Raw genomic sequence first — 57,671 nt, forward strand, 5'->3', positions numbered from 1 at the left:
GCTCAAACTTCCAACCCTGCTCTCGAGTACGCCGCGAACGTAACCATGATTCCTTACCTTCGCCCAGGTGGCGGCATGCTTCGCCTATGCAAACTGATGGAAGTCACTCGCGTAATGCCGGCGGCCGACAAGTTGGATCTCATCGCTCTCGATGCATTCCTGATGAATGATGAGACGTTCGCCTTCGAAGTCTTGCGTAGCCGCTACCGAGCGTTCCCAAGGACGGACGACGGCGTACTTATTTCCAATCTGGGGCGCTTGGGGGAGGAGAAGGCAAAGACGCTTCGTGAAAGAATCGAGCAGCTCAAGCTTGAGCCTTTTGATCTCAGCAAGAGCTACCAGCTCGAAGCATGTCCCGAGGATAAGCTGCACCAATAGCGATACGATTGCAGGCAGTTGTGCCCAATGCTAAATTCCGCCCCGCCGCCGGTGTAGCTCAGTAGGTAGAGCAGCGCACTCGTAACGCGAAGGTCGCAGGTTCGATTCCTGTCTCCGGCACCAGCTCAGACAAAAAGCCCCGCTTCGGCGGGGCTTTTTGTTGGGCGCTATATAAAGGAAAGGGTCAGATGCTAAGGCGCATCGACAGGTCCACCGCCCTGACGTCCTTGGTCAGGGTGCCGATGGAGATGTAGTCGACGCCGGTCTCGGCAATGGTGCGCAGGGTGGTGTCGTTGATGCCGCCGGAGGCTTCGAGCTTGGCGCGGCCGGCGGTGAGGGTGACGGCAGTGCGCATGTCGTCGAGGCTGAGTTCGTCGAGCATGACGATGTCGGCGCCGGCGGCCAGGGCCTGGTTCAGTTCGTCGAGGCTTTCCACTTCGATCTCCACCGGCTTGCCGGGGGCGATGCGGTGGGCGGCGGTGATGGCTTCGGCGATGCCGCCGCAGGCGGCGATGTGGTTTTCCTTGATGAGGAAGGCGTCGTACAGGCCGATGCGGTGGTTATGGCCGCCGCCGCAGGTGACGGCGTACTTCTGCGCCAGGCGCAGGCCGGGGAGGGTCTTGCGAGTGTCCAGCAGCTTCACCTGGGTGCCTTGCACCAGTTCCACGTAGTGGGCGACGCGGGTGGCGACGCCGGAGAGGCACTGGAGGAAGTTCAGCGCGCTGCGCTCGCCGCTGAGCAGGGCGCGGGCGGGGCCTTCGAGGTGGAACAGCGGCTGGTTCGGCTGCACCTTGTCGCCATCGGCCACCTGCCAGTGCACCGCCACCCGTGGGTCGATCTGACGGAACACCGCATCGACCCACGCGGTCCCAGCAATGACCGCCGCTTCGCGGGTGATGATGGTGGCGTGGGCCAGGCGCTCCTCGGGGATCAGTTGGGCGGTGATGTCGCCGCTGCCGACGTCCTCGGTCAGGGCGCGGCGCACGTTGGCTTCGATTTCCGCGTTCAGGTCGGCGAGTTTGAGGTTGGGCATGGGATGCTCCGCTGCAGAATGGCGCGATTATAGAGGCAGGCGACCGCTGGTACAGCGTTGGTGGCAACTGTCGTGGGCTTTCTGCTAGATATTCAGGGGATGGGTAGGTCTGACAGAGGCCGGCCTACAAAGGGCAGGGACATCTGTGACGTATTTCATGTCTGGAGGAAATCTCCCCTTGGTTGCGACGTGAGTATCCCTATAATGATTCTGACTTTCTCTATTTGACGCCAGAAGCTTGACGTTAGGGATAACTCCCCGTTTATAGCTGTGCAACCAGCGAAGCCCACTAGTTCGGGCGCTGGTTGCGGGAGATTCGCTATGCAGACCGACGCGAACGTGGTGCCCCTGAACAAGGGCGCCTCCGAGCTATCGCCAACTTCGCCGGTAGGAAGGCTGCCCGTGGCACTTATCCAGGTGCGCGACAAGGCTGCACAACAGCTGAAGCAAGCGCTGCAGGCGCTGTTCGACAACGCGGACGACACCCTCTTCCAGATGGCCGACCGTGCGACCAGTAACGCCGAGCAGAACGCCTTCTTCGAGGCGATGCGCGACTTGCGCCTGAAGCGCAAGAGCATCGAGCGCGGCTTCCTGCAGAAAGTGTTCGAGACCTTCTCCAACCTCAACCAGTACGAGATCGGCAAGCCGCCGGTACTGGATGCGGTGTCTTTCGAAAGCCTTAGCCTGGTGCAGAACGACGAGCTGGAAGAGTCCGTCGCCCTCGACGCCATGGTCGCCAAGGTAATGAGCCGTGACGGCATCGCCCTTGGCCACCTGACCACCCGCCTCAACACCCTGGTCACCAAGAAGATCGAGGACAAGAGCAACCCGCTCGGCCCGCGCGCGCTGTGCGAAGCCTTCCTCGATGCCTGCCGCAGCCTGGGTGTGGAGATCAAGGTCAAGCTGATCATCTTCAAGCTGTTCGAGAAGTACGTCCTCAGCGACCTTGACCAGCTCTACGCCGAATCCAACCAGGCGCTGATCACCGCCGGTGTGCTTCCCGAGCTCAAGTCCGCGCCGCCGGCCCGTCGTCCCCAGGGGCGCACCCCGGGTGCCGCCCGCTCCGCCCAGGCCGCCGAAGGTGGCCAGGTTGCCGGTGAAGGCGCCTATATGGACGAAGGCGTGCAGGAAGTCTTCGGTGCCCTTCAGGAGCTGCTGTCCCAGGTCCGCGGTTCCGGCACTGGCGCCGGGATCGGCATGGGCCGTCGGGAGGTACCGGCCGATGCGGTGCCCATCACCAGCAACGACCTGATGCGCCTGCTCTCGCACCTGCAGCAGCACCTGCCTGCGCAGAACGCAAGTGATGTCGACCTGCGCTTCCAGCTCGACAACCTGCTCACCCGCGCCAGCGCCAAGAGTGGCAAGTCCCGTGTCGTGGGCCAGGTGGACGACGACGTCATCAACCTGGTGTCGATGCTCTTCGAGTTCATCCTCGATGACCGCTCCCTGCCGGATTCGCTCAAGGCCCTGATCGGCCGCCTGCAGATTCCGATGCTCAAGGTCGCGGTGCTGGACAAGACCTTCTTCAGCCGCGGCAGCCATCCGGCGCGCCGGCTGCTCAACGAGATCGCCTCGGCCGCCATGGGCTGGAGCGAGCAGGACGACGTCCAGCGCGATGCCCTGTACCAGCGCATCGAGCAGGTCGTGCTGCGCCTGCTGAACGATTTCGTCGACGACCCGACCATTTTCTCCGACCTGCTTTCCGATTTTCTCGCCTACACCGGTGACGAACGCCGTCGCAGCGATCTGCTGGAACAGCGCACCCGCGATGCCGAGGAAGGTCGCGCCAAGGCCGAGCTGGCACGCCAGCAGGTCGAGCAGGCTCTGAACGAGCGCCTGTTGGGCCGCACCCTGCCCGAAGTGGTGGTGCGCCTGCTGCAGGAGGCCTGGAGCAAGGTCATGCTGCTGACCTGCCTCAAGCACGGCGTCGGCTCCGAGGAATGGCAGGCCACCCTGTCGACCATGGACGACCTGATCTGGAGCGTGGAGTCCCACGAAGCGCCCGAGGCGCGCATGCGCTTGCTGGAGCTGGTCCCCGGCCTGCTCAAGGCGCTGCGCGAGGGGCTGACCAGCGCCGCCTTCGACCCGTTCTCCACCAGCGAATTCTTCAGCCAGCTGGAGACCCTGCACGTGCAGGCCTTCCAGCGCTTCAAGCGCGTCGAGCCCGAGCCGGTACCGGCCCCGGTGGTGGACGCCGAGGAAGGCCAGGAGCCGGGCGCCATCGCGGAAATCGAGATGCCCCTGCTCGACCTGCCCGCCGACCTGGAGGTGGGCATGCCCGCCGAAGCGCCGGCAATGGTCGAGGTGGTCGAGGAGATCGTCCTGCTCGCGCCGGGCGAGACCCGTGCGCCCGAGCCCGAAGCCGCCCTGCCGGATGACGACGAGGCCCTGGCCCAGGTCGACAACCTGCGTGTCGGCAGTTGGGTCGAGTTCCAGGAAGACGAGGAGCACAAGGTGCGTTGCAAGCTGGCGGCGATCATCAAGCCCACCGGCAAGTACATCTTCGTCAACCGCACCGGCATGAAGGTGCTGGAGAAGACCCGCATGGGGCTGGCCGTCGAGTTCCGTCGCCAGGCCATCCGCCTGCTGGACGACGCCCTGCTGTTCGATCGCGCGCTGGAGTCGGTCATCGGCAACCTGCGTCGACTCAAGGGCGCCTGAGCCCTCGCTCCACCCACGACGCCCGGCTTGCCGGGCGTCGCCGTTTCAGGGCCTTGGCCCTGGGCTTCGCCTGCTCTAGAGTGTCCGCCAACCAAGGAGCCCACCATGCAGCCGGACCCCGCGACAGGTTGGTGCCAAGGCGCCCGCCACTGCCCCTCGCCGAACTTCAATGCCCGCCCGGAGGGGGAGATCTCCCTCTTGGTCATCCACAACATCAGCCTGCCGCCCGGCCAGTTCGGCACCGGCAAGGTCCAGCAGTTCTTCCAGAACCGGCTGGACGCCGCCGAGCATCCCTATTTCGCCGACATCGCCGCCATGCAGGTGTCGGCGCACTTCCTCATCGAGCGCGACGGCGCCGTCACGCAGTTCGTCTCCTGCCTGGAGCGTGCCTGGCACGCCGGCAAATCCTTCTTCGAGGGCCGTGAGAACTGCAACGACTTTTCCCTCGGCATCGAGCTGGAGGGCACTGACGACCAGCCCTATTCCGAGGCCCAGTACACCGTGCTCGGCCAGCTCGCGCGCAGCCTGCTGCGCGCCTATCCCGGCATCACCCCGGAACGTGTCCGGGGCACAGCGACATCGCTCCCGGGCGCAAGACCGATCCCGGGCCCGCATTCGATTGGGCGCGCTTTCGCGCCAGCCTGCACGACAAGGAGGTAGACGCATGAGTTTCCTGGTTCTCCTGCTGGTGCTCTGGGTGGAGAAGTTCTCCAGCCTGCGCCAGCGCATCCAGCAGGACGGGCCCTGGCTGCGCCAGCTGGCCCGCCTTTCCGGCAACCCGCGCCTGGCCGGCCGCCCCTGGGCGATCCTCGGCCTGCTGGTGGTGCTGCCGTTGGTGGTCCTGGCCCTCCTGCTGATGGCCCTGCAACCGCTCGCCTACGGTTGGCTGGCTTTGCCCTTGCACCTGCTGGTGGTGATCTACGCCCTCGGGCGCGGCGACGTCCAGGCGGACCTCGGCTCCTTCCGCGATGCCTGGCGCCGGGGTGACGTTCAGGGCGCCTACCACGTCGCCGAGCGTGACCTGGGCCTCGAGGTGGAGGAGGGCGATGACCTGCTGCTGCGGGTCCAGGGGCATCTCGTCTGGCAGGCCTACCAGAGCTTCTTCGCGGTGATCTTCTGGTACTTCCTGCTGGGCCCGGTCGCGGCCCTGGCCTATCGCCTGCTGGCCCTGGCCGCCGAGCACGCCGAGGAGCCCGCCCTGCGCGAGCGCGCCGCGCAGATGCGCCATGCCTTCGATTGGGTGCCGGTGCGGGTGCTGGCCGCGAGCTTCTCGCTGGTGGGCAATTTCGTCGCGGTCAGCCGCGTGCTGCTGCATGAGTTGCTGAACTGGGACATCGCCGCCGAGCGCTTCGTGGTCATCGCCGGGCGCGCCGCCGGCGAGCTGCCGGACGACACGGCCGGCGAGGCGGGCGTGGCCAGCCTGGATGCGCTCTGGCACCTGCTGGTCCGGGCCGCCGTGCTCTGGTACGCCGGCTTCGCCCTCTGGACCCTTCTGTTCTGAAGACGCGACCGGCGGCGCAATGCCGCCGGTCCGGCCCGCGCCAGCCGGGTCGCGCTCCGAGCTTTCTTAACCTTAAGTTACAGAATGTTCCGCCGATATCAGGTACACAGTTCCTGCACCTTGCCGGGTGTTTCGTGACATGCATCACGTTTATTGCTCGGCATCGTTAGTCCTTATCTGTCACCCACAGGTCGGACGATCTGGGACGGCCGCACTGCCAGATGCGATCCTTGGCCGCCCCCGAGGCGACCCATAAGAATAATTAGGAAACAGGAGACGTCTTGTGAAGACCGTGTTGTATCCGGCCATCGCGCTGATGAATCGCCTCAGCTTCGGCATGAAATTCAGTCTGATCAGCGTGTTGTTCTTCCTGCCGATGCTGGTCACCAACTTCTACCTGGTGCGCGAGTCCTACCAGGAATTCGTCAGCACCCGTTCCGAGCTGGAAAGCCTCGACCTGCTGGGCGCCAGCCAGGGCATCCGGCGCAACCTGGAAAACCTCAACGACCTGGTGCTGATCAATTCGCTGATCGGCCAGTCCGGGCAGGCCGGCGATCTCGATACGCGCATCGGCAAGCTGGAGAAGGACCTGGCCGACGCCCTCGAGAAACTCGCACCCGTGACCACCGATCCGGAACAGGTCGCCGAGTTCAACAACAAGCGCGAAGAGATGCTCAAGGGCCTGCAGGCGGCCGGGAAAGAGACGTCCCTGCAGAGCAAGAGCGCCATGATCGAGAAGCAGCTGGGCAACGCCCAGGTGTTCATCAAGCTGGTCGCCAGCCAGGCCGGCCTCAGCCAGGACAGCCAGCGCGACGTACGCCAGGTCGCCGAGCTGGTCACCGGCGTCACCTCGAGCGTCACTGCCGCCATCAGCAAGGGGCGGGCCATCGGTGCCTACTCCCTGGGCCAGGGGTTCCTCAATTCCGCCGCCAGCACCAAGCTGGACGACCTGTTGCTGGAGCTGGAGAAGATCGGTTCCGAATACGGGCTGAAGATCCAGGACGCGCTCAACGGCAACCCCCGGGCCCAGGCTGCACTGGGCGAGCTCGCTACCGCCAGCCGTGAAACCCTCAAGCAGAGCGCTACGCTGTTCGAGGACCAGGTGATCATGGCCGACACCCTCGACACCCCCTGGGCGCAGTTCTACGACCAGGTCACCGCGCAGATGGACAAGACCTACCAGCTCAACGACGCCGCCCTCGGCCTGCTCAAGACCGAGCTGGAAAAGCGCCTCGGCGAGAAGCGCGCCCAGACCGTGCTGCTGGTGGTCGCCCTGGTGGTGGTGTTCCTCGCCATCGTCTACCTCTACAGCGGTTTCTACGTCTCCACCCGCACCACCCTCAAGAGCCTCGGCCGGGTCATGGACCAGGTCGCCGCCGGCGACATGACCGTCAACTTCCGCGCCCAGAGTCGCGACGAGCTGGGCGAGCTGGGCCAGGTTTTCAACGGCACGGTGGCGAAGATCCACGACCTGATCGAGCTGGTCGGCCAGACCGTCGTCGAGGTCGAGCGCCAGGCGGGACGCGTGCAGGACGTCTCGGAGGAGAGCAACCAGGCCGTCGCCGGCCAGCGCAGCCAGATCGAGCAGGTGGCAACGGCGATGAACGAGATGTCCGCCACCGCCCAGGAGGTCGCCCGCAGCGCCGCGGCCGCGGTGAACAGCGCGCACAGCGTGAACGAGGAGACCGTCAGTGGCCGCGCCCTGGTGGAGTCCCAGCTGGGCAGCATCGAGCGCCTGGCCCAGGAGATCGAGCAGTCGGTGAACGTGATCAACCAGCTCGCCTCCGACAGCGCCTCCATCAGCCGTGTGCTGGAGGTGATCAAGGGCATCGCCGAGCAGACCAACCTGCTGGCGCTCAACGCCGCCATCGAGGCCGCCCGTGCCGGTGAGCAGGGTCGCGGCTTCGCCGTGGTGGCCGACGAGGTCCGTACTCTGGCCAAGCGCACCCAGCAGTCCACCGAGGAGATCGAGCAGATGATCGCCAAGCTCCAGGGCGGCGTCGGCGCGGCGGTCAAGGCGATGAACACCAGCCACCAGATGGCCGATGGCACCGTCAACCAGTCCGGCCGCGTGCAGCAGGCGCTGGAGAACATCCTGGGGGCGGTGGGCATGATCGTCGACCAGAACCAGCAGATCGCCGCCGCTGCCGAGCAGCAGACCGCCGTGGCCCACGACATCGACCAGAACATCGTCGAGATCAACAGCGCTGGCGAGCGCACCGCCCAGGGCGCCAGCCAGACCGAGCAGGCCAGCCGCCAGCTTTCCGAGCAGGTTGCGCAGCTCAAGCAACTGATCGGCGCGTTCCGCGTCTGATCCTTCCCCTCAGTGGGCCCCCGCGTTCGCGGGGGTGACGGGGCGGGCGGAGCTTCACCGCACACCGTCAGCCCCACGAACCCTGCTGTGGATAAGTCCGTGGCGTACCTGTCGCGAATAAATTGGCTCTGTCTGCGTTAGCTGTAGTGAGCTTGATGCGAAGCCTCAAGACCGGTGCTTTCCGAGCATTTATGACTCCCTGCCACGCCCACCGCGTGGGTTTCGCTTCGCTCTACGCCACCCTACGGAAGCCACTCCGCCCCCCAAAGCGTGATGCGCACATCGATGAAGATTCCGGCGAAGACGTTGGAGCAGCAGAAGCGCCCCTCCAGGAGGCCGAACGCAATCGTTGCGTCGGGGGACGAGCGGCATGGATGCCCCGAGAGGCGCGCCAGGCCATGGATGGCCCATCGCGCCGGCCCCCAGACGCCACTTGTGGCGAACGCACTTCAGTGCGGCCCGAAGGGCGAGCGTAGCGAGTAACGACGATGGAGTGAGGGAACCCCGGCGAAGCCGGGGCCGGATGATGGGGCAAGCCTCTTTGGTTTCTTTTTTGTGGGCGGCATCCCGACGACTGAAGAAAGAGACTCGCCCGGGTGGGCGAAACCAGAAGCACCAGCAAAGCTCGGCAATCAGCTGGGCTCGAAACCTTCTAGCAACACTTAACGCAGACAGAGCCAATGAGTTCGCTTCTACGCAGGCTGCGGCATTCGGCCTAGCCGGCTTCAGCCCGGGAGAGGCTCCCAGCCGAACAGCTCGCAGGCGTTGCGGCTGCTGGCGGCGGCGAGCGCGTCCTGGGATATGCCCAGCAGCTCGGCGAGATTGGCGCAGATATCCGGCAGGTACTCGGGGCTGTTGCGTTGCTGCGGGTGCATGGACGGCGCCATGTCCGGGGCATCGGTCTCAAGCACGATGGCCTCCAGCGGCAACTGCGGCACCACCTTGCGCAAGCGGTTGGCCTGGGGCCAGGTGGGGGCGCCACCGAGGCCCAGGCGGAAGCCCAGCTTCAGGTACTCGCGCGCTTCCTCGACGCTGCCGGCGAAGGCGTGGACGATGCCGGCCCGCTGCAGGCGGAAGCGCTTGAGGGTGGCGATCACCGCCGCGTGGCTCCTGCGCACGTGCAGCAGCACCGGCAGCTGTGCGTCGGCCGCGATGGCGAGCTGCGCCTCGAACAGCGCCTGCTGGGCGTCGCGATCGAGGTCTTCGAGGTAGTAGTCCAGGCCGATCTCGCCCACCGCGCAGAGCTTGGGGTGCCCGGCGTGAGCCAGGAGCATCGTGCGCAGCTCATCCAGGTGGGCCGGCTGGTGTTCGCCCAGGTAGATGGGGTGCAGGCCGAAGGCGACGTGGAGGTCGTCCTGGGTGTCGGCCAGCTCCCAGATACGCTGCCAATTGCCCCGCGTGACGCCCATCAGCACCTGGCGCTTCACGCCCAGCGCACGGGCGCGGTCGAGCACCTCGGCGCGGTCGGCGTCGAACTCGGGAAAGTCCAGGTGGGTATGGGTGTCGATCAGCATCGGGGCGGCGGTCGCATCAGGGGATGGGGTTCAGCCTAGCCCAGAGGCGCCGCCGGCAAGCGGCGCCTCGATCGGCGCGCGCGGTCAGTGGTGTTCGCGGGTGGCGCGGAACTTGATGTCCGGCCAGCGCTCTTCCATCAGGGCCAGGTTCACGCGGGTCGGGGCCAGGTAGGTGAGGTGGCCGCCGCCGTCCACGGAGAGGTTCTCCATGGCCTTGTCCTTGAACTCCTTGAGCTTCTTCTCGTCCTTGCACTCGATCCAGCGTGCCGACCACACGTTGATCGCCTCGTAGGCGCACTCGACCTTGTACTCCTCCTTCAGGCGGCTGGCGACGACGTCGAACTGCAGCACGCCGACCGCGCCGAGGATGATGTCGTTGTTGCGCTCGGGGAAGAACACCTGGGTGGCGCCTTCCTCGGCCAGTTCCTGCAGGCCCTGGCGCAGCTGCTTGGACTTCAGCGGGTCCTTCAGGCGCACGCGGCGGAACAGCTCGGGGGCGAAGTGCGGAATGCCGGTGAACCCCAGCGCCTCGCCTTCGGTGAAGGTGTCGCCGATCTGGATGGTGCCGTGGTTGTGCAGGCCGATGATGTCGCCGGCGAAGGCCTCATCGAGCTGCTCGCGCTCGCTGGAGAAGAAGGTCAGCGCGTCGGCGATCTTCACGTCCTTGCCCAGGCGCACGTGGCGCATCTTCATGCCCTTCTCGTACTTGCCCGAGCAGATGCGCATGAAGGCGATGCGGTCGCGGTGCTTGGGGTCCATGTTCGCCTGGATCTTGAACACGAAGCCGGAGAACTTCTCCTCGGTCGGCTCCACCACGCGCTCGTGGGCGGCGCGCGAAAGCGGGCGCGGGGCCCAGTCGACCACGGCGTCGAGCACCTGGTCGACGCCGAAGTTGCCCAGCGCGGTGCCGAAGAACACCGGGGTCATGCGGCCCTGGTGGAATTCCTCTTCATCGAACTCGTGGCAGGCACCCTGTACCAGCTCGAGTTGCTCGACGAAGTCGTCATAGAGATCGCCCAGGTGCGCGCGGGCCTCGTCCGAGTCGAGCTTCTCGATCACCTTGATCTCGGTGCGCTCGTGGCCGTGGCCCGGGGTGTAGACGATGATCTTGTCGGCGGCCAGGTGGTAGACGCCCTTGAAGTCCTTGTAGCAGCCGATCGGCCAGGTGATGGGCGCGGCCTTGATCTTCAGCACCGCCTCGATCTCGTCGAGCAGCTCGATGGGATCGCGGATGTCGCGGTCCAGCTTGTTGATGAAGCTGACGATGGGCGTGTCGCGCAGGCGGCACACGTCCATCAGGGCGATGGTGCGCGGTTCCACGCCCTTGCCGCCGTCGAGGACCATCAGCGCCGAGTCCACCGCGGTCAGGGTGCGGTAGGTGTCTTCGGAGAAGTCTTCGTGGCCGGGGGTGTCGAGCAGGTTGATCATGTGCTCGCGGTAGGGGAACTGCATCACCGAGGTGGTGATGGAGATGCCGCGCTGCTTCTCCATCTCCATCCAGTCGGAGGTCGCGTGGCGGTCGGACTTGCGCGACTTCACCGTACCGGCGACCGCGATCGCCTTGCCCATCAGCAGGAGCTTCTCGGTGATGGTGGTCTTACCGGCGTCGGGGTGGGAAATGATGGCGAAGGTGCGGCGTTTGGCGACTTCGGCGGCCTGGATGGTCATGGATATGTGCCTGGCTGGAAACGGTTGCGGGCCATGCGCGGCCCGAAAAGCGCGGAATTATAGCGGGAAACGCCCGGTGGATCAGTCCGCATGTCGCAGGCGGCGCGCCCGGCCTTTTCGGCACCCCTCGGGGCGATGCGCCTGAACCCTCGCGGGCATCATCGGTCTGTCAGAAAAGAGGGCGATGATCGCCTGACCCGAGCACGCCCCGATGCGCTGCGAAGGCCGCCGGCAGCGGTTTTGTGCAGCATTCCATGACGGTTTGTTTTGAATGCCGAACAGTCAACAGGTAACGCGACAAAGGGATGCGATAAAGCGGCATTTTTTGATTGATCTGCGCTTCCCATGGTCCTAAAGTTCGCGCCCGAACGTCCATGCTGGAAACGATCCATCCGGCTCAAGTACTGACGACGAGAGGTTGGCAGCCGCAAGGCTGTAGATCCTCGGCGACATGCCTTGGGAAGTAGGCGAACCAAAGTGGGGAAACGGATTAGACGTTCAGGCTTTTCGCACCAAGCCCATCCCTTGCAACTTTTGTGGTTTTTGCCCAATGGAGCCCAGTATGTCGATCAAGGTCGAAGACTATTTCGCACCCGCCACTTTCCAGCGCATGAAGGCATTCGCCGATCAGCACGACACCCCCTTCGTGGTCATCGACAAGCAGACCATCGCCGATGCCTATGACCAACTGGTCGGCTGCTTCCCCTTCGCCAAGATTTACTACGCGGTCAAGGCCAACCCGGCCACCGAGATCACCGAGCTGCTGCGCGACAAGGGCTCCAACTTCGACATCGCTTCCATCTACGAGCTGGACAAGGTGATGAAGACCGGCGTCGGCCCGGAGCGCATCAGCTACGGCAACACCATCAAGAAAGCCAAGGACATCCGCTACTTCTACGAGAAGGGCGTGCGCCTGTTCGCCACCGACTCCGAGGCGGACCTGCGCAACATCGCCAAGGCCGCGCCGGGTTCGAAGATCTACGTGCGCATCCTCACCGAGGGTTCCACCTCCGCCGACTGGCCCCTGTCGCGCAAGTTCGGCTGCAACCCCGACATGGCCCTGGACCTGCTGATCCTCGCCAAGCAGCTGGGCCTGGAGCCCTACGGCCTGTCCTTCCACGTGGGCAGCCAGCAGCGCGACATCGACGTGTGGGACGCCGCCATCGCCAAGGTCAAGGTGATCTTCGAGCGCCTCAAGGAAGAAGACGGCATCACCCTGAAGATGATCAACATGGGCGGCGGCTTCCCGGCCAACTACATCCAGCGCACCAACGCCCTGGAGACCTACGCCGAGGAGATCACCCGCTTCCTCAAGGAAGACTTCGGCGACGAGCTGCCGGAAATCATCCTCGAGCCGGGCCGCTCGCTGATCGCCAACGCCGGCATCCTGGTCAGCGAAGTGGTGCTGGTGGCACGCAAGTCGCGCACCGCCGTGGAGCGCTGGGTCTACACCGACGTGGGCAAGTTCTCCGGCCTGATCGAAACCATGGACGAGTCCATCAAGTTCCCCATCTGGACCGAGAAGAAGGGCGAGATGGAAGAAGTGGTCATCGCCGGCCCGACCTGCGACAGCGCCGACATCATGTACGAGAACTACAAGTACGGCCTGCCCTTGAACCTGGCTAGTGGCGACCGCCTCTACTGGCTCTCCACCGGTGCCTACACCACCAGCTACAGCGCGGTGGAATTCAACGGCTTCCCGCCGCTGAAGGCCTTCTACCTGTAAGCGCCGCCCCGAAGGAAAGCCTGCCTCCGGCAGGCTTTTTTTTGCCCGCGTGGCGCCTGGCCGGCATCGGGTGCCGTGGCGTGCGTGCCGTCGCGGCATGGGCGGGCTGCCGGGCGAAGGTAAATAGAAGGTAAAAACGCGTCGAACACTCTGTTTATGAAATTTATTCTCAAATAGAATCGCATCCCATATGAGAATCCTTGGCCTCCGTCCGACCGGCTGATGGCGGCTGCCCGTTTTCCACAAGGGGTCACCGTGTTCAAGAAAGTCCTGTTCCAGCTGCACTGGCTCCTCGGCATCAGTGCCGGCCTGGTGTTGTCCCTCATGGGCGTCACCGGCGCCGCCTACAGCTTCCAGGACGAAATCCTCGAATGGCTCAATGCCGACACCCTGCGTCTGGAGGTCAGCGCCGACGGCGTGCTGCCGCCCGCCGAACTGGTACGCCGGATCGAAGCCAGCGCGGGCGAGCAGGTCTCCGGCCTCTGGGTGGAAACCCAGTCCGGCGGGCCGGCCCGGGTGTTCTTCATGCCGCCGCCCGGTGAACGCCGTGGCCCTATGCGCTGGTTCGACCCCTACAACGGCAAGCTGCTCGATGACCCGGTCGGCCAGCCGTTCTTCGGCCTGATGCTGCAACTGCACCGCTTCCTCGCCATGGGCGAGACCGGCAAGCAGATCACCGCTGCCAGCACCCTGGCGCTGATCTTCTTCTGCCTCTCCGGCCTTTATCTGCGCTGGCCGCGCCAGGCCGGCAGCTGGCGTGCCTGGCTGACCCTGGACTGGGCGCGCAAGGGCCGCAGCTTCAACTGGGACCTGCACGCCGTGGCCGGCACCTGGTGCCTGGCGCTCTACCTCCTGGCGGCGCTGACCGGCCTGTTCTGGTCCTATGAGTGGTACCGCGCGGGGCTGCAGCGCCTGTTGGCCGATGCGCCCGTCGAGCAGCAGGCCAAGCCCGGAGAACGCCGAGGCGAAGGCCGTGGCGAGCGCCGCGAAGGGGGCCGCCCGGGGATGCCGCAAGCGCCTTCCGGTCCGCCGCTGGTGGTGGACTACGACGCCGTCTGGGCCAGCATCCGCGAGGCCGCCGGCCCCGGCCTGAGCGCCTACAACCTGCGCCTGCCGCCGGTGGGCGGCCAGCCGGCCACGGTGTTCTACCTGCTCAAGGACGCCAGCCACCCGCGCGCGATCAACCAGATCACCCTCGACCCGGCCACCGGCAAGGTCGCCCGCGTCGAGCGCTACGCCGAGAAGAGCTTCAAGGCGCAACTGCTCACCAGCATCTACGCCCTGCACGTGGGCGAGTACTTCGGCTTGCCCGGGCGCATCCTGATGATGCTGGCGAGCCTCGCCATGCCGCTGTTCTTCATCACCGGCTGGCTGCTCTACCTCGACCGTCGGCGCAAGAAGCGCGCGATCAGGGCCGCACGCGGCGGCCTCGGCCAGGGCGGTGAAGGCGAGCCTTGGCTGATCGGCTTCGCCAGCCAGAGCGGTTTCGCCGAGCAGCTCGCCTGGCAGAGTGCCGGCCAGCTGCAGGCCGCCGGCTTCCCGGTGCGCGTGCAGCAACTGGGCGAGCTGGATGCCGGGCAACTGGCCGAGGCGCGCAATGCCCTGTTCGTGGTCAGCACCTTCGGCGACGGCGAGGCCCCCGATACCGCTCGCGGTTTCGAACGCAAGGTGCTGGGCCAGGCCTCGCAACTGGACGAGCTGCGCTTTGCCGTGCTCGCCCTGGGCGATCGCCAGTACCAGCACTTCTGCGGCTTCGCCCAGCGCCTGCAGGCCTGGCTCCAGGGCCAGGGCGCGAGCCCGCTGTTCGATACGGTGCAAGTGGACAACGGCGACCGCGATGCGCTGCAGGACTGGCAGCAACGGCTGGCCACGCTGGCCGGCTCCAGCGTGGTGCCGGTGTGGACCGAGCAGCCTTTCGAAACCTGGACCCTGGACGCGCGTGAACACCTAAACCCCGGCAGCCAGGGCGAGTCCACCTGGCTGCTGCGCCTGGGCGCCCCGGCGGGCAGCCAGATCCGCTGGCAGGCTGGCGACCTGGTGGAGATCCTTCCGCGCCAGGCCGACTCGCGCATCCAGCGCTGGCTCGACCAGCACGGCCTGGACGGTGATGCCCCGGTGACCGTGGACGGCACCGCCCAGTCCCTGCGCCAGGCCCTGGGCGCGCGCCTGCTGCCGGACTCCTTCGAGCATCTGGTGGGCCTGCACCCGCAGGCGCTGCTGGATGCGCTGATCGTGCTCTCGGTGCGCCAGTACTCCATCGCCTCCCTGGAGAGCGACGGTGCCCTGGAGCTGATCGTGCGCCAGGAGCAGCATGCCGATGGCACCCTGGGCATCGCCTCCGGCTGGCTCACCCATCACCTGCCGATCGGCGCCAGCCTGCCGCTGCGCCTGCGTCGCAACGCCCGCTTCCACCGCCTGGAGGGCGAGCGACCGGCCATCTTCATCGGCAACGGCACCGGCCTCGCCGGCCTGCGGGCGCTGCTCAAGGCCAACATCGCCGCCGGCCACGGCCGCAACTGGCTGCTGTTCGGCGAGCGCAACCAGGCCCACGACTACTACTGCCGTGACGAGATCGAAGGCTGGCTGGCCAGCGGTGAGCTGGAACGGCTCGACCTGGCCTTCTCCCGCGACCAGGCGCACAAGGTCTATGTGCAGGACCGCCTGCGCGAGGCCGGTGCCGAAGTCCGTGCCTGGGTCGAGGCGGGCGCGGTGTTCTATATCTGCGGCAGCCTGCAGGGCATGGCCGACGGCGTCGATCGCGTCCTGCGCGAGCTCTTGGGTGACGAGGGCCTGGACCGCCTCGCCGCCGAAGGGCGCTACCGTCGCGACGTGTACTGATCGGTTCATGGGCCGTGCTTCAGACCCGGGTGTGCTTCCCGGGCTGAAGCCCGGGCTACGGACTGAAGCCTCGGCACCGGGGCGGCACGTCCTTGTCCCATTCCTCATCCCCGTGAACGCGGGGACCCACTGCACCTCAACCCCATCTCGCGCAGCCCGCCCGCTGTCGCCATAATCAGGCGATGAAAAATCGAATCCTGCTGAACTGCGACATGGGTGAAAGCTTCGGCGCCTGGACCCTGGGCGACGACGAGCACGCCATGCCCCTGGTGGACCAGGCCAACCTGGCCTGCGGTTTCCACGCCTCCGATCCCATGACCATGCTGCGCACCGTCGAGCTGGCCGTGGACCACGACGTGACCATCGGCGCCCATCCGGCCTACCCGGACCTGGTCGGTTTCGGCCGCCGGCGCATGGAGCTGCCGCCCGACGAGGTGCGTGCCCTGGTGCTCTACCAGATCGGCGCGCTGGATGCGTTCTGCCGCGCCTCCGGCACCCAGGTCGCCTACGTCAAGCCCCACGGCGCGCTGTACAACGACCTGGTGCGCAACGACGCCCTGCTGGAAGCCGTGCTCGACGCCTGCGCCAGCTACCGCAAGGGCCTGCCGCTGATGGTGCTGGCCCTGGCCGACAATCGACGCGAGCTGCGGCTGGCCGACGCCGCCGACGTGCCGCTGATGTTCGAGGCCTTCGCCGATCGCGCCTACCTGTCCGATGGCCAGCTGGCGCCGCGCCGGCTGGAGGGTGCCGTGCACCATGACCCCGAGCGCATCATCGCCCAGGCGGTGGCCATCGCCCGGGGCGAGGCTTTCGCCGACATCGACGGCAAGCCCCTGCAACTGGTGGCCGACAGCCTCTGCGTGCACGGCGACAACCCCGAATCCCTGGCGGTGCTGCGACGCCTTCGAGCCCATCTGGACGCCTTGTGATCCGCATCGAGCCGGTCGGCGCCGAGGCGCTGCTGCTGGTGCTGGCCGACGAGCCGGATGCGCGCCTGCCGCTTCGCATCGCGCAGCTCGCCGAATCCATCCGCCAGCGCCTCGGCTCCCAGCTCCGCGACCTGGTGCCGGGCTGGACCACCCTGCTGCTGCACTACGACCTGCTGCGCACCGATCCCGCGCAACTGGCCGCCGACCTGGAACCGCTGCTGCAGCAATGGCAACCGGATGCGGTGCCCGTGCGGGACGGGCGCATGCACGAAATGCCCGTCTGGTATGGCGGCGAGGACCTGGCCTCGGTGGCGCGTGCCTGCGGGCTGAGCACCGCCGAGGTGATCGAGTTGCACAGCGCCACGCTGTACCGCGTCGGCGCCATCGGCTTCGCCCCGGGGTTCGCCTACCTGGGCGAGCTCGATACGCGCCTTGCCCTGCCGCGTCGCAGCAGCCCGCGCACGCGGGTGCCGGCGGGCAGCCTGGCCATCGCCGAGCGGCAGACGGCGATTTATCCACAGGCCTCCCCCGGCGGCTGGCACCTGCTGGGCCTCTGCCCCCGACCGCTGTTCGATCCGGCGAGCGAGCCCCCGTGCCCGCTCGCGCTGGGGGACTCTGTGCGCTTCGTGCCCATCGACGAACCCACCTATCGCCGCGAGCGGGGCGAGCCATGAACGGCCTGCGCCTGCTGAAGGCCGGGCCGCTGAGCCTGCTGCAGGACGGCGGCCGGCAGGGCTGGCAACACCTGGGCGTGTCGCCGGCCGGGCCGATGGATCGCCACGCCGCCGCCTGGGCCAACCGCTTGCTGGGCAACGCGGCGGGCACGCTGCTGATCGAGATCGCCCTGGGCGGCGTCGAACTGGAGAGCCTCGGCGACACCTGGGTGGCACTGTGCGGCGCGGACCTGCCGATCACCCTGGATGGCGAGGTGCGGCCCAACTGGTCACGCTTCGCGCTGCGCGCCGGGCAGCGGTTGAAGCTGGGGTTCGCCCGCAGCGGCCAGCGGGCCTACCTCGCCATCGCCGGTGGCTTCCGTGTCGAGCCGGTGCTGGGCAGCGTCGCCTGCCAGGTGCGTGAAGGCCTCGGCGGGCTGGATGGGCGGGGCGCGAAGCTGGCCGATGGCGACCTGCTGCCGGGCGGGGGTGGCCGCTTCGAGCGTGGCGCCAGCGTGCCCTGGCCCTGGCAGCCGGACTACCGCGCCGAGCGGCCGCTGCGGGTGATGCTCGGCGGCGATGCCGCGCAGTTCGACCCCGGTCAGGTTCGCGCCTTCCTCGAGCGGCCCTGGCAGCTCAGCCCGCAGTCGGATCGCATGGGTGCGCGCCTGCAGGGCGAGGCGATCCACCCGCCGAAACGCCAGTGGTCCCTGGGCGTCGTGCGCGGCACCCTGCAGGTCCCGCCCGACGGCCAGCCGATCATTCTCCAGGCCGACCACCAGACCATGGGCGGCTACCCCATCCTCGGCTGGCTGCACCCACGGGACTGCGACCGCCTGGCCCAATGCGCGGCGCGCCAGACGCTGCGTTTCCAGGCTGTGGATATCTCGGCGGTACAGCCCGAGGTGCGCGCGTTCCGCCGCTTCTTCGGAGCGGGTTCGTAGGGCGTCGGGTTTCACTCGACCTGCACGCTGGGTGAAACCCGCTTGCGCCCCGGGCGTCATTGCCGCGGACGGGGCATCCACTGGATGAGATCACTTCGGCAGGTGGTTCAGGGGCAGCGGCCCGGGCGCCTTGACCGTCTGGATGGCGAAGTTGCTGCGGATGTCGCTGACGCCGGGCAGCGTGATCAGGTGCTGGGTGAGGAACAGCTCGTAGGCGCGCAGGTCGGGCACCACCACCTGGAGCAGGAAGTCCGCCTCGCCGGACACCAGGTGCACCGAGATCACCTCGGGCAGCAGCACCACCGCTTCACGGAAGGCATCGGCGCGGTCGGGGCTGTGGCGCTCGACCTTGATGCCGACGAACACCGTCAGGCCCAACCCCACTTCGTAGCGATCCAGGTCGGCCTGGTAGCCGCGTATCACTCCGGCTTCCTCCAGCAGGCGCACCCGGCGCAAGCAGGGCGAGGGCGACAGGCCGATCTCCTCGGCCAGTTGCACGTTGCTCAGGCGGCCATCGCGCTGGAGGGCGGCGAGGATCTTGTGGTCGAAAGCGTCCAGCTTGAGATTTGGCATAAATGGATGGTCGCTCTGTGGATAAGTGTTGGTTCGTGCCAAACAGCATCCACTTCGTGGCGGAATACGCAAGCACCTGCCCTGGCCTTCGGGCATAGAATTTTCCTCTCGCAGACGTGGAGGAGAAGGTGATGGCGGACATCGGCGTATTCCTGATGGCATTGGCGGTGGCCTACCTCCTGCCGGGGCCGGACATGATCCTGCTGCTGCAGACCGGTGCCCGCCAGGGCCGCGCCCTGGCGCTGGCCACGACGCTGGGACTGGCGGTGGCGCGTGCCTGCCATGTGGCGCTGGCGGGGCTGGGCCTGGCGGTGCTGTTCCGCACCGCGCCCTGGACCTTCGACCTGGTGCGCCTGGCTGGCGCGGCGTACCTGCTGTGGATCGGCGTGCGCATCTTGCAGACGCCGGCCTCGCAGCTGGTGGCTGGCAGCGGCGGGGAGGGGGTTGCCCTGGGCGGCGCCTGGTGGCCGGCGATCCGCCGTGGGCTGTTGACCAACCTGCTCAACCCCAAGGCGCTGCTGTTCTGTTCGGTGCTGCTGCCGCAATTCGTCGACCCGGGAGCGGGGCCGCTGTTCACCCAGTTCGCCCTGCTGGGCGCGGTGCTGGTGGGCGTGGGCCTGGCCTTCGACGCCTGCTATGCGCTGGCCGGCGCCGGCATCGGGCGTTGGCTGGGGCAACGGCCGCTGGCCCAGCGCATCCAGCAGTGGTTGTTCGGCGGCGTGCTGGTGGGCTTCGGGGTGAGGTTGGCGCTGTTGCGGGAGATGTAGGGCAGAGGGAGAGAAGGGCAGCCCTGCGGGCTGCATGGCGACTGAAGTCGCCCCTATGGGAGGAAACGAACCCCATCGTGGCGATGGGGTTCGCGGGCGTTTACGGGGCGATGGTCTCGGCGTGGTGGCAGGCCACCTGGCGGGCGTCCAGCGGGCGCAGCTCGGGGACTTCCACCTTGCAGCGCTCGGTGGCGTAGGGGCAGCGCTTGTGGAAGGCGCAGCCGCTGGGCGGGTCGAGCGGGTTGGGCAGTTCGCCGACGATCTTGATCTTGGGCTTGGCCGGGTCGGGGTGGATGGTCGGCGTGGCCGAGAGCAGCGCCTGGGTGTAGGGGTGCAGCGGGCGGCTGTAGATCAGCTCCGCCGGGCCGATCTCCGCCGGGCGGCCGAGGTACATCACCAGCACATCGTCCGCCACGTGCTGCACCACCGAGAGGTTGTGGGAAATGAACACGTAGCCGGTGTTGAAGCGCTCCTGCAGGTCCATGAACAGGTTGAGCACCTGGGCCTGGATGGAGACGTCCAGCGCCGAGGTGGGTTCGTCCGCCACCAGTACCTTGGGGTTGAGCATCATGGCGCGGGCCAGGGCGATGCGCTGGCGCTGGCCGCCGGAGAACATGTGCGGGTAGCGCTGGTAGTGCTCGGGGCGCAGGCCCACCTGCTGCATCATCGCCTGCACCTGCTCGCGGCGTTCGGCGCGGGACAGCTGGGTGTTGATCAGCAGCGGCTCGGCCAGCTGGTCGCCGATCTTCTGCCGTGGGTTGAGCGATGCGTAGGGGTTCTGGAACACCATCTGCACGTCACGGCGCATCTGCCGGCGCTGGGCGCCGTTGGCGCGGGTGACTTCCTGCCCGGCGATCTGCAGGGAGCCGGAGCTGGGGATCTCGATCAGGGTCAGGGCGCGGGCCAGGGTGGATTTGCCGCAGCCGGACTCGCCGACCACGGCGAGGGTCTTGCCGGCCTGCAGTTCGAAGGACACGCCGTTGAGGGCGCGCACCGTGGCACTGCCCTTGAACAGGCCGCGGGAGATGTCGTAGTGACGGGTCAGGTCACGGGCGGTCAGGACGGCGCTCATCAGGCCACCTCGTCGAGATTCAGGGGGAAGAAGCAGCGCACCGCGCCGTGGTCGTGCGGGTCCAGGGCGGGGCGGCGTTCGCGGCAGCTGGCCTGGGCGTAGGGGCAGCGTGGCGACAGCAGGCAGCCATGGGGCCGGTCGTAGCGGCCGGGGACGATGCCGGGCAGGGTGGCCAGGCGGCGCTGGCCCTGGCTGTGCTCGGGAATCGCCTTGAGCAGCGCTTCGGTGTAGGGGTGGGTGGGCGCGTCGAACAGGCGCGGCACCTCGCCGATCTCCACCGCCTGCCCGGCGTACATCACGCAGACGCGGTCGGCGGTCTCGGCGACCACCGCCAGGTCGTGGGTGATCAGCACCAGGGCCATGTCGTGGTCGCGCTGCAGGTCCAGCAGCAGGTCCATGATCTGCGCCTGGATGGTGACGTCGAGGGCGGTGGTGGGTTCGTCGGCGATCAGCAGCTTGGGTTCGGCGGCGATGGCCATGGCGATGGCCACGCGCTGGCTCATGCCCCCCGACAGCTGGTGCGGGTAGGCGTCGAGGCGGCTGGCGGCGCCGGGGATCTCCACCCGTTCGAGCAGTTCGAGCGCACGCTGGCGGGCGGCCCGGCCCTTGAGGCCGAGGTGCTGGCGCAGCACTTCCTCGATCTGGAAGCCCACGGTGTAGCTGGGGTTGAGGGCGGTCATGGGGTCCTGGAAGACCATGGCCAGGTCCTTGCCGACGATGTGCCGGCGCTGCTTGCCCTTCAGGCGCAGCATGTCGGTGCCGTCGAACTGCATGCTGTCGGCGGTGACCCTGCCGGGGGCGTCGATCAGGCCCATCAGCGCCATCATGGTCACCGACTTGCCGGAGCCGGACTCGCCGACGATGGCCAGCACCTCGCCCTTGTTCACGGAAAGGTCGAGGCCGTCGACCACCGGTACCGCGTTGGCGTCGCCGAAGCGCACGCCGAGGTTCTTGATATCCAGAAGGCTCATGGTGGGCTCCTCAGACGGCATTCTTGAGTTTCGGGTCCAGCGCGTCGCGCAGGCCGTCGCCCATCAGGTTGATCGCCAGCACGCTGAGCAGGATGGTCAGGCCGGGCAGCGAGACCACCCACCAGGCGCGCTCGATGTAGTCGCGGGCGGAGGCCAGCATGGTTCCCCATTCCGGTGTCGGCGGTTGCACGCCGAGGCCGAGGAAGCCGAGGGCCGCGGCATCGAGGATGGCGGAGGAGAAGCTCAGGGTCGCCTGGACGATCAGCGGCGCCATGCAGTTGGGCAGCACGGTGATGAACATCAGGCGGAAGATGCCCGCACCGGCGAGGCGCGAGGCGGTCACGTAGTCGCGGTTGCGCTCGACCATCACCGCGGCGCGGGTCAGGCGCACGTAGGAGGGCAGCGAGACGATGGCGATGGCGATCACGGTGTTGATCAGCCCTGGGCCGAGGATGGCGACGATGGCCACCGCCAGCAGCAGCGAGGGCAGCGCCAGCATGATGTCCATCAGGCGCATGATCAGCATGCCCAGCAGCGGGGCGAAGCCGGCGATCAGGCCGAGGAGGATGCCGGGCAGCAGCGACATCACCACCGAGGCGAGGCCGATCAGCAGCGACAGGCGGGCGCCGTGGATCAGGCGCGAGAGCAGGTCGCGCCCCAGCTCGTCGGTGCCGAGCACGAACTGCCATTGGCCGCCTTCGAGCCAGGCCGGCGGGGTGAGCAGGGCGTCGCGGAACTGCTCGCTGGGGTCATAGGGCGCGATCCAGGGCGCGAACAGCGCGCAGATCACGATGAGGATCATGAAGGCGAGGCCGCCGACGGCGCCCTTGTTGTGGGAGAAGGCCCGCCAGAATTCCTTCATCGGCGAGGGGTAGAGGATGGCCGGTTCGACCGTGTTCTGAGCGATGGTCATGTCGGGTCCTCAGCGCTGGTGGCGGATGCGTGGGTTGGCGAAGCCGTAGAGCACGTCCACGACGAAGTTCACCAGGATCACCAGGCAGGCGATCAGCAGGATGCCGTTCTGCACCACCGGGTAGTCGCGGGCGCCGATCGACTCGATCAGCCATTTGCCGATGCCCGGCCAGGAGAAGATGGTTTCGGTGAGCACGGCACCGGCCAGCAGCGTGCCGACCTGCAGGCCGAACACGGTGAGCACCGGGATCAGCGCGTTGCGCAGGCCGTGGACGAACACCACGCGGGCCGGTGACAGGCCCTTGGCGCGGGCGGTGCGCACGTAGTCCTCGCGCAGCACTTCGAGCATGGCCGAGCGGGTCATGCGGGCGATCACCGCCAGCGGGATGGTGCCCAGCACGATGGCTGGCAGGATCAGGTGGCGCAGGGCGTCGAGGAAGGCGCCTTCCTCGTCGGAGAGCAGGGTGTCGATGAGCATGAAGCCGGTGACCGGCTCGATGTCGTAGAGCAGGTCGATGCGCCCGGAGACCGGCGTCCAGCCCAGCCAGACCGAGAAGAACATGATCAGCAGCAGGCCCCACCAGAAGATCGGCATGGAGTAGCCCGCGAGCGAGATGCCCATCACCCCGTGGTCGAACAGCGAGCCGCGCTTGAGCGCGGCGATCACCCCGGCCAGCAGGCCCAGGGTGCCGGCGAACAGCAGGGCGGCCAGGGCCAGTTCCAGGGTCGCGGGGAACAGCGTGAGGAACTCGTGCCAGACGCTTTCGCGGGTGCGCAGGGATTCGCCCAGGTCGCCCTTGGCGAGCTTGCCGATGTAGTCCAGGTACTGCTCGCGCAGGGGCTTGTCGAGGCCGAGGCGGGTCATCGCCTGGGCATGCATTTCGGGGTCGACCCGGCGTTCGCCCATCATCACCTCGACCGGGTCGCCGGGTATCAGGCGGATCAGCGCGAAGGTGAGCAGGGTGATGCCGAAGAAGGTGGGGATCAGAAGCCCCAGTCGGCGGGCGATGAAACTGAGCATCTCGGGGGTTGACTCCTCAGGTATCACGCCCGCTTCCGTGGGTAACGGTGGGCGGGCGCTGTTCTTGTTGTCGGGCGTCTCGCGGCGATGGGTTGGACCGCCGCGAGACCGCCGTTACTTCACCCGGGTGGTGGCGAAGTTGTTGTTGGACAGAGGGCTGATCACGTAGCCCTCGATATTGCTCCGGCGCACATTGAACAGCTTAGGGTGTGCCAGGGGAATCCATGGGGATTCACGGTGGAAAACCTCCAGGGCCTGTTCATAGAGCTTCGCCCGTTCCGCCGGCTCGCTGACTGTGCGGGCCTTCTGCATCAGCGTTTCGAACGCCTGGTCGCACCAGCGCGCCTGGTTTTCCCCCGACTTGGCTGCCGCGCACGACAGGTTGGGGCTGAGGAAGTTGTCCGGGTCGCCGTTGTCGCCGGCCCAGCCCAGCAGCACCATGTCGTGCTCGCCGCCCTTGGAGCGCTTGAGCAGCTCGCCCCATTCCAGCGAACGGATGGTCATCTGGATGCCGGCCTTGGCCAGATCCGCTTGCATCATCTGTGCCGCCAGCGCGGGGTTGGGGATGGTAGGCGAGGTGCCGTTGCGGATGAAGAGGGTGATCTTCAGGTCCTTCACCCCGGCTTCGGCGAGCAGCGCGCGGGCCTTCTCCGGGTCGTGCGGCCAATCCTCGATCGCGTGGTTGTAGCCCAGCAGGGTCGGCGGGAAGGGGTTGACCGCCACGCTGGCGTTACCCTCGCCGAACACCGCGCGGATCATCGCCTGCTTGTCGATGGCGAGGTTGATGGCCTGGCGCACGCGGGTGTCGTCCAGCGGCTTGTGCTGGGTGTTGATGGCCACGTAGGTGGTCAGCAGGGCGTCGATCTCGTCCACCGCCAGGCGGCTGTCCGTGCGTACGCCGGCGACGTCCTCGGGTTTCGGATAGAGCGCCACCTGGCACTCGCCGGCCCGCGCCTTCTGCAGGCGCACGTTGGGGTCGAGGGTGATGGCGAACACCAGGTTGTCGATCTCGGGCTTGCCGCGGAAGTAGTCCGGGTTGGCCTTGTAGCGCACCTGGGCGTCCTTGGCGTAACGGCTGAAGACGAAGGGGCCGGTGCCGATCGGCAGCTGGTTGAGCTGGTTGGTCTTGCCGGCGGCCAGCAACTGGTCGCCGTACTCGGCCGAGTAGATGGAGGCGAAGGGCATGGCCATGTCCGCCAGGAAGGGCGCCTCCGGGTGGGTGAGGGTGAAGCGCACGGTGAGCGCGTCGACCTTCTCCACGGACTTGATCAGCTCACGCATGCCCATGGCGTCGAAGTAGGCGTAGCCGCGCTGCGCCGACTCGTGCCAGGGGTGCTTGGGGTCGAGGGCGCGCTGGAAGGTCCAGACCACGTCGTCGGCATTGAAGGGCCGGCTCGGGGTGAACCAGTCGGTGGCGTGGAACTTCACGTCCGGGCGCAGGCGGAAGGTGTAGACCAGGCCGTCGTCGCTGATCTCCCAGCTGGTGGCCAGGCCCGGGACCAGCTCGGTGGTGCCGGGCTTGAAGGCGAGCAGGCGGTTGAACACGGTCTCGGCGGTGGCGTCGGCGGTCACCGCGCCGGTGTACTGCACGATATCGAAGCCCTCGGGCGCGGCTTCGGTGCACACCACGAGGTTCTGGGCCTGGGCGCTGGCGGCGAGGGCGGCCAGCAGGGGCAGGTAACGCATCTTCATGTCGAATCCTCCAGGCGCCGGCGCGGGGCCGGCGCCGCATCCGTGTCAGAGCAGGTCGAAGGGGAAGGTGCTGACGATACGCAGCTCGTTCACGCTGCCGTCGATCTGCTGCTTGCTCGCCTTGTGGGACATGTAGGTGACCTTGAAGGTGCTGTCCTTGATGCTCCCGCTCTGCACCTTGTAGGCCGCCATCAGGCCGTATTCACGGTGGTGCTCGTCGTCCATCGCGCGCACTTCGGCGTAGTTGCCGAAGGCGCCGTTGCGGTCGCCGTCGTAGTGGGTGCCGTCGATGTCCCAGCCCTTGGCGTACCAGGCGGTGGTGGAGAGGCCGGGGACGCCGAAGTAGCTCCAGTCGGTCTCGTAGCGGATCTGCGCGGACTTCTCGTTCGGGCTGTTGTAGTCCGACAGCAGGGAGTTGGCCAGGTAGATGGCGGCCGTCTCGTGGATGTAGTCGAAGTACTCGTTGCCGTCGACCTGCTGCCAGGCCAGGGTCAGCGCGTGGGCCTGGTGGGCCAGGGTGAAGGCCAGGCTGAAGGTGTCGTTGTCGATGTAGCCGGCCTTGCGGTCGCCGGTGTCGCGGGTGCGGTAGCCGTTGAAGGCGGTGCGCAGCGACAGGGTCTCGCGGTCGCCCAGGTCGTGGGCCACGCTCAGGTAGTACTGGTCCCAGACATCCTCGAAGCGGCCGGCGTAGACGGCGACCTCGAGGTTATCCAGCGGCTTGTAGTTGCCGCCGAGGTAATGCATGTGGTCGCCCGTGACCTCGCGGGTGCCATATTCGGTGGTGAAGGCTTCGTCACCGGCGCCGGTACGCGGGCTCGCGCGGCGGAAGCTGCCGGCCTGCAGGGCGAGGCCATCGAATTCCTCGCTGGTCACCGCGTAGCCGGTGAAGCTGGAAGGCAGGGCGCGGTTGTCGATGTAGCTGAGCACCGGGGTGTCCACCAGGAAGCGGCCGGCCTTGAACTCGGTATTGGAGGCGCGCAGGCGCACGTTGGCGACGCCGAGCTTGGACCACTCCTCCTGGCCGTGGCCGTTGCTGTCGGCCAGGGTGCGGTTGCCGCCACCGCCGATGCGGCCCTTGCCGCGTTCCAGGTTGATGGCATTGAAGGCGGCGACGTCCAGGCCGAAGCCGATGGTGCCTTCGGTGTAGCCGGAGCTGTATTTCAGCTGGGTGCCCTGCACCCAGGCGCGGCGGCTGTGGGTGCGCTGCGGGCCGTCATCCTTGGGGATGGTGAAGCCGAAGCCGTCCTTCATCTGCTCGCGGGCGGCGAAGTTGCGGGTGGTCAGGGTCAGGCTCTGGCCTTCGAGGAAGCCGGTGGCGCCGGCCTGGCCCTTCACCGGTTTCTCCACCGACGGGATGTTCTGCACCTGGGCGGCGTAGCTGGGGTTCTCGGGCACCGGCGGGACCTTTTCCTCTTCGGCGGCGAAGAGGTGCGCGCTGGCAGCCATCAGCGCCAGTCCCAGGGTTGCTCGTTGGAAGGGGGTGGATTTCATCACGTGTGCTCCTTTTTTGTTATCGCTTCTTCATCGAAACAAGGAACGCTCATGCGGACTGCCGCCGACGCCGGGCAAGCCGGTGCCGACGCGCGCAAGCGCTGCATCCTTGCGAACTCGTTGGGGCAGGTATGAAAGGGGCCTCCTCCGATCTGGCGTCGGATGGAGATGGGTTCACGGGGTGGCCCGGAAGGGGCCGCGAAAGCCGGCGGGCGTGGGGCCCGCCGGGCTCGTCAGGTACGGCTAGGGCGCATTGGCCACGCCGTAGAAGGAGTTGGTGGAGAAGGGGCTGATCTTGAAGCCCTGCACGCTCTTGCTCATGGGCTGGTAGACGGTGGAATGGGCGATCGGGGTGATCGGCACTTCACGTCGCAGCAGTTGCTGGGCCTGCTTGTACAGCTCGGTGCGCTGGGCCTGGTCGGTGACGTTCTTGGCTTGCTTGACCAGCTTGTCGTAGTCCTGGTCGCACCACTTGGAGAAGTTGTTGCCGTTGATCGAGTCGCAACCGTAGAGGGTGCCGAGCCAGTTGTCCGGGTCACCGTTGTCGCCGGTCCAGCCGATCAGCATGGCGTCGTGCTCGCCGGCGTGGGCGCGCTTGATGTACTCGCCCCATTCGTAGCTGACGATGCGCGCCTTGATGCCGACCTTGGCCCAGTCGGCCTGGAGCATCTCGGCCATCAGCCGCGCGTTGGGGTTGTAGGGGCGCTGCACGGGCATGGCCCAGAGGGTGATCTCGGTGCCTTCCTTGACGCCGGCGGCCTTGAGCAGCTCGCGGGCCTTCTCGGGGTTGTACTCGCTGCCCTTGATGGTCTCGTCGTAGGACCACTGGGTCGGCGGCATGGCGTTGACCGCGAGCTGGCCGGCGCCCTGGTAGACGGCGTCGATGATGGCGGGCTTGTTCACCGCCATGTCCAGCGCCTGGCGCACCTCCACCTTGTCGAAGGGGGCGTGGGTGACGTTGTAGGCGATGTAGCCGAGGTTGAAGCCGGGGTTCGACGGCACCTGCAGCTTGGCGTTCTGCTTCAGCGACTCGAGGTCGGCGGGGCGCGGGTTGAGGGTGATCTGGCACTCGCCGGCCTTGAGCTTCTGCGCGCGGACGGAGGCGTCGGTGTTGATGGAGAAGATCAGGTTGTCGATCTTCACCTCGTCCGGCTGCCAGTAGTCCTTGTTGCCGGCGAAGCGGATCTGCGCGTCCTTCTGGTAGCGCTTGAACACGAAGGGGCCGGTGCCGATGGGCTTCTGGTTCAGCTCGGCGGCCTTGCCGGCCTTGAGCAGCTGGTCGGCGTATTCGGCCGAATGCACCACGGCGAAGGGCATCGCCAGGTTCTGGATGAAGGCCGCGTCCACGGTGTTGAGGGTGAAGCGCACGGTGTGCGCGTCGACCTTCTCGACCTTGGCGATGTTCTTGTCCAGGCCCATGTCGGTGAAGTAGGGGAACTCGCTGGGGTACGCCTTACGGAACGGGTGCTCCTTGTCGATCATGCGCTGGAAGGTGAAGAGCACGTCGTCGGCGTCGAATTCGCGGGTGGGCTTGAAGTAGTCGGTGGTGTGGAACTTCACGCCCTGGCGCAGGTGGAAGGTGTAGCTCAGGTTGTCCGGGGAGATGTCCCACTTCTCGGCGAGGGCGGGGACGGCCTGGGTGCTGCCACGTTCGAACTGCACCAGGCGGTTGAACAGGGTTTCGGAAGCCGCGTCGAAATCGGTGCCGGTGGTGTACTGGCCGGGGTCGAAGCCCGCCGGGCTGCCCTCTGAGCAGAACACCAGGTTGCTGGCGGCGGAAACGAATGGGGAACCGAGAAGCAGGCCTGCGGCGAGCAGGGCCTGGATGGGGGTGTTCTTGCGCATGCAAACCTCAATTTGTTCTTTTTCTGAGGGCGTCACGTGCGTTGCGGCCTTTTGGACCGAGCACATGGATCGGTACACCCCGCTGCATTCCGGTTCCCTGGTCGGGTGCGCCGGCCCTTTGCAGCGGTAAGCGGCGTTGCCATGGGTCCATCCCCGGCAATCAGCCGAGGCCGAAATTAAGTCATGCTGAAATTCCGGTCAATAGAAATTAAGCGCGACTAACATTGGTGCGTCGCGGGACTGCGCATTCACGCTGGAGAGGGGGCGGGACAGGGCCTCAGGAGGCGCTGTGATCGTCGAACAGCGGCATGGTGGTGATGGTCAGGACCTCGGCCATCTCGCTGCCGGCATTGGCCAGGCAATGGGTCTTGCCTGCATCGAAGTGCACCGAATCGCCGGCGCTCAGGGGATATTGCCGACCCTCGATCGTGTAGATGATCTGCCCGGAAAGCACGTAGGCGAACTCCGAGCCCTCGTGGGCGATGAGTTCCGACTGGTAGCCCACCGGCATGTTCATCTTCACCGCGTTGAGCAGGTTGCCGGGGAACGAGGTGGACAGGCGCTCGTAGGCCAGCGGCTGGCCCTCGATGGTGTAGCGCACGCGCTCGCCCTGGTGCGAATCGGGTTGCGGCTGCGGCGGCTGGTCGAACAGGACGTTGAGCGGGACGTTGAGGGATTTGGCGATGTTCGCCAGCGAGGAGATCGACACGCCGGTGAGATTGCGCTCCGCCTGGGAGAGGAAGCTGGCGGTGAGGCCGGACTCGCTCGCGACTTCGTTCAGGGTCTTCTTGGCGGCGCGTCTGTAACGGCGCAAGCGTTCTCCGATGCGATCTACGGACATGGCGAGGGCTCTTGTTGGAAGGCGGCCAGTATAACGGGACGGGGCCCGCGTGAAAGCGTTGCCGGCTGCGGGCTGATTTTAAGTGGGACTGAAAATTTGCTTTGACCTCTATTTAAGTCTCACTTAAATTTCGCCGCAATTGTCGGACAATGAAGAGGTACCAGTGATGACCAGGGGTGTAGGCGGCAGTACGCCGGAGCAGGCGCTCGCCGGATTGCATGACATGACCGCCGGGAGCAGCCCCATCGGGCTGGCTGAATACAGGGCCCGGATTGATCGCGCCCAGGCCTTCATGCAGGAAGAGGGCATCGCCGCCCTGTACCTCAACGCAGGCAGCAATCTGCGCTATTTCACCGGCGTGCAGTGGCACCCAAGCGAACGCCTGGTGGGCGCGCTGCTGCCCGCCAGCGGCGAACTGCAATACATCGCCCCGGCGTTCGAGGAAGGCACGGTGCGCGACTTCCAGGTTGTCCCGGGCACGATCCGCACCTGGCAGGAACACGAGAACCCCTATCGCCTGCTGCTGGACATGCTCGCCGGTCTGAACCTGGCGACCGATGCCCGGGTGGCGCTGTGCCCGAGCCTGCCGTTCTTCATGTTCGACGGCATCCGCCGCGAGGGCAGCGGCTACGACTTCATCGACGGCGCCCGGGTGACCGGCCACTGCCGCCAGCGCAAGTCCGCCGCCGAGATCGCCCTGATGCAACGGGCCAAGGACATGACCCTGGAAGTGCACAAGGCCGCCGCCAGCATCCTGCGCGCCGGCATCAGCACCACCGAGGTCGAGGAGTTCATCCACCAGGCGCACCGTCGCGTCGGTGCCACGGGTTCCTACTTCTGCATCGTGCTGTTCGGCCCCGCCAGCGCCTTCCCCCACGGCGTGCGCGAGCCGCAGGTGCTCAAGGACGGCGACATGGTGCTGGTCGACACCGGCTGCAAGCTCCACGGCTACATCTCCGACATCACCCGCAGCTACGTCTTCGGCACCCCGAGCGAACGCCAGCGCACCTTCTGGAACTTCGAAAAGGCCGCGCAGCTGGAGGCCTTCGAAGCCGCCCGCCTCGGCGCCCCCTGCGAATCGGTGGACGCCGCCGCCCGCCGCTCCCTGGAAGCCAACGGCCTGGGCCCGGACTACCAGCTCCCCGGCCTGCCGCACCGCACCGGCCACGGCATCGGCCTGGACATCCACGAAGGCCCCTACCTGGTACGCGGCGACGCCACGCCGCTGGAGCCGGGAATGTGCTTCTCCAACGAACCGATGATCTGCGTGCCCGGTGAATTCGGCATCCGCCTGGAAGACCACTTCTACATGGCCGAAGACGGCCCGCGCTGGTTCACCCAGCCGAGCCACTCCATTGACGACCCGTTTGGGTTGGGGTGAGCCAATCAAGAAGCCTGCCCGGTAGGGCAGGCTTCTGTTCTTCTCGCTATTGGTTGTTTGGTGGTCAGGGTATTGGCTACTTACCTGGCAACTGCGCCAGCTCTGCCAGTTTGCAGAAGTCTTCATAGTTGTTGCGCGACAGATGGACCATCGCGTCCATCAAGGCGCCTTCCCGGTACCGGCTGAGGTAGGAGTAGTCGGCGCCGTCGCGCAAGGCTGCGAAGTCCAGGAGCAATTCCGCCATCACCTGGGTGGTGTGCAGTCGCGTGTCGAGGTGGTCGACCAACTGCTGGATGCGTTGCTCCTTGTAATCGATCAGAGGGGCGCTATTCATGCCGAGGCCTCCTTTGTGGATACGTGGAGGGGGTGAGCAAGAGGGGCATAAGCTTCGTGCATGGTGGTTCTCCGTTATGGGGTCAGGAGCTGGCACCAATTCGCTGTCAATCGAAGGGTGGCAGACCGCGCGGGGTTGACAGACCGGCTAACGGGAACCGGCAGACCGCGAAGGTCTCCCCGCGCGATCTGCCATAGAGCAGAGCAGCTATGAAAGCTGCATGCGTGCCGATGCCTGCAAAAAACATTCGCTGTTTCTCGCATGCACGTCGTGGCGCATTCGCGCCCGTTAGTTTCGGGCTGTCAAACCCGGCCACGGGATTGACCGTGGCCGGGGCAGGATAGGGAGGAGGGGGCGGGAGGGCAAGGGGAGATAGTCGGTATCTATTCAATTGGACTACGCGCGGCCATTTCTTCTCATGAAGCAAACGGCACTGAGCTTTTAGCTGTTGAGAGAGGCTAGCAATTCTTGAATTTTCATGTCGTCTTCAAAGTTTGTGTACATGTGCATGACTCCTTTTGCTTCGGATTTCAGGCCTAATTCGAGTCTCGCATTTATTCCTCCAATTATGGAGTTCAACAATATTTTTCGTGATTTCTTGGCAGCGTCATCAAAGAAAGTGATGGAATTTTGCGTATTGTCTTCTACGGCGTAGCAAAAATACCCAAGTTCCATGAGCGTTTCAGGGTTTTCTGGATCAAGTGCTAGGGCCGAAAATAGAGCTTCTTTTGCATCATCTAAAGTATAGCCTTGTGAGTCCTCTGCTAGCTGTATTGCTGTTGATTTCATTATTAGTAAGCTAGGGGTGAGCTGCTCGTTTTTTAGTTTTTTGTATTCCTCAATGACTAGGTTGAATGACTTCTCTTTCATTAGTCTGGAGATTTTTTTAAAGGCGTCGGAAGGGTCATAATTTGTCATGAAGTCGCTCCTGCTGCTCAATTAGCTTTTTCATTTTCTTCGCCTTGTTCGCGATTTCTCCACTGCCCTTTGCCAATTTGCATATCTCGGCATAAGAGTGGCCCTCAAGCTCGCTTGCGTATGATGCTGATTGCCTTGTTTTGCCTCTAATCAAGTCTCTTGCTGGAGTTAGTGCTCGTCTGATTATCGCATTTTGGGCGGGGCTGGCTGTTGCCTCCATTATTGTTTGCAGCTCTGCCACATCACCGCGACTGATGGCCTGCGTAATTGCTTTGTCGACTGTAGTTTGCTGAAGGCCAAACTCATCAATAAAGATCAAGGGGTTGGCATTGACATACCCATAAGTATTCAACCCACCCTTCAACCCAATCGGATCACTCTCTACGTACCGACCCGTCTCCGGATCATAATCCCTGAAGTAGTTGTAGTAGAGCGCACTGTGCGCATCGGCGACTTGGCCCGGAAAGCGCAGGATCACATCGATATTGCCGTCATATGTGCGGTAACGCCACTATCTCGATCAACTGGCAAGAATCACGTGAGCGACTTGCATGGTCTTGGTCAGTGCTTCTAGCTAATTATCCTCGAGGAAAGGGCGGCAGACCGCGAAAGCCATCGCGTGCCATCTGCCTTAGAACAGGGTTGTTCTGAACGCTGCACTTGGACCGAGACATTGAAAAATGTTGTTTCTAACCCTGCCTCTGCAGCGTATCTCCATTCGTTAGCTACGACATATTAATACCGGTCACGGAGTTGGTCGTGGCCGGAGTATATATGTCGAGAGCACGATTGCAGTTATTGATATTGCACTCTGTTTTTTATGGATTGGCTCAAGGACTTGAGTTCTCTGAACTCTTCTCTAGCCAGTCTTTCTTGAGCGCTAGACAGTAATTTTTCATATCGATCTAGATCGGTTTTAGATGGGGTTTTCTGATTTGATATGAATTTTGAGTACTCGCTCAGTACCGGGTAAGGATGCTCTGTGGTGGAGGATTTTTTCACTAGTTCAAATAGTGTCTCGTTTAGCGAATTTAATTGATATTTTTCTGCTATATGAATGGTTGCGATGGTTGCTGTGGGATCGCCACTCTCCGCGGATTTCAACGCGCTAGTAAGCCCGTAGTCAATTTCATTGTCATTCTCTAGGAGCTGAAGGAATATTTTATTTAACTCTATATTTCCTTGAAGAGATGCGCGTCTAGCAACTAATTTTGCTTCTTGCTTCCGATTACATTCAAGCAAAAGTACTACGGTATTAATGTCGTTGCCCTTGGTGGAAGCAGGGCAGCTTGGTGCATATGCTTGGGTGGCTTGGTTTTGGCTGGTGCACGATGCCAAGATTAGTGTTATAGGGATTGTAAAGATTTTAATGTTCATTTGAAGTCCCTTCATGCTACAGGCTGAGAGTAATCTGGTTTGGCAGGGTTTGAAGACGGAATGGAGCGGTAAGGGGGGTAGCCATTAAGTTGTTGTGCCGTTTGGTTTGTGTTTTTCATTCACCAAACTTTCTCTGTAGGTCCGCTCGTATTGTACTGGATATAATGCGAGCAATTTAGTATGGGGCATTCTTTCAGCGGTATTGCAGCTTGTCATTTGGCGTGGAAGCGCTACGCCTTTGGGCGCAGCGCAGTTGCATCGCAGAGTAATGGGGCCCCAATGGTTAGTTCCAGATAATAATTTGACCGTTAGGTAGAACTAACTCAATGGCTTCAGGCCCTATCCAGGATTGGCTGTCTAGATGTATTTCTATGGACGCCCCGCTTTGGAATTCTATGCTGATTTTCTCTTCGTTTTCTGCGACTGATTTAATCTTGTCACCAATTATCTGTTTTGGGTGGGCTGATAGAAACTGGTGTTTGTTGAATACGGATAGTTTGGACGTGTCATTGAATGTAATTCCAGTGACTTCATTGTCGGTGTATGCATCCGCTACAATTTTATCCACTAGCGCTGTTAAGTAGGATTTCATCGGTACTCCTAGTCGATTGGGTAGTGGCCGGCAGTATTGGGTAAGGTTTTCCCCGTTGTAGGGTCAACTCCTTGTGGGCGCGGGCTAGAGGAGTTTGTATATCGTATGTACCCGTCTGGGTAACCAGGGCTATTACCCTTGGGTTGAGTGGCATTCATTATTCTCATGGTGGTTACCTGTCTGTTGTTTCCACCACTTCCTCCGATAAAGGCTGATCCAGTAATGTTTCCGCTTTGGTTGATTACTGGTCGAGGACCTACTGCGCCTTGTGGTACTGGATACGCTGTCCCACCTGGAGTGACAATATAGTTTGGAGAGTAGGAGCCATAATTTCCTGATGAGGCTCCAACGCCGCAGTAACCGGCATTCCTTGCGTTGCTCAGATACTGCTGCAGGTTCTGTATGTCACTTTGGTTGTATCGAGAGTTTCCCGATCTTACAGTCTGGTATTGGAAGGATGGGTCGTATCTCCGGATCTGAGAGCTTAATGAGTTAACCTGGAGATTAACCAGAGCTTGACCGGGTGGTGGTGCCATGGAGCCGCGACGACTCGGGCGTATTCCACGACGACCTTCAGAGTCTATTAGGCTCAGAGGGTCACCATTTACATATAGATATGTATTTAATCCGCCATTAAGCCCAATCGGATCACTCTCCACATACCGCCCAGTCTCCGGATCGTAGTCCCTGAAGTAGTTGTAGTAGAGCGCACTGTGCGCATCGGCGACTTGGCCGGGGAAGCGCAGGATCACATCGATGTTGCCGCCATAGGTGTTGGGCTGCCCCACACCAAAGGCATCGCTCTGCCAGCTCCACACCAGGTTGCCGCCCTGGTTGGTGGCCAGGCGCGGGGTGTTGAGGTGGTCGCTGTGCAGGTAGGTGAGGGTGGTGCTGGCGATGGTGGTGCCGGCGGCGTCGTAGCCGAGGTCGATCTGGGCGATGGGCAGGCTGTCGAGCCAGACGTAGTAGCTGGCTTTGCTCTTCTTGCCGCTGCTGGTGTAACGCACCTGCCCGAGCACTTGGCCGTCGGGGCCGTAGAGGTAGGTGTAGGGCGTGTGGGCGCTGCCTTGCTGCACATCTTTGAGCACGCGCTGGCCGAGGGCGTTGTAGGCGTAGCTGGCGATGGGTGTGCCGGCGTCATCGGTGACGGCGTTGAGGCGGCCCTGGTCGTCGTAGGTGTAGCGGCGGCTCTGGCTGTAGCGGGTGTAGTTGCCGGCGGCGTCGGCTTCGACGGCGTAGCTGGTGCTGCGTTGGGCGAGGCGGTTGCTGTCGGGGGCGTAGTGCAGGGTCTGCTTGGCGGTCTGCGCTTCGCTGCCGTTGCTGGTGGCGTAGGTGGTGCGCGAGCTGCGGTTGCCGGTGGCGTCGTAGGCGTAGGCCTTGCGGCTGGCGGCGGCCTTTTCCTCGGTCAGGCGATCGAGGGCGTCGTACTGGTAGTCGAGGCTGCCGAACAGGCTGTGGGCGTGCGCGGTGATGTTGCCGTTGGCGTCGTGGCTGTAGCTGCTCTGCCAGTTGCCGACCTGCTGGGCGGTGAGCTGGTAGTCCTGGTCGTAGGTGCGGCTGAGGACGATGCCGTTGTTCCAGGTGAGGCTCTTGAGCGGCCCGAAAGGGGCGTAGCCGATGTTGCTGGCGAGGCTGGTGGGGGTTGCGCTGCCTACCGCGAAACCGACCTGGCTGACCTGGCCGGCGGCGTTGCGGCTGTAGTGGATGCTGAAGCCGGCCGGGTAGTCGATGCGGATGAGGTTGTTGGCGGCGTCGTAGGCGTAGCCGAGGGTGTCGTATTGATCACTCCCCAGCACGGACACGGAGCGCAGCTGCTCGATGAGGTTGCCGCGCTCGTCGTACTTGTAGCCGAGCACGCCGCTGGCGTCCTGCACGGCGGTGAGGCGGCCCACCCCTTTGTTGCCGTTGGCGGTCATGTCGTAGTGGTACTGGACGTTGAGCGCGGGGGTGGCGGGGTACTGGCGGCCGGTGAGGCGGTCGAGGGCGTCGTAGCTGTAGGTGGTGACGATGCCGCGGGCGTCGGTCTTGCGGATGACGTTGCCGGCGGCGTCGTGCTGGTAGGTGGTGGTGCCGGTGTCGGGGCTGATGAGTTGGGTGAGGTTGCCGAGGCCGTCGTATACGTAGCGGGTGGTGACGCCGCGCGGGTCGACGACCTGGGTGAGGTTGTCCTGGGCGTCGTAGCCGAGGCGGGTGACCTTGTTCAGCGGATCGGTGCTGGAGACCAGGCGGTCGAGGGCGTCATAGGCCTTTGTGTGGGCGAACTGGCGCGGGTTGGTGTCGGTGGTGGGGTTGTCGTTGAGGTCGTACTGCTGGCTGTGGGTCTGGCCGCCGGCCCCGACCGAGCGCAGCAGGCGGCCGAGCTCGTCGTACACCCACTGTTGCTGCTGGGTGAGGTTGTTGGAGGCGTCCTTGATGCGCTGGGCGGTGCGGTTGCCCATGGCGTCGAGGTCGAACTCGACCTGCTCGCCGAGGTTGTTGGTGATCCTGGTCAGGCGCCGGGCATCGTCCCAGGTGTAGGCAAGCCAGCTGCCGTCGCCCCGGGTGACCTTGGTGATCTGGCCGATGGCGTCGTGCTCGAAGGCGGTGGTGCCGCCGCCGACGCTGACCGAGGCGAGCCAGCCCTGCGGGGTGTAGGTGAGGGCGGTGGTGACGCCGTTGGGGTCGATGACGGTTTGCGGGTTGCCGTAGCTGTCGAAGCTGGACAGCTGGGTGATGTGGCCGAGGCCGTTGGTGACGCTGGTGAGGTGGCCCTGGGCGTCGTAGGCGTAGCGGGTGACGTCCTGGACATCGGTACGCGGGCCATCGGCGGTTTCGATCTGGCCGCTGGCGGTGTAGGTGTAGCTCCAGTTGCGCGGCGCGGCCTGGAGGCTGGCGGCGGCGAGGGTGCCGGCCAGGGCGAGCGTGAGGACGCTCAAGCGGTGGTGCAGGGGTTTCATGGGCAAGTCCTTGTGCGGATCAGCGCTGGCTGACGCTCTGGCTGAGTGGGCGTCCTTGGTCGTCGTAGCTGTAGGTGGTGATGCGGTCGGGCTCGGTCACGGTGGCCGGCAGGAACAGGGTCGGGTGCCAGGTGGTGGTGATGGTGCGTGCCTGGGGCGTGCCGAAGGCTTCGGTGCGGGACACCTCGAGGCCACGGTCGTTGTAGTCGAAGGTGGTGATGTTGCCCTTGTTGTCGGTACGGGTCTTCACCAGGCCACGGTCGTCGTAGGTGAAGGTGGAGTTGCTGTTGGGGCAGTTGGCCGAGGGTTCGCCTTCGATGGCGGTGATGCGCCGTATGCCCTGGATGGTCTGGAAGCGGTAGGTGGTGCGCTTGCCGAGGGCATTAGTGACGGTGGAGGAGCCGTCGGCGTTGTAGCTCACCAGGGTGCGTTCGGCGCCGCCGGCGTGCTCGCTGGAGATGGCACGGCCCTGGTCGTCGTAGGTCCAGGTGGCGTAGCGGATACCGCGTTCGTCGGTGATGTCGGTGAGGAGGTTGGGGGCGGATTTAACACCATATGAATATGTTCGTTTTGAGTGAATTCCGTTTGCTGTTTTGATGACACTCACCAAGCGGCTGATGTCGTTGTAGCTATAAGTAAATGTTGCGTTGGGTGTCGTGATTTTCAGGGGTTGCTTTTGTGTGTCCTCGGTAATGGTTATCTTGAAGCCGGATTTATCAATTACTTCGATAAGGCCGTTTGAGTAGGTGATGTCATAACTGAGATCGGCTGATCGGTGCGCAGAGACTCGTCCGGTGCTGTTGAACGTATCTGAAGAGTTGTCGCTGTTGTAAAGCGTCCATGCGTCATTTTCTTTCTTTAGAATGCGCCCGTAGCCATTGATGGGTGTGGCCAGCTCTCCAGTTATTCTGAAGTATGACTCCGCGCCATCATTATCGGTCAGTACAAGAACGGTATCTCCTGTGCGAAGCTCTTTGGAATAGTTGTGCCGCCATAAGCCATCGATGCTATTAAATTGTCTGGTTATCTCCAGGTCCGAATGTTTGATCTGGCCTAAATCGGTTTCGATTTGTAGTTTGTTTCCAGTTGCAAAGTTTATGGGGTTGCCCGCGAGACTATTTGTTCCAGTGCAACTGTTGGCGTGTGGAGTACCTTTGTTCATAGGGGAGTGCGATAGCTTTTTGCAAGAGCCATCAATCTGGACAAGTAAAGGGTCTGAATCGCTATGGTTGCTACGCTCTTGGCAGATCTGGCCGACATTGATATTTTCAGGCGCTTTGCACTCGCCGGTCTGTTCATTGTAGACCTTAGGCAGGGAGCATGTATTTCCTTGGCGGAAAATCTCCACATAAACCCAGTAGTCGGTCCTGGTCTGGTAGTTGCACTTCGCGGCATAACCAGATCCCCAGATTTCAGCAACAGGGTGGGTCATCCCAATAGAAGACACATATGCCTGGCAGACCTTTGCAGGAGTAGATGCTTTGTAAACAATAGAATTATTGATCAGTTGCCAGTAGTAGTCCTCCGCAAAGGAAAACTGTCCCCACACAAGAAGCGATAGGGAAACCAGCAAGCGGGCGAGTTTAAGGGACGTTGCCACGTCTCCATGTACTAAAAATCTATGGCCGCCTCCATCTTTGCAATACAGATCAGCGATAGCCGCTCTGGAAAGCTGGCATCCTTGATTGTTGTCGGTGCAAGTGGTGATGCGGTCAGGCCCAGTGACGGCGGAAGAACCGCCAGCGTTGTAGGCCACGGTCGTCTTTTCCGCATCGCTGGTGCGCTCACTGGATAGTGCGCAGCCCTGGTTGTCGTCGGCGCAGATTGCAGAGCGCACGTCGCATGTGCCGTTGATACCGGTAATGGGGTCAGTACTAATTGACATCGGACTTCCTTGTCACAGAGAGGCAAGGCATCCGCCCTGCGATGCGGCAGTCAACCAATATCCCGGTCGTGTTGCCAGTCCATTTTTCATTTCCGTGATCAGTTTCCACAGCACTGACAAGCGCCGAAGGAGCCTTCAGCGCTTTCTGATTAGCCTCGAAAGTCGAGGCGTAGGACGCCACTGATCCGCCTTGTACTTTCACCTTCGCGTGGTCGCCCATTCCGCAGGCGGTGATGAGTTCGTGTGTCCTTGGCTCTAGCCACTCCCCATCGTTCAGTTTCCCTCCAACCATACCCGCGCAAAGTTGTTCGACCCCAGCGGGCTCATGCGGAAGCCTTCCACTTCGGGGGTGAGGACGTTGAACAGCCTGGGGTGGGCGAGGGGGATCCAGGGGGCTTGTTCGTGGAAGATCGCCAGGGCCTGGCGGTAGAGCTGGGCGCGTGTCTCCCGGTCGTTGTCTGCGCGGGCCTGGCGGATGAGGTCGTCGAACTTTCCATCGCACCAGCCGGCCTGGTTCTCGCCTGATTGTGCGGCGGCGCAGGAGAGGTTGGGGGTGAGGAAGTTGTCCGGGTCGCCGTTGTCGCCCACCCAGCCCATGAACACCAGGTCGTGCTCGCCGTTCTTGGCGCGCTTGATCAGCTCGCCCCATTCGAAGACGCGGATGTCCGCCTGGATGCCGATGGCGGCCAGGTCGGCCTGGAGCATCTGCGCGCCGATGCCGGGGTTGGGGTTGGTGGGGCCGCCGCCGGGGCGGGTCCAGATCGACAGCTTGAGCCCGCTTGCGTGCCCGGCCTCGGCCAGCAGCTGGCGGGCGCGCTCGGGGTCGTGGGGCCAGGGATCGAGGTCGCTGTTGTAGCCCAGCAGGGTGGCGGGGTAGGGGTTGACCGCGGCGCTGGCCGCACCTTCGCCGTACTGGGCGCGGATGTAGGATTTCCTGTCGAAGGCGAGGTTGATCGCCTGGCGCACGCGCACGTCGTCCAGCGGCGGGTGGCGGGTGTTGAGGGCGACGTAGGCGACCATCAGCGCATCCTGTTCCACCAGCTTCACGCCGGGCGCGCCGCGCAGGGCGGGCACGTCGGTGGGCTTGGGGTAGAGGGCCACCTGGCAGGCGCCGGCGCGCAGTTGCTGGATGCGCACGTTGGGGTCGAGGGTGATGGCCAGCAGCAGGCGGTCGCTGGGCGGCTTGCCGTTCCAGTAGTCGGGGTTGGCGAGGAAGCGCACCTGGGCGTCCTTGGCGTAGCGCTGGAAGACGAAGGGGCCGGTGCCCACCGGCTGGCTGTTGAGCGCGTCGGGCGTGCCGGCGGCCAGCAGCTTGGCGGCGTATTCGGCGGAGTAGATGGAGGTGAAGCCCATGGCCAGGTCGGCGAGGAAGGGCGCCTCGGGGTGGCGCAGGACGAAGCGCACGCGGTGCTCGTCGAGCTTCTCGATGCGCTCGATCAACTGGGCGAAGGCCATGGATTCGGCGTAGGGGAAGCCCCGTGGCGAGAGTTCGTGCCAGGGATGCTTCGGGTCGAGCTGGCGCTGGAAGCTCCAGAGCACGTCGTCGGCGTTGAACTCGCGGGCGGGGGTGAACCAGGGCGTGGTGTGGAACTTCACGCCGCGGCGCAGCTGGAAGTCGTAGGTGAGGCCGTCCGGGCTGATGTCCCAGCGTTCGGCGAGGCCCGGTTGCAGGCGGGTGCTGCCGGGGGCGAACTGCACCAGGCGGTCGAAGATCGTCTCGGCGGCGGCATCGCCCGTGGTGGCGGCGGTGAACTGGACGATGTCGAAGCCTTCGGGGCTGGCTTCGGTGCAGACCACCAGCGAGCTGGCGGCGTTGCAGGCGAGCGGCAGGAGCAGGGCGAGGGACGACAGGCATCGGCGCATGGTGCTTCCCTTCGGGGTGGAGGGGCGGGGCCGGGCGGCCCCGCCGATACGGCTTACTTCTCGACGCTCACGCCATAGAAGGAGTTGAGGCCGAAGGGGCTGATGCGGAAGTCCTTCACCGTCTTGCTCATGGGCTGGTTGACGGTGGAGTGGGCGATCGGGGTGATCGGCACTTCACGCTTGAGGATCTGCTGGGCCTCTTTATAGAGGGCGGTGCGCTTGTCCTTGTCGGTGACCGCCTTGCCCTCCTTGATCAGCTTGTCGTAGTCCTTGTCGCACCAGCGCGAGTAGTTGTTGCCGCCGATGGCATCGCAGCCGTAGAGCACGCCGAGCCAGTTGTCCGGGTCACCGTTGTCGCCGGTCCAGCCGATCAGCAGGGCGTCGTGCTCGCCGGCCTTGGCGCGCTTGTTGTACTCGCCCCATTCGTAGGAAACGATCTTGGCCTTTATGCCGATCTTGGCCCAGTCGGCCTGGAGCATCTCGGCCATCAGCTTGGCGTTGGGGTTGTAGGGGCGCTGCACGGGCATGGCCCAGAGGGTGATCTCGGTGCCTTCGGCGACGCCGGCGGCCTTGAGCAGGGCCTTGGCCTTCTCGGGGTCGTAGGCGGGGTCCTTGATGCTGTCGTCGTAGGACCACTGGGTCGGCGGCATGCCGTTGGTGGCGAGCTGGCCGGAACCCTGGTAGACGGCCTTGATGATGGCCGGCTTGTTCACCGCCATGTCCAGCGCCTGGCGCACTTCGAGCTTGTCGAAGGGCTTGTGCTCGATGTTGTAGGCGATGTAGCCGACGTTGAAGCCGGCCTGCTGCGGGACGTCGAGCTTGGGGTCCTTGCGCATGGCGTCGAGGTCGGCCGGGCGCGGGTAGGCGGTGATCTGGCATTCGCCGGCCTTGAGCTTCTGGTAGCGCACCGAGGCGTCGGAGTTGATGGCGAAGATCAGGTTGTCGATCTTCACGTCCTCGGGTTTCCAGTAGTCCTTGTTGCCCTTGTAGCGGATCTGCGCGTCCTTCTGGTAGCGGCTGAAGACGAAGGGACCGGTGCCGATGGGCTTCTGGTTGAGGTCGGCGGCCTTGCCGGCCTTGAGCAGTTGGTCGGCGTATTCGGCCGAGTGGATGGAGGCGAAGCTCATGGCCATGTTCTGGATGAAGGCCGCGTCCACGGTGTTGAGGGTGAAGCGCACGGTGTGCGCGTCGAGCTTCTCCAGCTTGGCGATGTTGGCGTCCATGCCCATGTCGGTGAAGTAGGGGAACTCGGTGGGGTACGCCTTGCGGAAGGGGTGGTCCTTGTCGAGCATGCGCTGGAAGGTGAAGAGCACGTCGTCGGCGTTGAATTCGCGGGTCGGCTTGAAGTAGTCGGTGCTGTGGAACTTCACGCCCGGGCGCAGGTGGAAGGTGTAGGTCAGGCCGTCGTCGGAGATGTCCCACTTCTCCGCCAGGCCGGGTTCGACCGCTGTGCCGCCGCGCTCGAACTGGGTGAGGCGGTTGAAGACCGCTTCGGCCCCCGCGTCGAAGTCGGTGCCGGTGGTGTACTGGCCGGGGTCGAAGCCAGCGGGGCTGCCTTCGGAACAGAAGACCAGGTTGCTGGCGGCGCTGGCGAGCGGTGCGGCGGCGATCAGGCCGGCGGCGAGCAGCGCTTGGATGACGGCGTTTTTACGCATTTTGACCTCATGTCTTGTTGTGGTTGTCATCGTGAGGGGCCCCTTCGTGAGGGACCTTGCAAGAACCTATGCACGGCACATGCCTGAGGCAAGCCGAGGGCAGGGGAGAGTGTAGAAGCTGTGACGAAGGTGTAAGGCGGTGTCGCAAATATGCAAATGAGGGGGCGCGGTAATGAAAGGGAGCCGCGCCGTTGCAGCGCGGCTCCCGCCCGGAATCAGGGCATCTGCACCTCGATGACGCCGTCGGCGTTGACGGTCACCCGGCTGGTGCCGGCCTCGACCTCCGGTGCCGGGGCGCTGTCGTACATCGACGACTTGGCGGCCATGGCGCGCATCATCACCGGCTGCGGCTGGAAGCCGGCGCTGTTGAGGTTGAGGCTGACCAGCTTGTAGCCGCTGCCGCCGAGGGCTTCCGTGGCCAGCTGGGCGCGGGCCTTGAAGGCGTCCACGGCCTGCTTGATCAGCGCGTCCTCGTTCTTCTTGCGGGTCGGGTCGGCGATGCTGAAGTCCATGCCGCCCATCTTCAGGGTGCCCATCAGGTCGGCGCTGAGCTGGGACAGGGTGGCGAAGTCGGGGCTTTCCAGGCGCAGTTCGGCACGCTCGCGCCAGCCGGTGATCTTCTGGCCCTTGTCGTCGTAGACCGGGTAGCTGTTGCGGCTGCCCAGGCTCACCGATACCCCCTTGGTGCCCCGCGCCTTTTCCACCGCGGCGTTGATGGTGCGGGTGATTTCGGCGGCGAGCTTGGCCGGGTCGGCGCTCTGGGATTCACTGTAGAGGGTCACGTGCATCAGGTCGTGGGCCACTTCCTGGCTGACCTCGGCGCGCAGCGCCACCTGGTTGTAGCGGGCTTCCTCGGCCTGGGCGGAGAGGCTGCCGAAGGTCGCGGCGCAGAGGGTGATGGCAGCGGCGAGGCGGGTGATGGCTTGCATAACGGCTCCTTGTGAGAGGCAGTGGGGTGCACGGATTGTGCAGCAGTCACGGGGTTAGACGCAGGTCCGCTGCGATCGGGGTTAAGACCCGGAACATTTTTTTGCGTTCCGGGCAGGGCCAGTGGAACGGGGCCCCGTCGTCGGCCGACGGAAGGCATGCGACGATGCGGCGAGTTGACGCATATCAGCGGAGCGCGTGACGCCTTGGTTATACTCCGCCGACGCCTTGGAGTGCCCATGCTCGAACCCTTGCCCCTCTTGTCCGCCAGCCGGCAGAACCTGCTGCGCCTGACCTTCATCCGCATCCTCGTGCTGGCCGCCCAGGCCGGTTCGGTGGGGCTCGCCTACAAGGCACAGCTGCTGCAGCTGCCCTGGCTGGAGCTGTCGGTCACCCTCGGTGTATCGGTCATCCTGTGCCTGAGCACCGCCCTGCGCCTGCGCGGTCCCTGGCCGGTCACCGAGCTGGAGTACTCGGTGCAGCTGGCCTGCGACCTGGTCATCCACAGTGTGCTGCTCTATTACTCGGGCGGCTCGACCAACCCCTTCGTTTCCTACTACCTGGTGCCGCTGACCATCGCCGCCGCCACCTTGCCCTGGCTCTACACCCTGGTGCTGGCGGGCATGGCCCTGGCCGCCTACACCCTGCTGCTGGTGTGGTTCCACCCGCTGGAGATGCCGGTGGCCCAGCGCGAGACCCTGCTGATCTACGGCATGTGGCTGAGCTTCGCCCTGGCTGCCGCGCTGATCACCTTCTTCGCCGCGCGGATGACCGAGGAGCTGCGTCGGCAGGACCAGCTGCAGTCCGTGCGCCGGGAAGAGGGCATGCGCGACCAGCAGCTGCTGGCCGTGGCCACCCAGGCCGCCGGTGCCGCCCACGAGCTGGGCACGCCGCTCGCGACCATGAGCGTGCTGCTCAAGGAGCTGCGCCAGGAATACGGCGACAAGCCGTCCCTGCAGGATGACCTGGCCCTGCTGCAGGAGCAGGTGCGCCTGTGCAAGGACACCCTGCAGCAGTTGGTGCGCGCCGCCGAGGCGGATCGACGCCAGGCGGTGGTGGAGCAATCGGTGGTGGAGTGGATGGAGGTCACTCTCAACCGCTGGCACCTGATGCGCCCCGAGGCCACCTATCGCTACCAGTGCCTGGGCATCGGCCAGCCGCCCCGGCTCATGCCGCCGGCCGACCTGACCCAGGCCCTGCTGAACCTGTTGAACAACGCCGCCGACGCCTGCCCGGACAAGCTCGACATCCGCATCAACTGGGATCACCAGTGGATGGTGCTTAGCATCCGCGACCATGGCGCCGGCGTGCCCCTGGCCATCGCCGAACAGCTCGGCCGGCCCTTCTTCACCACCAAGGGCAAGGGCTTCGGCCTCGGCCTGTTCCTCAGCCAGGCCAGCGTCACCCGTGCCGGCGGAACCGTGAAGCTGTACAACCATGAAGATGGCGGTACCCTCACCGAGTTGCGCCTGCCCCGTGGTTACGGCGTTGTCTGAGCTTGAATCCGCGAGGAGTCCAAATGAGCGATGAACCCCTGATCGAAGGCGAAGAACAGCCCCACCTGCTGCTGGTGGACGACGACGCCACTTTCACCCGTGTCATGGCCCGTGCCATGAGTCGCCGTGGCCTGCGGGTCTCGGTCGCCGGCTCGGCCGAGGAAGGCCTGGTCCTGGCCAGGGACGACCTGCCCGATTACGCCGTGCTCGACCTGAAGATGGAGGGTGACTCCGGCCTGGTGCTGCTGCCCAAGCTGCTGGAGCTGGACCCGGAGATGCGCGTGGTGATCCTCACCGGCTATTCGAGCATCGCCACCGCCGTGGAAGCCATCAAGCGCGGCGCCACCAACTACCTGTGCAAGCCGGCCGATGCCGACGACGTGCTGACCGCGCTGCTGTCCCAGCATGCCGACCTGGACACCCTGGTGCCGGAAAACCCGATGTCGGTGGACCGCCTGCAGTGGGAGCACATCCAGCGTGTGCTGGCCGAGCACGACGGCAACATCTCCGCCACTGCCCGTGCCCTGGGCATGCACCGCCGCACCTTGCAGCGCAAGCTGCAGAAGCGCCCGGTGCGTCGCTGACGCCGATGGCGCCGAAAAGAACCTCGGCGCCTTGTCGGGTGTGTGTAGGGTGGGCTTCAGCCCACCGCTTTTCCTTTGCTCGCTAAATAATCGATGCCGGAGCCCCGGGCACAGCCCTGTGCCGACCCTGGCCCCGCCTGGTGGAGGTAAGAAGCGACCTCCACCCTACGCAGCGATCATGCCCGTATGCGGGCTCGGCTGGTCTTTGTAGGAGCGAATTCATTCGCGATCGGGCCTTCCCCTGACGCCAAGGGCTGGCTCTTCTCTGCCCTGAAAGCTTCACGAAAGCCACTTCCCGCCCCGACTTGGTTATCCTTAGCCACCTAACTATCCCCCGCGCCAGGCCCCTCCATGTTCGCCGTCGTCCAGCAAATCATCGGCATCACCGCGCCGGTCTTTTCCATGCTTTTCCTCGGTGTGCTGCTGCGGCGCCTGCGCTGGATCGACGCCCCCTTCATCGATACCGCCTCCTCGCTGGTCTTCCGCGGGACGATGCCCACCATGCTGTTCCTCGCCATCGTCCAGGCCGACCTGCGCACCGCGTTGCAGCCGCGGCTGATCGGCTACTTCGTCCTGGCCACGCTGGTGTGCTTCGGCCTGGCCTGGCTCTGGGCGACCTGGCGGGTGCCGAAGGCGGACCGCGGCGTCTATACCCAGGGCGCCTTCCGTGGCAACAACGGCATCATCGGCCTGGCCCTGGCCACCAGCATGTACGGCGACTACGGGCTCTCGGTGGGCGGGGTGCTCGGGGGCGTGGTGATCCTCTGCTACAACACCCTGTCCTCGGTGGTGCTGGCCCTCTACGCACCCAACGCCAAGACCGACCCCTGGAGCCTGTTCAAGAGCATCCTCGGCAATCCGCTGATCATCGGCGTACTGGCGGCCATCCCGGTGGCCTACCTGCAACTGCCGTTGCCGGCCTGGATGGTCACATCCGGCGAGTACTTCGCGCAGATGACCCTGCCCCTGGCGCTGATCTGCATCGGCGGCACCCTGTCCCTGGCCTCCCTCCGGGCGAGCGGGCCGATGGCCGTCAGCGCCAGCCTGATGAAGATGGTCTGGCTGCCCCTGGTGGCCACGGTCGGCGCCTGGGCCTGCGGCTTCCGCAATGCCGAGCTGGCGATCCTCTTCCTCTATTTCGCCAGCCCCACGGCGGCGGCCAGTTTCGTCATGGCGCGCGCGGTGAACGGCAACCACGAGCTGGCGGCGGCGATCATCGTCATCACCACCCTCGCGGCGGTGCTCACCACCAACGTCGGCCTGCTGACGTTGCAACTGATGGGGCTGATCTAGCTTTCCGGGGTGAGATGTTTCAAATTGTGAGGGACTTCCGACTCCTCGACGCCCCGGATTGCGCGCTCCCCCATGAGGCTCTAGCATCAGCGCCTTTGCGCCATTAAAGGATTAAACATGCGCGCCCCCCTCCTGCTCTGCCTGACGTTCCTGGCCTCCATGGCCCAGGCCGCCGAACCGGCCGCGACGCTGGAGGGGCCGACCGCCGGCTGGCGCTACGCCGGGCTGCTGGACCGCAGCGAGAACCCCGCCGTCGCCTACCCCACGCCGCCCATCGACCGAGGCGGCCAGCGCAACCGCACCCTGATCGAAGGCCGCCTGGCCAACCTCGGCCACGTACGCCAGCCGCATCGCCTGGTGGTCAATGGCAACCCGCTGCCGCTCTACACCGACGACCAGGGCCGCTTCGTCCGCCCCTATGCCTTCGGCGCCGGCTCCAACGGCGTCGAGCTGGTGTCCGGCGACGGCAAGTCGGTCAAGCGCGTGCAGTTCTACGAGGCCAACTCCCATCGGACGCCCGCCCGCCTGCGCGTCGTGCTCGGCTGGGACGACCCCAAGGCCGAGCTCGACCTGCACATCGTCACCCCCGACGGCCAGCACGCCTTCTGGGCGGATCCGGTGATGAGCAACGGCGGCGGCCTGGACACCGACAGCGTCGATGGCCCGGGGCCGGAGATGTTCACCATGACCGCGCCGCTGCACGGCACCTACCTGGTGTACGTCAACTACTGGGGCAACCTGGGCGCAGGCGGCTACAACTTCGACGCCGGCAGCAACCAGAACGAGGTGATCACCTCGCAGATCAGCCTGGTGTTCAACGAGAACACCGTGAATGAGAAACGCGAGACCTTCCTCGTCCCGCTGCGTGCCATCGGCGAGCTGCTGCTCGTCAAATCCTTCAATTTCTGATGTCCCGACGCTTGGATGAACTGGGGTTATTCGACATGAGCCAGACCACCACACCCGAACCGGCCCGCCGCCCGGCCCTGGCACGCCACCCGCGCGCCCTGGCCGCCGGCCTGCTGCTGCCGCTGGCCGCCTTCGGCCTGCTGGGCGGGTGCTCCAAGGAACCGCCGCGCGAGCTGGCCGAGAAGAGCGCCCTAGGCCTCGACCTGAAGCGCCCCGATGCGCTGATCGAGAGCGTCTCGCTGAGCCGCCTGCCCAAGGACATCCTCGCCGTGCCGCTGCTGCGCGACACCCTCACCGAGGACTTCGTCTTCTATTACCAGGACAACGCCGACCGCCTCGGCCTGTCCGGCAGCCTGCGGCGGATCATCTACGAGCGTGACCTCAAGCTGCAGGACACGCTGCTGGACGAGTTGCTCGACCAGCCCGCCGAAGTCGCCCTGTGGCGCGGCGCCGATGGCAAGCTCAAGCATGTGCTGCTGACCATCGAGCGCGGTGGCCTGGCGCGGGTGCTGGAGCCCCTGGCCCACGTCGCCCTCGACGACAGCCAGCTGAGCCAGGCCGGCGAGCTGCGTGTGGACGGCGACTCCGTACCGCTCTACCGCCTGAGCTACCTGGGCGACCGCTCCGTGCTGCTGGCCAGCCACGGCGACAAGCTGCTGGTGCTGTCCAGCCCCGGCATGCTGATGGATGAAGCCGGCCAACTGGCCAAGGACGCCACCGAGTCGGTGGAATCCCTGCTGGAAGGCGAGAACCCCTTCCCCGAGCGCTTCGGCCTGGATGCCCGCGGCACCGAGCAGCAGCGCATCGCCCTGGGCGGCGAGTACGTCGCCTTCGGCTACCAGCGCTTCTTCCCGTCCTTCGCCGGGCTGCGCTTCGAGATGGACGACAAGGGCTGGCACAGCTACGTCGCCCTCAACGACGTCGACGACCAGCCGGCCTTCGACTTCGCCCCCATCTGGAAGGCCATGCCCATGGGTGCCAGTGCCTGCGTGGCGCTGCCGGTGGCACCGGGCGTACCCGGCAAGCTGCTGGACCGCGTCGGTGCCGGCAAGGAGGTCGCCGCCGAGCTGGAGAAGCGCCTGAACGGATCGGCTGGCCTCTGCTGGTACGCCGAATCGCGCCTGCACTCGCCGCTGCTGGTCACCCAGCTGGGCGAGAAGGTGACGCCTGAGCTCGATACCGCCATCGAGGGCCTGTTCGGCTCGGTGATCGGCGCCTACGAGCCCTATGTCGAGGGTGGCCGCTTCCCGGTGGACGACCAGACCCAGGGCGAGACCCGCCGCTGGACCCGCGATGTCGGCTCCAACTTCGGCCAGTACCCGGCCAGCGAGAACGCCAACCCGGACGCCCTGGGCTCCAGCGGCTTCTTCCGCGTGAGCCTGGCGCGCCATGGCGACACCCTGCTGTTCTCCCTCGACGACAAGCTGGTGACCAAGGGCCTGGATACCCTCGACAAGCGCTTCCCGCCGCTGGCCGAGACCCTGCCCAAGGACGCCCTGGTGCCGGCCTTCATGGCCCCCGACGGCCTGTCGAAGCTGCTCGAGCGCGAGACCCTCGACAGCCTGCCGAGCAACTACGAGCCGGTGTTCCTCAACGCCGCCGAAACCCACCTGCTGCCCAAGCTGCGGGCCCTCGGTGGCCATGGCAAGTACGCCCTGGCGCTGCCTGCGGGCACCAAGACCGGTTCCGACTGGCAATGGCTGCCGCTGGAGTGGCGCCCGCTGTGACCCGTGCACTGGCTCGCCTGCCGCTGGGCCTTGCCGCGCTGTTGATGGCGTGGAGCCTGGCCGTGCGCGCCGAGGACGTCCCCGCACTGGACGCCGAGCAGTCCCAGGTGTTCCGCGCCTGGTTCGTGCGCATCGCCCAGGAGCAGCTGCGCCAGGGGCCGAGCCCGCGCTGGCACCAGCAGGACTGTGCCGGCCTGGTGCGCTTCGCCGCCAACGAGGCGCTCAAGCCCCACGACGGCAAGTGGCTGCGCGCCAACGGCCTGTCCAACCGCTACCTGCCGCCGGAGCTGGACCTGACCGACGGCCAGCGCCGCCTGGCGCAGACCTGGCAACAGGGCGGCGGCAAGGTCGGGCCCTATGTGAATGCCATCAAGCTGATCCAGTACAACAGCCGGTTCGCCGGCCGTGACCTCAACCAGGCGCGGCCCGGCGACCTGATCTTCTTCGACCAGGGCGACGAGCAGCACCTGATGATCTGGATGGGGCGCGACATCGCGTACCACACCGGAACCACCACGCCGACCGATAACGGCATGCGCTCCGTGAGCCTGCAACAACTCATGACATGGAAGGACACCCGATGGATCCCCGACGAATCCAACCCCAACTTTATCGGCATCTATCGGCTGCACTTCCTCTCCCGATGACTGCCGCCCGCCTGCTGCGCCGCGCCGCCACCCTGTCGGCGACGGCCCTGCTCGCCCTGGCGTTGCCCTTCGGCAGCAGCCAGGCCGATGACGAAGTGCCCTCCAGCGGCTACACGCCGCTCTCGGGGGAATCCTTCTTCCTCCTGGCCGACAGCAGCTTCGCCGCCGACGAGGTCGCCAAGGTGCGCCTCGAGGCACCGGGCCGCGACTACCGCCGCTACCGCATGGAAGGCTACGGCGGCGTCGACGTGCGGGTGTACCGCATCGACAACCCGCTGGACTTCCTCAAGCGCCAGAAGAACCTGCACCGGGTGGTCGCCGAGGGCGACTTCAAGGGCGAGGGCCTGTCCAACACCCTCGGCTACCTGTGGGACAACTGGTACCGCAAGTCGCGGCGGGTGATGCAGCGCGCCTTCTCCTACGAGTCGCGCAAGCAGGTCACCGAGGAAGCGCCCGAGCTGAAGATGGGCGACGCCATCCGCCAGCCCACCGAATTCACCCCGCAGGTGCAGTACGCGCCCATGAAGGGCCTGCCCCTGGTCGAGCAGTTCCGCTACCCGCTGTGGGAAGCCAAGCCCATCGAGCCGCCGAAGGGCGTCGAGCTGGCCGGCTCCTCGAGCCAGTTCACCAACGTCCAGCCGGGCAACGTCTACATCCCGCTGGGCAAGCTCAAGCCGGGCCTGTACCTGGCCGAGGCCATCGTCGGCAAGTACCGCGCCACCACCGTGGTGTTCGTCTCCAACACCGTCGCCGTGAGCAAGATCGCCGGCGGCGAGCTGCTGGTATGGACGGCGCACAAGCACCAGGGCACCCCGGTCGCCGGGGCCAAGGTGCTGTGGACCGACGGCCTGGGCGTGATGACCAGCGGCAGCACCGACGCCGAGGGCCTGCTGCGCCTCGGCCATGCCAGCCCGGAACGTTCCTACCTGCTGGGCGAGGATGCCGAGGGCGGCGTGTTCGTCTCCGAGAACTTCTATTACGACAGCGAGATCTACGACACCAAGCTCTACGCCTTTACCGACCGGCCGCTGTACCGCCCGGGGGACTGGGTGGAGGTGAAGATCGTCGGCCGCGAGTTCAAGAACGCCCGTGATTCGGTGGCGCCAAGCGCCGCACCGATCAAGCTCGCGGTGCTTGATGCCAACGGCACCCAGCTGCAGACCCTCGACCTGAACCTGGACTCCAGGTCCGGCACCGCCAGCCGCTTCCAGCTGCCGCAGAACGCCGTGGCCGGCGGCTACGAGCTGCGCTTCACCTATCGCGAGCAGATCTACAGCAGCGCCTTCCGCGTCGCCGAGTACATCAAGCCGCACTTCGAGGTGTCGCTGGACCTGGCCAAGCCCGATTTCCGCACCGGCGAGCCGGTCAAGGGCGCCCTGGTGCTGCTCTACCCGGATGGCAAGCCGGTGGCCAACGCCAAACTGCAACTGAGCCTGCGCGCCCAGCAGCTGTCGATGATCGACAACGAACTGCAGTACCTCGGCCAGTTCCCCATCGAGCTGAGCACCAGCGAACTGACCACCGACGCCAAGGGCCGTGCCGAGATCGACCTGCCGGCGGCCGAGAAGCCCAGCCGCTACCTGCTCACCGTGTTCGCCAGCGATGGCGCCGCGTACCGGGTCAAGACCAGCAAGGAAATCCTCATCGAGCGTGGCGCCGCCCGCTACGCCCTGACCGCCCCGCAGCGCTTCAGCAGCGCCGGCGAGTCGGTGCGCTTCACCTACCGCAGCGAGCGCCCGACCGAGCTCAAGCCCGCGCGCTACGACTGGGTACGCCTGGAGGACCAGAGCAGCCACAGCGGCAGCCTGGGTGAAGGGGATGAAGGTTTCGACCTCAAGTTCGAGCGCCCCGGCACCTACAGCATCACCCTCAAGGACGAGCACGGGCTGATCCTCGGCGCCACCGGCCACTCGGTGAGCGGCGATGGCGTCAAGGCCGTGGCCGGCACCATCGAGATCGTGCTGGACAAGGCCGAGTACCAGGCCGGTGACGAGGCCCTGGCCCTGATCACCTTCCCGGAGCCGGTGAGCGATGCGCTGCTGACCCTGGAGCGCGACAAGGTCGAGGCCACCGCGCTGCTGTCCAAGGGCGGCGACTGGCTGAAGATCGAGCGCCTGTCCGATACCCAGTACCGCGCGCGCATCCCGGTGGGCGAGACCTTCTCGCCGAACATCACCTTCTCCGCGCTCTACACCCGTGGCGGCGACTACAGCTTCCAGAACGCCGGCATCAAGGTGGCGACGCCGCAGATCGACATCCAGATCGTCGCCGACAAGGAAACCGCCCGCCCCGGCGACCTGGTCACCGTCGAGCTGACCACCCGCTACGCCGGCAAGCCGACCGCCTCGCGCCTCACCGTCAGCGTGGTGGACGAGATGATCTACGCGCTGCAGCCGGAGATCGCCCCGGGCATCGACCAGTTCTTCTACCACCCGCGCCGCAACAACGTGCGCACCAGCGCCAGCCTGTCCTTCATCGCCTACGACCTGGCCCTGCCCGGCACGCCGAGCGCCCCGGGCCGCGCCAACCGCAGCGACCGTGGCGTGAAGGTGCTGGAGCGCCCGCGCCGCGAGGAAGTCGACACCGCCGCCTGGCAGCCCGACCTCGTCACCGATGCCGACGGCAAGGCGCGCTTCAGCTTCCGCATGCCCGACTCGCTGACCCGCTGGCGCATCACCGCCCGCGCCGTCAACGCCGACGGCCAGGTCGGCCAGAAGCGCCAGTTCGTGCGTTCCGAGAAGCCGCTGTACCTGAAATGGAGCGGCCCGGCCACCTACCGTGGCGGTGACAAGCCGGCCCTCGGCCTGTTCGCCTTCAACCAGGGGGAAACCGGTGCCAAGGCCGAACTGGTGACCCGCTACAACGGCCAGGAACAGCGCACTCCGGTGGAACTGGCCAAGGGCATCAACTACCTGCCGCTGGCCGAGACCGCCCTGGTGAATGGCGACTTCCACGCCGAGCTGGTTCAGGACGGCCAGGTCGTCGACGCCCTCGACGTCGCCCTGCACCTGGCCGCCAGCGGCTGGCAGAGCGCCCAGGCGAAGACCGTCGTCGCCTACGCCGGCAAGACCGAACTGGGCCTGCCGGCCGACGCCAGCGCCATCCGCCTGCGCCTCGACGACAGCGGCCGCTCCCTGTTCAAGGGCGCGCTCGATGACCTGCTCGGCTACCCCTACGGCGGTGTCGAGCAGACCGCCAGCCGCCTGCTGCCGCTGGCCCTGGCCTACCCGACCCTGGCCCAGGGCGAGCCGCGCGTGCGCGACCGCCTGCGCCTGATCATGCAGAACAGCCGCCTGCGCCTGGTGCAGATGGCCGGCCCCGAAGCGTCCTTCACCTGGTGGGGTGACGAGGCGGATGCCGATGCCTTCCTCACCGCCTATGCCTACTACGCCGACTGGTACGCCAGCCGCGCGCTGGAGGTGCAGCTGCCGGCGGAGCACTGGCAGCGCGTGCTGGACGTCTATGCCGCCCAGGCGCCGACCACGCCGCTGCTGCAGCGTGCGCTGATCCTCGGCTTCGCCCGCGAGATGCAGCTGCCGGTCAACACCCTGATGGAAGGCCTGATGGCCGACCTGGCGGCCGCCGGGGAGGGCAGCGACCAGGCCCTGTCGGACGACGGCAGCCAGAGCCTGGTCATGGCCGCGCCGGATTCGGCCCTGGGCCTCGCCACCGCGCGGGTGCTCACCCTCGGCCTGGCGCGCCAGGTGCAGGCCAAGGTGCCGGACGCACTGGCCGCCCAGGCCGCTGCCGCCCGCGAGCGCCTGGCCGCCAGCCAGCAACCCTTCACCGAGGCCGTCGGCCTGTACGTCAACGGTGCCGATCGCCAACGCGCCGCCGCGCTGCTCAAGCGCCTGGCGCCTGGCCAGGCCACCCTGGAACGCGCCCTGGCGCTGACCTGGCTGCAACGTTCCCTCGGCCAGGACGACGAAGCGATCGCGCTCAAGCCCCAGGGCGACTGGCGCGCGGCCGAAGGCACCAGCGGCGAAGGCTACTGGCTGTGGCAAGGCCAGGGCGTGCCCGCTGAAATGGAACTGCCGGCCGACCTGCCGCACCCGGTGGACGTGCGCCTGGACTTCAACAGCGCCCAGGCCGCCCCGGCGAAGCTGGACGTGGAAATCTCCCGCAGCCTGATGCGCCTGGTGCCCGGCGAGGAGCCCTTCAGCTTCACCGCCGAGGAAGTGAAGCCGGAGGACATCTCCAGCGACGACCTATACCTGGACACCATCGTGCTCACCAGCAAGGGCGAGCGCGCGCTGCGCTACGGCATGCTGGAAGTGCCGCTGCCGCCGGGCGCCGATGTCGAGCGCACCACCTGGGGCATCAAGATCTCCGGCCTGGGTGGCGAGGAAGCCGAGACCCTGGAGCGTGCACGCAACGAGCCGGGCCAACTGCTCTACGCGGTGCCGGTGGACAGCCTGCAGGGCAGCGTGGTGCTGCAGCACCTGGTGCGCTTCTCGCAGAAAGGCTCCTTCGAGTTGCCGCCGGCCCGCTACCAGCGCCTCTACGCTCCCCAGGAGCAGGCGCTGGAGAGCGAACCGGCGCTCGGACGGATCAAGGTTGACTAGGACGCGACACCTGGCCGGGGCCCTGCTGATGCTGGCGGCCTCGCTGCTGCACGCCGGCGAGGCGCCTTTGAGCCTCGCCTGGCGCGGGCCCCAGGGCAACGAGCTGCTGCAGCTGGACCGCAGCCGGGTGCTCACGCGCGGGGCCCTGCCCGCCGAGCGCCAGACGCCCCTGGGCAGCCTGTGGAAACTGTTCGTCTACGCCTACCTCGTGGATAACGCGCGTCCCGACCCCGGCTACCAGTGCAAGGGCCAGGACCGCGACGAGGTCTATTGCTGCAACCCCGGCGAGCGCATCGACCGGGACCAGGCGCTGGTGAAGTCCTGCGGCCTGTATTTCTCCTCCCCCGACCTGCACCTCGATCCCGCCGACTGGTCGCGCTACTGGCGCGAGCGCCAGGGCGCCGGCTGGTTGCAGCGACTGGACCAGTTGCAGCCGCAGGCGCGGGTGCCGGTGAGCGAGCTGCTGGACGAACTGGCGCACCTGCCGGCCCAGGCCCAGGCACGCCAGGTGCTGCTCGACGTACCCCTGGCCGCGCCCGATTCCGCCGCGCTGGGTGCCCTTGGCGGGCGCCTGCGCGCCAAGACCTGGAGCTGGCTCGCCGATGGCGATGCCCAGGCGCGCCAGGGTGGTTTCGCCGGCTGGCTGGCCGACGGCACGCCGATCTGGGCCGGTGGCCCGGGGACCAGCCAGCGCGTGCTCAAGGACTACGCCGAGGTGCTCGGGCAGACGCTGCCCACGACCTGGCCGGCGGAAACCGGTGCCTGCGTCGAGGTCGGCCTGTTTACCCGCTACCCGGTGCGCCAGGTGCGCCACGAAGCTCAAGCGGCCGCCGTGGCACCGGGCATGCTCCGCGGGCGCTACGAGGTGGAGTTCGCCAACGGCAACCGCCTGCCCATCGAGAGCGATGGCGAGCTGTTCCTCGAGCGCCAGGGCGATGTCCTGCAGCTCACCGCCCATCTGCAGCGCGAGGACTACGTCGCCCGCGTGCTGCAACGCGAGGCCTCGGCGCAGCCGGCGGAAGCGGCCAAGGCCCTGGCCGTGGCCATCCGCAGCTACCTGCAGCAGAACGCGGGTCGTCGCGGCGATTGCCTGACCATCGACGACAGCAGCGCCAGCCAGCGCGTCGCACCGCGCCCGGCCACGCCCGAGGCCCGCGCCATCGTTGCCTGGACCGCCGACCTGGTGCTGGCCGGCAGCCCGGTCACCTACCACAGCGACAAGCCGGGCCCGGATCGCCTGGCCTGGCAGCAGGCGGTGCAGCAGGCCGGCGAAGGCCTGCGCTATGACGCCATCCTGGCCCGCGCCTTCCCCCGTGCCAGCCTCAGCCGCTGGGACAAGCCTGTGGCCGCCTGCCAGGCGCTGCCCAACGCCGAGGAGTGGCTGCGCACGCAGCGTCGCGGCTGGCGCGCCACCCTGGACGGCGAGCCCGGCTACGACGAGATCCAGCAGTTCGCCGTGTGCCGCCTGGCCTCCGGCAAGCCCCATGTCGACCGCGAGCGGCGACGCATCTTCGTGCGCGGCCTGTTCTCCCTGCAGGACCGCCTCGACCTGACCCACGAATACCTGCACCTGGCCTTCGAGGCCCACCCCAATGGCCAGGACGAAGACTATGTCGAACGCCTCGCCCGCCACCTGTTACTGGAATGACCCCATGCGCCTGCGCCCCGGATACCTCGCCCCCCTGCTTCTCAGCCTGATCCCCCTGGCCGCCAGTGCCGAGGTGCGCATCGACACGCCTCGCGGCGGCTGGCGCGAGGGCAGCGGCGACGGCGCGCATTTCATGCAGCAGGTGAACTACCCGGCCTCCTCGGTGAACGTCGCCGAGGACCAGGCCGATACCGCTCGGATCAAGGGCGCCATCAGCGGCCTGTCGAAGGCGCCGCAAGGCCCGGGCCGGCTGGTGGTCAACGGCATCGACATGCCGCTGAAGATCAACGAGGACGGCGGCTTCGACCGCCCCTTCGTGTTCCCGGCCGGCAGCAACAGCGTCGAGGTGCAGAGCCCCGACGGCCAGCAGAAGCGCCGCGTGCAGTTCTACAGCCTCGGCCGCGGCGGGGTCTCGGCACGCCTGCGCGTGGTGCTGTCCTGGGACAGCGACAACACCGACCTCGACCTGCACCTGGTGACCCCGGACGGCGGCCATGTCTGGTACGGCGAGCGCTCCCTGCCCAACGGCGCGGCCCTGGACGTGGACGTGACCACCGGCTACGGCCCGGAGATGATCGCCACCCCGACCCCGCTCAAGGGCCAGTACCTGGTCTACGTGAACTACTACGGCGGCGGCTACCGCAGCGACGAGGACGGCAGCAGCTCGCCGGGGCAGGCGCTGACCATCGGCCAGATCACCGTGATCAGCGAAGAGGGCACGCCCAACGAGAAGCAGCAGAGCTTCCTCGTGCCCATGCGCCAGCCGGGGGAGCTGACCCTGGTGAAGAGCTTCAGCTATCCCTGATCGGTAGGTGTTTGGTGGCGCTGTGCGCCGCTGGGCGACTGAAGTCGCCCCTACACATGCCGCATCGCTCGGACATGACCCTTGCGTAGGGTGGAGGTCGCTTTTTACCTCCACCAGGCGGAGGCGGGCATGGCGCGTAGCTCGCGGAACGCCGCCCGAGTTGGCCCTCTTCGCGAATGAATTCGCTCCCACAGTCCCGCGCAGCGACGTCGAGCCGCGCATCGTTGGGTCTCGCTGCGCTCGGCGCCAACCTACAGGCGCTAAATCAGGCCTTCTGGTCGGCCTGCCAGGCGTCGATGACTTCCTGGGCGGCGCGGAAGGCGTCGATGGCGGCGGGGACGCCGGCATAGACGGCGCAGTGCAGCAGCGCTTCGCGGATCTCTTCCACGGTGCAGCCGTTGTTCAGCGCGCCGCGCACGTGGCCCTTGAGCTCCTGGGGGCATTTCAGGGCGGTGAGGGCGGCGAGGGTGATCAGGCTGCGGGTGCGGCGGTCCAGCCCTTCACGGTTCCAGACGCCGCCCCAGGCGTGTTCGTTGACGAAGTCCTGCAGCGGCTGGGTGAATTCGGTGGCATTGCCCAGGGCGCGGTCGACGAAGGTGTCGCCCATGACTTCGCGGCGGACCTGGACGCCGGTTTTGCGTGCTTCGCTCATAGCGGTTTCCTGCTTGGGTTCATCTGAGGCTTTCGACGCGCACCGGCACCACGCCCGAGCGGATCATGCCCAGCGCTTCGGCGGCCTTCTTCGAGACATCGATGATCCGCGTGCGGGCATAGGGGCCGCGATC

44 protein-coding genes, 1 tRNA gene and 1 pseudogene (2 of these 46 cut by a window edge) are annotated in these 57,671 nt (G+C 65.7%); 22 read left to right on the forward strand and 24 right to left on the reverse strand.

Annotated elements, in window-relative coordinates:
* Together PHLH3_RS05600 and PHLH3_RS05605 are read left to right on the forward strand one after the other, a co-directional pair.
* Positions 1–378, forward strand: partial view of a Wzy polymerase domain-containing protein gene (locus PHLH3_RS05600; RefSeq protein WP_213628511.1) — the final stretch only. 1,383 nt of this gene lie to the left of the window's left edge; the window shows 378 of its 1,761 coding nt (coding positions 1,384–1,761); the start codon falls outside the window, past its left edge; it ends in the stop codon at positions 376–378.
* A 47-nt stretch (positions 379–425) separates the two neighbouring features.
* Positions 426–501: transfer RNA gene (locus PHLH3_RS05605), tRNA-Thr, on the forward strand.
* Between the two features lie 61 nt (positions 502–562).
* Here the strand turns inward: PHLH3_RS05605 and nadC are convergent.
* Positions 563–1,411, reverse strand: coding sequence for a carboxylating nicotinate-nucleotide diphosphorylase (nadC, locus tag PHLH3_RS05610; protein WP_213628512.1), 849 nt, complete (start codon positions 1,409–1,411; stop codon positions 563–565).
* A gap of 321 nt (positions 1,412–1,732) precedes the next feature.
* On the opposite strand from nadC, the gene PHLH3_RS05615 reads away from it, so the two are divergent.
* The 4 genes and pseudogenes from PHLH3_RS05615 to PHLH3_RS05630 all read left to right on the forward strand — a co-directional run bounded on the left by PHLH3_RS05615 (position 1,733) and on the right by PHLH3_RS05630 (position 7,887).
* Entirely contained in the window at positions 1,733–4,072 is a 2,340-nt protein-coding gene (locus PHLH3_RS05615; protein WP_213628513.1) for a DUF1631 domain-containing protein, read from the forward strand.
* A gap of 105 nt (positions 4,073–4,177) precedes the next feature.
* A pseudogene (gene ampD, locus PHLH3_RS05620) lies at positions 4,178–4,740 on the forward strand (1,6-anhydro-N-acetylmuramyl-L-alanine amidase AmpD).
* Positions 4,737–5,573 (forward strand): regulatory signaling modulator protein AmpE, encoded by an 837-nt coding sequence (gene ampE / locus PHLH3_RS05625; RefSeq protein WP_111263632.1) that lies wholly within the window; start codon positions 4,737–4,739, stop codon positions 5,571–5,573. Before ampD ends, ampE begins: the two are co-directional and overlap by 4 nt.
* Before the next feature lie 283 nt (positions 5,574–5,856).
* Positions 5,857–7,887, forward strand: coding sequence for a methyl-accepting chemotaxis protein (locus PHLH3_RS05630; RefSeq protein ID WP_213628514.1), 2,031 nt, complete (start codon positions 5,857–5,859; stop codon positions 7,885–7,887).
* A gap of 725 nt (positions 7,888–8,612) precedes the next feature.
* Here the strand turns inward: PHLH3_RS05630 and PHLH3_RS05635 are convergent.
* The gene (locus PHLH3_RS05635; protein ID WP_213628515.1) at positions 8,613–9,401 is read right to left on the reverse strand and encodes a TatD family hydrolase; all 789 of its coding nucleotides are present in this window, start codon (positions 9,399–9,401) and stop codon (positions 8,613–8,615) included.
* A gap of 84 nt (positions 9,402–9,485) precedes the next feature.
* Positions 9,486–11,069 carry a peptide chain release factor 3 gene (locus PHLH3_RS05640; RefSeq protein ID WP_213628516.1) on the reverse strand — a complete coding sequence of 528 codons (1,584 nt, stop codon included), beginning with the start codon at positions 11,067–11,069 and terminating at the stop codon, positions 9,486–9,488.
* Positions 11,070–11,631: 562 nt separating this feature from the next.
* On the opposite strand from PHLH3_RS05640, the gene PHLH3_RS05645 reads away from it, so the two are divergent.
* The 5 genes from PHLH3_RS05645 to PHLH3_RS05665 all read left to right on the forward strand — a co-directional run bounded on the left by PHLH3_RS05645 (position 11,632) and on the right by PHLH3_RS05665 (position 18,159).
* Complete coding sequence (locus PHLH3_RS05645) at positions 11,632–12,795, forward strand: type III PLP-dependent enzyme (RefSeq protein ID WP_213628517.1); 1,164 nt, start codon at positions 11,632–11,634, stop codon at positions 12,793–12,795.
* 222 nt (positions 12,796–13,017) lie between these two features.
* Positions 13,018–15,633: a sulfite reductase flavoprotein subunit alpha gene (locus PHLH3_RS05650; protein ID WP_213628518.1), complete on the forward strand. Its 2,616-nt coding sequence runs from the start codon at positions 13,018–13,020 to the stop codon at positions 15,631–15,633.
* Positions 15,634–15,815: 182 nt separating this feature from the next.
* Positions 15,816–16,562 (forward strand): 5-oxoprolinase subunit PxpA, encoded by a 747-nt coding sequence (locus PHLH3_RS05655; RefSeq protein WP_173173278.1) that lies wholly within the window; start codon positions 15,816–15,818, stop codon positions 16,560–16,562.
* Positions 16,559–17,236 (forward strand): 5-oxoprolinase subunit PxpB, encoded by a 678-nt coding sequence (pxpB, locus tag PHLH3_RS05660; protein WP_213628519.1) that lies wholly within the window; start codon positions 16,559–16,561, stop codon positions 17,234–17,236. Before PHLH3_RS05655 ends, pxpB begins: the two co-directional genes overlap by 4 nt.
* Positions 17,233–18,159, forward strand: coding sequence for a biotin-dependent carboxyltransferase family protein (locus PHLH3_RS05665; protein WP_213628520.1), 927 nt, complete (start codon positions 17,233–17,235; stop codon positions 18,157–18,159). Before pxpB ends, PHLH3_RS05665 begins: the two co-directional genes overlap by 4 nt.
* A 90-nt stretch (positions 18,160–18,249) precedes the next feature.
* Here the strand turns inward: PHLH3_RS05665 and PHLH3_RS05670 are convergent, their stop codons facing one another.
* Positions 18,250–18,732, reverse strand: coding sequence for an Lrp/AsnC family transcriptional regulator (locus tag PHLH3_RS05670; RefSeq protein ID WP_213628521.1), 483 nt, complete (start codon positions 18,730–18,732; stop codon positions 18,250–18,252).
* A 131-nt stretch (positions 18,733–18,863) separates the two neighbouring features.
* On the opposite strand from PHLH3_RS05670, the gene PHLH3_RS05675 reads away from it, so the two are divergent.
* Positions 18,864–19,499, forward strand: coding sequence for a LysE family translocator (locus PHLH3_RS05675; protein WP_213628522.1), 636 nt, complete (start codon positions 18,864–18,866; stop codon positions 19,497–19,499).
* A gap of 100 nt (positions 19,500–19,599) precedes the next feature.
* Here PHLH3_RS05675 and PHLH3_RS05680 read toward each other — a convergent pair whose 3' ends face one another.
* From PHLH3_RS05680 to PHLH3_RS05715, 8 genes are all read right to left on the reverse strand, one after another.
* On the reverse strand, positions 19,600–20,571 hold the full coding sequence (locus PHLH3_RS05680; protein ID WP_213628523.1) for a peptide ABC transporter ATP-binding protein: 972 nt from the start codon (positions 20,569–20,571) through the stop codon (positions 19,600–19,602).
* Positions 20,571–21,542, reverse strand: a complete 972-nt coding sequence (locus PHLH3_RS05685; RefSeq protein ID WP_213628524.1) for an ABC transporter ATP-binding protein — start codon at positions 21,540–21,542, stop codon at positions 20,571–20,573. Before PHLH3_RS05685 ends, PHLH3_RS05680 begins: the two co-directional genes overlap by 1 nt.
* 10 nt (positions 21,543–21,552) lie before the next feature.
* A complete protein-coding gene (locus PHLH3_RS05690) occupies positions 21,553–22,455 on the reverse strand; it encodes an ABC transporter permease subunit (RefSeq protein ID WP_043244191.1) in 903 nt (300 codons plus the stop codon).
* 9 nt (positions 22,456–22,464) lie between these two features.
* The gene (locus PHLH3_RS05695; protein WP_213628525.1) at positions 22,465–23,475 is read right to left on the reverse strand and encodes an ABC transporter permease subunit; all 1,011 of its coding nucleotides are present in this window, start codon (positions 23,473–23,475) and stop codon (positions 22,465–22,467) included.
* A gap of 114 nt (positions 23,476–23,589) precedes the next feature.
* On the reverse strand, positions 23,590–25,161 hold the full coding sequence (locus tag PHLH3_RS05700) for an ABC transporter substrate-binding protein (protein WP_244863053.1): 1,572 nt from the start codon (positions 25,159–25,161) through the stop codon (positions 23,590–23,592).
* A gap of 51 nt (positions 25,162–25,212) precedes the next feature.
* Positions 25,213–26,658 (reverse strand): OprD family outer membrane porin, encoded by a 1,446-nt coding sequence (locus tag PHLH3_RS05705; protein WP_244862984.1) that lies wholly within the window; start codon positions 26,656–26,658, stop codon positions 25,213–25,215.
* 243 nt (positions 26,659–26,901) lie between these two features.
* Positions 26,902–28,503: an ABC transporter substrate-binding protein gene (locus tag PHLH3_RS05710; RefSeq protein WP_213628527.1), complete on the reverse strand. Its 1,602-nt coding sequence runs from the start codon at positions 28,501–28,503 to the stop codon at positions 26,902–26,904.
* Positions 28,504–28,780: 277 nt separating this feature from the next.
* Positions 28,781–29,344: a cupin domain-containing protein gene (locus tag PHLH3_RS05715; protein WP_173173261.1), complete on the reverse strand. Its 564-nt coding sequence runs from the start codon at positions 29,342–29,344 to the stop codon at positions 28,781–28,783.
* Positions 29,345–29,510: 166 nt separating this feature from the next.
* Here PHLH3_RS05715 and PHLH3_RS05720 point away from each other — a divergent pair, with 166 nt between their 5' ends.
* Complete coding sequence (locus PHLH3_RS05720) at positions 29,511–30,725, forward strand: Xaa-Pro peptidase family protein (protein WP_213628528.1); 1,215 nt, start codon at positions 29,511–29,513, stop codon at positions 30,723–30,725.
* A 76-nt stretch (positions 30,726–30,801) separates the two neighbouring features.
* On the opposite strand, the gene PHLH3_RS05725 is transcribed toward PHLH3_RS05720, so the two are convergent.
* The 10 genes from PHLH3_RS05725 to PHLH3_RS05770 all read right to left on the reverse strand — a co-directional run bounded on the left by PHLH3_RS05725 (position 30,802) and on the right by PHLH3_RS05770 (position 43,214).
* Entirely contained in the window at positions 30,802–31,059 is a 258-nt protein-coding gene (locus PHLH3_RS05725) for a hypothetical protein (protein WP_173180033.1), read from the reverse strand.
* 441 nt (positions 31,060–31,500) lie between these two features.
* Entirely contained in the window at positions 31,501–31,977 is a 477-nt protein-coding gene (locus tag PHLH3_RS05730) for a hypothetical protein (protein WP_213628529.1), read from the reverse strand.
* On the reverse strand, positions 31,964–32,455 hold the full coding sequence (locus tag PHLH3_RS05735) for an RHS repeat-associated core domain-containing protein (RefSeq protein WP_244862985.1): 492 nt from the start codon (positions 32,453–32,455) through the stop codon (positions 31,964–31,966). The genes PHLH3_RS05730 and PHLH3_RS05735 overlap by 14 nt, the downstream gene beginning before the upstream one ends.
* A 317-nt stretch (positions 32,456–32,772) precedes the next feature.
* Complete coding sequence (locus tag PHLH3_RS05740) at positions 32,773–33,354, reverse strand: hypothetical protein (RefSeq protein WP_213628530.1); 582 nt, start codon at positions 33,352–33,354, stop codon at positions 32,773–32,775.
* A gap of 283 nt (positions 33,355–33,637) precedes the next feature.
* Positions 33,638–33,946 (reverse strand): hypothetical protein, encoded by a 309-nt coding sequence (locus tag PHLH3_RS05745; protein WP_213628531.1) that lies wholly within the window; start codon positions 33,944–33,946, stop codon positions 33,638–33,640.
* Positions 33,947–33,954: 8 nt separating this feature from the next.
* Positions 33,955–36,882, reverse strand: coding sequence for an RHS repeat-associated core domain-containing protein (locus PHLH3_RS05750; protein ID WP_213628532.1), 2,928 nt, complete (start codon positions 36,880–36,882; stop codon positions 33,955–33,957).
* 19 nt (positions 36,883–36,901) lie between these two features.
* Entirely contained in the window at positions 36,902–38,767 is a 1,866-nt protein-coding gene (locus tag PHLH3_RS05755) for a DUF6531 domain-containing protein (RefSeq protein ID WP_213628533.1), read from the reverse strand.
* 273 nt (positions 38,768–39,040) lie between these two features.
* Positions 39,041–40,630 (reverse strand): ABC transporter substrate-binding protein, encoded by a 1,590-nt coding sequence (locus tag PHLH3_RS05760; protein WP_213628534.1) that lies wholly within the window; start codon positions 40,628–40,630, stop codon positions 39,041–39,043.
* A 53-nt stretch (positions 40,631–40,683) separates the two neighbouring features.
* Entirely contained in the window at positions 40,684–42,285 is a 1,602-nt protein-coding gene (locus PHLH3_RS05765) for an ABC transporter substrate-binding protein (RefSeq protein ID WP_213628535.1), read from the reverse strand.
* 215 nt (positions 42,286–42,500) lie between these two features.
* Complete coding sequence (locus tag PHLH3_RS05770; protein ID WP_213628536.1) at positions 42,501–43,214, reverse strand: SIMPL domain-containing protein; 714 nt, start codon at positions 43,212–43,214, stop codon at positions 42,501–42,503.
* Between the two features lie 237 nt (positions 43,215–43,451).
* On the opposite strand from PHLH3_RS05770, the gene PHLH3_RS05775 reads away from it, so the two are divergent.
* From PHLH3_RS05775 to PHLH3_RS05815, 9 genes are all read left to right on the forward strand, one after another.
* Positions 43,452–44,708 (forward strand): ATP-binding protein, encoded by a 1,257-nt coding sequence (locus PHLH3_RS05775; protein WP_111263671.1) that lies wholly within the window; start codon positions 43,452–43,454, stop codon positions 44,706–44,708.
* A gap of 23 nt (positions 44,709–44,731) precedes the next feature.
* Positions 44,732–45,292, forward strand: coding sequence for a response regulator transcription factor (locus tag PHLH3_RS05780; RefSeq protein WP_111263670.1), 561 nt, complete (start codon positions 44,732–44,734; stop codon positions 45,290–45,292).
* Positions 45,293–45,643: 351 nt separating this feature from the next.
* A complete protein-coding gene (locus PHLH3_RS05785; protein WP_213628537.1) occupies positions 45,644–46,585 on the forward strand; it encodes an AEC family transporter in 942 nt (313 codons plus the stop codon).
* A gap of 117 nt (positions 46,586–46,702) precedes the next feature.
* The gene (locus tag PHLH3_RS05790; protein WP_213628538.1) at positions 46,703–47,494 is read left to right on the forward strand and encodes a DUF2135 domain-containing protein; all 792 of its coding nucleotides are present in this window, start codon (positions 46,703–46,705) and stop codon (positions 47,492–47,494) included.
* A gap of 35 nt (positions 47,495–47,529) precedes the next feature.
* On the forward strand, positions 47,530–49,221 hold the full coding sequence (locus PHLH3_RS05795) for a DUF2138 domain-containing protein (protein WP_213628539.1): 1,692 nt from the start codon (positions 47,530–47,532) through the stop codon (positions 49,219–49,221).
* On the forward strand, positions 49,191–49,868 hold the full coding sequence (locus PHLH3_RS05800; protein WP_213628540.1) for a DUF1175 domain-containing protein: 678 nt from the start codon (positions 49,191–49,193) through the stop codon (positions 49,866–49,868). The genes PHLH3_RS05795 and PHLH3_RS05800 overlap by 31 nt, the downstream gene beginning before the upstream one ends.
* The gene (locus tag PHLH3_RS05805) at positions 49,865–54,433 is read left to right on the forward strand and encodes an alpha-2-macroglobulin (protein WP_244862986.1); all 4,569 of its coding nucleotides are present in this window, start codon (positions 49,865–49,867) and stop codon (positions 54,431–54,433) included. The genes PHLH3_RS05800 and PHLH3_RS05805 overlap by 4 nt, the downstream gene beginning before the upstream one ends.
* Positions 54,434–54,461: 28 nt before the next feature.
* Entirely contained in the window at positions 54,462–56,081 is a 1,620-nt protein-coding gene (locus PHLH3_RS05810; protein ID WP_213630423.1) for a DUF2300 domain-containing protein, read from the forward strand.
* Positions 56,082–56,085: 4 nt separating this feature from the next.
* On the forward strand, positions 56,086–56,886 hold the full coding sequence (locus PHLH3_RS05815) for a DUF2135 domain-containing protein (protein WP_213628542.1): 801 nt from the start codon (positions 56,086–56,088) through the stop codon (positions 56,884–56,886).
* A 265-nt stretch (positions 56,887–57,151) separates the two neighbouring features.
* Here the strand turns inward: PHLH3_RS05815 and PHLH3_RS05820 are convergent, their stop codons facing one another.
* The gene (locus tag PHLH3_RS05820) at positions 57,152–57,538 is read right to left on the reverse strand and encodes a carboxymuconolactone decarboxylase family protein (protein ID WP_213628543.1); all 387 of its coding nucleotides are present in this window, start codon (positions 57,536–57,538) and stop codon (positions 57,152–57,154) included.
* Positions 57,539–57,557: 19 nt separating this feature from the next.
* Positions 57,558–57,671, reverse strand: the 3' end of a protein-coding gene (locus PHLH3_RS05825; protein ID WP_213628544.1) for a septal ring lytic transglycosylase RlpA family protein. It continues 270 nt past the right edge of the window; the window shows 114 of its 384 coding nt (coding positions 271–384); its start codon lies beyond the right edge, outside the window — the gene reads right to left on this strand; its stop codon occupies positions 57,558–57,560.

The organism is Pseudomonas sp. Pc102 (assembly GCF_018408275.1).
GTDB classification, from domain to species: Bacteria; Pseudomonadota; Gammaproteobacteria; order Pseudomonadales; family Pseudomonadaceae; genus Metapseudomonas; species Metapseudomonas tohonis.

Excerpts from the sequence above, each read along its gene's own strand:
- nadC (WP_213628512.1), bottom strand. The coding sequence starts at position 1,411 with ATGCCCAACCTCAAACTCGCCGACCTGAACGCGGAAATCGAAGCCAAC.
- PHLH3_RS05615 (WP_213628513.1), top strand. The coding sequence starts at position 1,733 with ATGCAGACCGACGCGAACGTGGTGCCCCTGAACAAGGGCGCCTCCGAG.
- ampE (WP_111263632.1), top strand. The coding sequence starts at position 4,737 with ATGAGTTTCCTGGTTCTCCTGCTGGTGCTCTGGGTGGAGAAGTTCTCC.
- PHLH3_RS05635 (WP_213628515.1), bottom strand. The coding sequence starts at position 9,401 with ATGCTGATCGACACCCATACCCACCTGGACTTTCCCGAGTTCGACGCC.
- PHLH3_RS05640 (WP_213628516.1), bottom strand. The coding sequence starts at position 11,069 with ATGACCATCCAGGCCGCCGAAGTCGCCAAACGCCGCACCTTCGCCATC.
- PHLH3_RS05645 (WP_213628517.1), top strand. The coding sequence starts at position 11,632 with ATGTCGATCAAGGTCGAAGACTATTTCGCACCCGCCACTTTCCAGCGC.
- PHLH3_RS05650 (WP_213628518.1), top strand. The coding sequence starts at position 13,018 with ATGGCGGCTGCCCGTTTTCCACAAGGGGTCACCGTGTTCAAGAAAGTC.
- PHLH3_RS05655 (WP_173173278.1), top strand. The coding sequence starts at position 15,816 with ATGAAAAATCGAATCCTGCTGAACTGCGACATGGGTGAAAGCTTCGGC.
- PHLH3_RS05665 (WP_213628520.1), top strand. The coding sequence starts at position 17,233 with ATGAACGGCCTGCGCCTGCTGAAGGCCGGGCCGCTGAGCCTGCTGCAG.
- PHLH3_RS05670 (WP_213628521.1), bottom strand. The coding sequence starts at position 18,732 with ATGCCAAATCTCAAGCTGGACGCTTTCGACCACAAGATCCTCGCCGCC.
- PHLH3_RS05675 (WP_213628522.1), top strand. The coding sequence starts at position 18,864 with ATGGCGGACATCGGCGTATTCCTGATGGCATTGGCGGTGGCCTACCTC.
- PHLH3_RS05680 (WP_213628523.1), bottom strand. The coding sequence starts at position 20,571 with ATGAGCGCCGTCCTGACCGCCCGTGACCTGACCCGTCACTACGACATC.
- PHLH3_RS05685 (WP_213628524.1), bottom strand. The coding sequence starts at position 21,542 with ATGAGCCTTCTGGATATCAAGAACCTCGGCGTGCGCTTCGGCGACGCC.
- PHLH3_RS05690 (WP_043244191.1), bottom strand. The coding sequence starts at position 22,455 with ATGACCATCGCTCAGAACACGGTCGAACCGGCCATCCTCTACCCCTCG.
- PHLH3_RS05695 (WP_213628525.1), bottom strand. The coding sequence starts at position 23,475 with ATGCTCAGTTTCATCGCCCGCCGACTGGGGCTTCTGATCCCCACCTTC.
- PHLH3_RS05700 (WP_244863053.1), bottom strand. The coding sequence starts at position 25,161 with ATGCGTTACCTGCCCCTGCTGGCCGCCCTCGCCGCCAGCGCCCAGGCC.
- PHLH3_RS05705 (WP_244862984.1), bottom strand. The coding sequence starts at position 26,658 with ATGAAATCCACCCCCTTCCAACGAGCAACCCTGGGACTGGCGCTGATG.
- PHLH3_RS05710 (WP_213628527.1), bottom strand. The coding sequence starts at position 28,503 with ATGCGCAAGAACACCCCCATCCAGGCCCTGCTCGCCGCAGGCCTGCTT.
- PHLH3_RS05715 (WP_173173261.1), bottom strand. The coding sequence starts at position 29,344 with ATGTCCGTAGATCGCATCGGAGAACGCTTGCGCCGTTACAGACGCGCC.
- PHLH3_RS05720 (WP_213628528.1), top strand. The coding sequence starts at position 29,511 with ATGACCAGGGGTGTAGGCGGCAGTACGCCGGAGCAGGCGCTCGCCGGA.
- PHLH3_RS05725 (WP_173180033.1), bottom strand. The coding sequence starts at position 31,059 with ATGAATAGCGCCCCTCTGATCGATTACAAGGAGCAACGCATCCAGCAG.
- PHLH3_RS05730 (WP_213628529.1), bottom strand. The coding sequence starts at position 31,977 with ATGACAAATTATGACCCTTCCGACGCCTTTAAAAAAATCTCCAGACTA.
- PHLH3_RS05740 (WP_213628530.1), bottom strand. The coding sequence starts at position 33,354 with ATGAACATTAAAATCTTTACAATCCCTATAACACTAATCTTGGCATCG.
- PHLH3_RS05745 (WP_213628531.1), bottom strand. The coding sequence starts at position 33,946 with ATGAAATCCTACTTAACAGCGCTAGTGGATAAAATTGTAGCGGATGCA.
- PHLH3_RS05750 (WP_213628532.1), bottom strand. The coding sequence starts at position 36,882 with ATGAAACCCCTGCACCACCGCTTGAGCGTCCTCACGCTCGCCCTGGCC.
- PHLH3_RS05755 (WP_213628533.1), bottom strand. The coding sequence starts at position 38,767 with ATGTCAATTAGTACTGACCCCATTACCGGTATCAACGGCACATGCGAC.
- PHLH3_RS05760 (WP_213628534.1), bottom strand. The coding sequence starts at position 40,630 with ATGCGCCGATGCCTGTCGTCCCTCGCCCTGCTCCTGCCGCTCGCCTGC.
- PHLH3_RS05765 (WP_213628535.1), bottom strand. The coding sequence starts at position 42,285 with ATGCGTAAAAACGCCGTCATCCAAGCGCTGCTCGCCGCCGGCCTGATC.
- PHLH3_RS05770 (WP_213628536.1), bottom strand. The coding sequence starts at position 43,214 with ATGCAAGCCATCACCCGCCTCGCCGCTGCCATCACCCTCTGCGCCGCG.
- PHLH3_RS05775 (WP_111263671.1), top strand. The coding sequence starts at position 43,452 with ATGCTCGAACCCTTGCCCCTCTTGTCCGCCAGCCGGCAGAACCTGCTG.
- PHLH3_RS05780 (WP_111263670.1), top strand. The coding sequence starts at position 44,732 with ATGAGCGATGAACCCCTGATCGAAGGCGAAGAACAGCCCCACCTGCTG.
- PHLH3_RS05785 (WP_213628537.1), top strand. The coding sequence starts at position 45,644 with ATGTTCGCCGTCGTCCAGCAAATCATCGGCATCACCGCGCCGGTCTTT.
- PHLH3_RS05790 (WP_213628538.1), top strand. The coding sequence starts at position 46,703 with ATGCGCGCCCCCCTCCTGCTCTGCCTGACGTTCCTGGCCTCCATGGCC.
- PHLH3_RS05795 (WP_213628539.1), top strand. The coding sequence starts at position 47,530 with ATGAGCCAGACCACCACACCCGAACCGGCCCGCCGCCCGGCCCTGGCA.
- PHLH3_RS05800 (WP_213628540.1), top strand. The coding sequence starts at position 49,191 with ATGGCTGCCGCTGGAGTGGCGCCCGCTGTGACCCGTGCACTGGCTCGC.
- PHLH3_RS05805 (WP_244862986.1), top strand. The coding sequence starts at position 49,865 with ATGACTGCCGCCCGCCTGCTGCGCCGCGCCGCCACCCTGTCGGCGACG.
- PHLH3_RS05810 (WP_213630423.1), top strand. The coding sequence starts at position 54,462 with ATGCTGGCGGCCTCGCTGCTGCACGCCGGCGAGGCGCCTTTGAGCCTC.
- PHLH3_RS05815 (WP_213628542.1), top strand. The coding sequence starts at position 56,086 with ATGCGCCTGCGCCCCGGATACCTCGCCCCCCTGCTTCTCAGCCTGATC.
- PHLH3_RS05820 (WP_213628543.1), bottom strand. The coding sequence starts at position 57,538 with ATGAGCGAAGCACGCAAAACCGGCGTCCAGGTCCGCCGCGAAGTCATG.